The following is a 57,671-nucleotide window of genomic DNA, read 5'->3' as shown; positions in this document are numbered from 1 at the left end:
GTTACCCAGATCATCCAGTTGCAACGGGCGGACAAAGGGTTGGTGCCGAGCTGGCTGATTCTCGGCGAAGTGGTCGCCGTGCACATCGCCAAGTGGCTGCTGAAGGACGGGGTGTACGACACCGCCGCCGCCGAGCCGATTCTGCGCGGCGGCGGGCCGGCGGATTATTTCCAGTTGGGGCCCGAGGCGTTGTTCAAGATGCATCGCCCGAAGTAAGCGACACGGCTCTCAAGAAGAAACAGCAACCTGTGGCGAGGGAGCTTGCTCCCTCGCCACAAAAGCCCTACCGGGTGATCGTGTCGCTACCAGACCAACCCACCATCCTCGCTGACACCCTGAAGATGGGTGAGCTGTACGGCAGCGGCGTCGTCGGCTTCGGTCGCGGTCTTGAACGCCTGGTCTTCAAGTACCTTGTTGAAACGTGGTGCGCCGGAGCCGCCGATGGCCTTGGTGGCTATGGCCGCATGGTAACCACCGCCCTCCTTGGGAACGACAGCGGAAACAGCTTCAAAGGTTTCAAAGGCTTTACGTGCCATGTCTTGTGCATCCTGGCGGTGGAAAATGACGCTCATTAAACCTTCAACCGGCCAGTTTGTGTACCTGCGCCAGGCACCCTTCGGTCGCCTGGGCGGCGGACACTTCCCTGAACGTATGGAAGTCCAAGCTGCTCACCACCAGGTCTTGCACCAACTCGGCGAAAATCGCCATGGCCGGGGAATTGAAGTAGGCGTCCATCGCCGGCTGGTTGACCCACAACCCGGATACCAGCCACAAGTCAGCGTCGCATTGCGATTGCTGCAAGGCAAAGTGCAGGCAACCGGGGGCCTGGCGAGATGGCGCGATCAGCCTGCCCAACCGTGCGCCCAATTGCTTGGAGCAACCGGCACGGGCGCGTACAAAGGCCATGTGACTGACGGGGATATGTGTAGTCATGTTCAACCCTCCCAGGTCATCCGTTGTGCAGCCGGGAACAGGCTGCGACAGGATCAAAGGTTAAGCGCCACGACGCCAGCCTCGTTAGTCGATTCCTGCCGACCCGTTGCACAATCCTGCGTGTCGACTGGAAAAAAACGGCCGGCCACCCAACGACGATCCGGGAAGTTGAAACAAAAGGTTTCAAGCAAGTTTCGTCCATATTGCAACGTCATGGCCCGACACGCGGTGCAGGATCAGGCAAGCTTTCAACAGGATGTGGCTACCGCTGCTTCTTGCACAAACATAAGATTTGTTCATCGCTCCCTATTTGCTGAGGATCCCGGCAATGTCGCCGCTCGACCACGCCCACGTCCCGCTGGACACGTACCTGGAACAACAGCGCGCCGAACTGGCGTCGATCATCGACCGCAACACCAGCGAAGACGGCAGCTACGCCACAGCCATCGGTTCGCTGAACCTGTCGCGCCACAGCAAGCCGCAAAGTTTCGCCCCGGTCCTGGCGCAACCGGCGCTGTGCGTCATGGCCCAAGGCAGCAAGCAGGTGCGCCTGGCCGACGAATTGTTCAACTACGATCCGCTTCATTACCTGGTGGTCTCCGTGTCGATGCCGTTGAGCGGCTGCATGGCCCACGCTACGACCGAACAGCCGATCCTGGCCCTGCGCCTGGACATCGACCCGGCGGAAATCACCGCGCTGATCGCCGACGCCGGCCCCCTGGGCGTACCGACCCGCCCCGCCGGGCGCGGCCTGTATGTCGAGCGCCTGGACACGCCGATGCTCGACGCCGTGCTGCGCCTGGCGCGGCTGTTGGACACGCCGAAAGACATCGCTATGCTCGCGCCCTTGGTACGCAGGGAAATTCTCTATCGCCTGCTGCGCAGTCCACAGGGCTTTCGGCTGTACGAAATCGCCATCGCCAATAGTCAGAGCCATCGCATCAGCCAGGCAATCAAATGGCTCAACGGCCATTTCGAACAGCCGCTGCGCATCGATGACCTGGCCCGGGAAGTGAACCTCAGCGTCTCGACCCTGCATCATCGCTTCAAGGCCATGACTGCCATGAGCCCGCTGCAATATCAGAAGCAACTGCGCCTACAGGAAGCCCGACGCCTGATGCTGGCCGAAGGGCTGGAGGCCTCGGCGGCGGGGTATCGGGTGGGCTATGAAAGCCCTTCGCAGTTCAGCCGCGAATACAGCCGGCTGTTCGGCGCACCGCCGCTGCGGGATCTGGCGCGGTTGCGGATGACCGTCTGAGCTGAAGTTTGTGTAGCGTTTTCTGACCTCTTCGCGAGCAAGCCCGCTCCCACAGTTGATCGGTTGTGAACAAAGAATCTGTGTTCACTGAAGATCCCCTGTGGGAGCGGGCTTGCTCGCGAACGCGCCAGTCAAGACAACTCATCTTTCGAGATGATGAACTCAGGCACCCAGCAACCGACACGCCTGCGCCGGTATGGTCACCGACACCGCATGGCCGATATCCAAGTTCATCCCCTGGCATGGCGTGCTCAACGCCGTGAACGAGACCCCGGAACACTGCACCGTGGTTTCGATGGTCGCGCCGATATCCCGCACGAACGTCACCTCACCCAGCAAGCGATTGCCCGCCGAGGCCTGGGGCGAGGACAGTTGCAGGTCTTCGGGGCGCACCAGCAGCTTGATCTTCTCCCCGGCGTTGATGCTGTTGCTGGCCGGCACGTCCAGCGCGTCCCCACCCGGCAATCCCACGCGGCCGTTGCCCAGTGTGGTGGCGGGGAAAATATTGCCTGAGCCGATGAAGTCGGCGACGAATTCGTTGGCCGGGTGCCGGTAGATCTCGATCGGCGTGCCGACTTGCTGCACGCGATGCTCCCCCAGCACCACCACGATATCGGCCATGGTCATGGCTTCGCGCTGGTCGTGGGTCACCAGAATCGTGGTGATGTTCAGCCGTTGCTGCAGTTGACGGATCTCCACCTGCATCGACTCGCGCAGCTTCGCATCCAGGGCCGACAACGGCTCGTCCAGCAGGAGGATTTTCGGCCGGGCGGCAATCGCCCGGGCAATCGCTACCCGCTGGCGCTGGCCGCCGGAGAGTTTCGCCACGGGCCGGTCGATCATCGCCTGGAGTTGGATCAGTTCCAGCAATTCCACGACCCGCGCCTGTTGCTCGGCCTTGCCCACGCCCCGCAATTTCAGCGGATAGGCAATGTTCTCGCCGACCGTCATGTGCGGGAACAATGCCAACGATTGGAACACCATGCCGAAGTTGCGCAGGTGTGCCGGGGTATGGCCGATGTCTTCGCCATCCAGGCGGATTTCACCACCGCTGAGGCTTTCCAGGCCGGCGATCATGCGCAGCAGCGTGGTCTTGCCGCACCCCGAAGGCCCGAGGAAACACACCAGCTTGCCCTCGGGCAAATGCAGGTTCACATCCTTTACCGCGCAGGCCGAGCCGTAATGTTTCTCGACGTTTTCCAGTATCAGTCCAGTCATGTCTTCACCTCGAAATCAAAAGGAAACGCCGCCCTCGCCCACCAGTTTCTCCAGCGCCCAGATCAGCACGAAGTCGATCAGCACGATGAGCACGGCAAACGAAAAAACGGTGGGGTCCAGCGACGACACGGTGCGGCTGTACATCCAGATCGGCACGGTCATGACGTCGATGGTGTAGAGGAAATAGGTCACGGTGAATTCGTTGAACGAGACAATGAACGCCAGCAGCATCCCGGCGAGAATCCCCGATTTCATCAACGGCACCACCACATCGACGATGGCCCGCCGTGGCGTCGCGCCGAGCATTCGCGCGGCTTCTTCGACTTCACTGCCGATGCCGAGCATGGCGGCGGTGCAGTTCTTCACCACGAACGGCAAGGCGAGGATGACGTGGGCAATGACCAGGCGTGAGGTGGTCATTTGGAACGGCAGGCTGTCGAACACCAACAGCAGCGCCAACCCCAGCACCACCATGGGAAACACCAGCGGCAACGACATCAATTGCAGCGCCACGGCCTTGCCGCGGAACTCGCAACGGGTCAGCGCATAGGCTGCCGGCACCGCGATCAGCGTGGCGAAGATCATGGTCAGGCAGGCCACCAGCAGGCTGGTGCCCATGGCCTGGCCCAGGCTCAGTACGTCGCTGGCATCCGGCGAGACAAAGGTGTGCCAGGCGGCCCGATACCATTGCAGGCTGTAGCTGCTCGGCGGGAAATCCAGGTTCGCCGCGCCGCTGAAGGACATGACGATCATGGTCAGGATCGGCAACACCGCCAGTAGCAGAATGAAGCCTGACAGCAACCCCACGGCCCGTCCGGTTTCGCCGGGCAATAGCGACTGGCGTTTGTGACTCGACGCGCTCATTGAGAAGCCTCCAGCATCCGCCGACGGCGGCCGGTGAAATATTCGGACAGGGTCATGATCATCAGCGTGGTGACAATCAGCACCACCCCGGCGGCGGACGCGGCCGGCCAGTTCATCAGCGGGGCGATCTGGTCATGGACCATCACCGCCAGCATCGGCACCCGTCGACCGCCAAGCAGCAACGGCACGACAAAGCTGCTGGCGTTGTAGGCAAACACCAGCGTCGCGCCAGTGATGATGCCGGGCAGGCTCATGGGCAGCACCACTTGGCGAAACACCTGGAAGCGACTGGCGCCGAGGGTCGCGGCGGCCTCTTCATAACTGCGGGCAACGCCGCGCATGGCGCTGGCGATGGGCAGCACGGCCAGCGGGAACGCGGTCTGGACCAGGCCCATCAACACGCCATTCTGGTTGTACAGCAGCATGATCGGTCGTTTGATCAGACCCAGGCCCATGAGGGCTTGATTGAGCATGCCGGCAGGGCCGAGGATCACCAGCCAGCCGTAGCTTTGCAGCAGCAGATTGACCAGCAGCGGCAACAACACCGCCGCCAGGAACACCCGCCGCAACAATGGCGAGGCCAGCCGCGACATGGTGTAGGCCACGGGAATCGCCAGCAGCACGGCGATTACCGCGCTGATCAAGGCCAGGCGCAAGGTCAGCAGCAGGGACTTGAGATAGTAGGGTTCCAGCAACTGCCCATAACTGGCGAGACTGAACCCACTCCACTCCGCGCCCTTGGTGCCGACGCTCATGCGCAGCACCAACAGACTGGCGGCGATCAGCACACCGAGAAACAACATCGACGGCGACAGGAAAACCCATGCACGGGCGGTAGGTGAAAGATCCCGCGAAGCAGGCATTGACGCCACACTGCGCGATTGAATCAACGGTTGGTGTTCCATGGCAAAGTCTCGTCAGAGGAAAACGACAGAACAAACACATTTTCAAACCAGCTCAATTCCAATATCTCCATCGACTGACCCTCCGCTTTCGCGAGCAAGCCCGCTCCCACATTGGTTCTGCGGCGACCACAAAAATCATGCATCTCCCCTAATCCCCTGTGGGAGCGAGCTTGCTCGCGAAGGCGGCAGCACAGCCAACATCTCCATCAACTGACCCACCGCTATCGCGAGCAAGCCCGCTCCCACATTGGTTCTGCGGCGGCCACTAAAACCATGCATCTCCCCTAATCCCCTGTGGGAGTGAGCTTGCTCGCGAAGGCGGCAGCACAGCCAACATCTCCGTCAACTGACCCACCGCTTTCGCGAGCAAGCTCGCTCCCACATTGGTTCTGCGGCGACCACAAAAACCATGCATCTCCCCCAATCCCCTGTGGGAGCGAGCTTGCTCGCGAAGGCGGCAGCACAGCCAACATCTCCGTCAACTGACCCACCGCTTTCGCGAGCAAGCCCGCTCCCACACTGGTTCTGCGGCGGCCACAAAAACCATGCATCTCCCCCAATCCCCTGTGGGAGCGAGCTTGCTCGCGAAGGCGGCAGCACAGCCAACATCTCCATCAACTGACCCACCGCTATCGCGAGCAAGCCCGCTCCCACATTGGTTCTGCGGCGACCACAAAATCATCCATTTCCCACGCTGGTTCTGCGGCGGCCACAGAACCCTGCATTTCCCACAGTGGAACTGGGTATCAGGAGGAGAAGATTTCCGTGTAGCGGCGAATCCACTGGTCATGCACCGTCGCCAGGAAGGCGTTGTCGTGCATGATCGCTTTGTCGGCGATTTGCTCCGGGGTGAGGATGTACGGGCTCTTGCGCGCTTCGCTGGAGATGATGGCCTTGGCGTTGACCGGGCCGTTGAAGATGTCTTCGGCCATCTTGCCCTGCACCAGCGGGTCGAGGGAGTGGTCGAGGAAGGCGTAGGCCAGGTCGGTGTCGCCGGGGCGGTTCTTGGGCATGACCGAGAGCATCAGGTCGGTGTAGAAACCTTCCTTCATGCCGAACGTCGCGCCCAGGCTGTAGGCCGGGTCGCGGATCTGCTTGGGGAAAAACGCCGGTGCGTACAACCCGCCCATGTCCAGGGAGCCCGTGCGGAACAGCTCGGCGATCTGGTTGGGATTTTCCCCCAGGGTCACCACCCGGTCCTTGAGCTCGGCGAGTTTCTTGAATCCGGGTTCGATGTTGTGTTCGTCACCACCGGCCAACTTGGCGGCGATGATGATCAGGTCCATGGCCTCGGTCCAGTTCGGCGGCGGCAGGAAAATGTTCGGCGCCAGGTCTGCGTCCCACAGTGCCGCATAACTGTCCGGCGCCTGTTTCAAGGTACGGGTGCTGTAGACCAGGCTGTTGCACCACAGCAGGTAGCCAATGCCGTGGCCGCCCGCGCCGGTGCGGTATTGCGGTGGTACATCGACCAGATTGGGGATGCGGTTGAGGTCGGGCTTTTCCAGCAGCCCGGCGGCGGCCAGGCCCTCGGCGCCGACGCCGGCCAGGGTGATGATGTCGTACTGCGGCCGGTCGCCGCCGGCCTTGAGCTTGGCGACCATTTCCGAGGTACTGCCGGTGCGGTCGGCAATGACCTTGGCCCCGGTCTTGGCCTCGAAGGTCGCTGCGATGTTGCGCAGCGCCGCCAGCCCGGTGTCATCGGACCAGGTCAGCAGGCGCAGGGTCTTGCCGACGAAGCGCGTATCGCTGGCCCGGGCACTGATGAACGGCACGCTCATGGCGGCCGCCGCGACCGAAACCACACTTGCAGTCTTGATGAATTGACGTCTGTTCAGATCATGCTCGCCCATGGAGGACTCCCTTTGTTTTTTTAAGTATGAGGTGGGTCAAAACCGTTGCGCCCGTACCCGTCGACGCCGACAAAAGCCCCGTAATGCAAGGGCTTCGCCGGTGTCCAGGGCCATCCTGAGGTTGTGCAAAATCCCTGACTATCGATAAAAACTCATTGAAGCCATGTTCCTGGCGCATGCCTTTTTTCGAGGCATGCATGACCTCATACCGTGCCGTCAGACGGCCCGGATGACATGCTTGATCTCCTGGAATGCCGCCAGTCCCCAAGGCCCCAACTCGCGGCCCAGACTGCTCTGCTTGTAGCCGCCCCATGCTGCCTGGGGAAAAATCACCTGGGGTGCGTTGATCCACACCAGCCCTGCCTGCAAAGCGTTGGCCACCTGTTCGGCCGCCTCGATATCACGGCTGACAACACTGGCCACCAGGCCGAAACGGCTGTCGTTGGCCAGGGCAATCGCCTGCGCCTGGGTGCTGAAACTGCGCACACACAGCACCGGCCCGAAAATCTCCTCGCACCACAACGCACTGTCCAAGGGCACATCGGCAAAAATCGTCGGCTGTAAAAAAAAGCCGCGTGGCAGATGGGCCGGTCGCTGACCGCCGCACACCAGCGTCGCCCCGGCGCTCAAGCCGCGGTCGATGTGCCCCAGCACCCGCTGGTATTGCGCCTGATTGACCAGCGCGCCCATCTCCACGTCCGGGTCGAACGGGTCGGCCACGCGGATTGCCTCGGCACGCGCCTTGAGCCGGTGAAGGAATTCGTCGACCAACTCCTCGGCAACCAGTACACGGCTGGTGGCCGAACACATCTGCCCGGCATTGAAGAAACCGCCGCCACAGGCCAGCTCCACCGCCAGGTCCGGATCAGCGTCGGCCAGCACCAGCAGGGACGATTTGCCGCCCAGTTCCAGGCTCACGCCCTTGACCGTTTCCGCCGCCCGTTGCATCACTTGCACACCGACGGCGTTGCTGCCAGTGAAGGAGACTTTCGCCACCCGTGGGTCCGCCGCCAGCGGCGCGCCAACCGCCAGGCCCGTGCCGCAGACCAGGTTGAACACCCCGTCAGGCAAGCCGCATCCGGCGATGATCGAAGCCAGTTCCAGCTCCGGCAATGGCGTGACTTCCGACGGTTTGAGCACCACGCAGCAGCCGGCAGCCAAGGCCGGCGCGAGTTTCCAGGCGGTGGTGACCATCGGGAAGTTCCACGGCACGATCAAGCCGACCACACCACAGGGTTCGCGGCGCAGGCGCGCGCTGAAATCATCGCTGGGCAATGGCAGCGAACTGTCTTGGCGGGCGTCCAGGCCCTCGGCCAGTTCGGCGTAATATTCGAAAGTCGCGACCACGTCGTCGACATCGATGGCCGCTTCGAACAGCGGCTTGCCGTTGTTGCTCGATTGCAGGTGCATCAGCCGCTCGCGACCGTCTCGCACGCCGCTGGCGATCCGGCGCAAGATCGCGCCGCGTTCAGCACCGGTGGTCATCGACCATTGGCCGAAAGCCCGGGTCGCGGCGTCCAAGGCCTGGTCGACGGCGTGCTCATCGCCGCCATGCACCGTGGCCAGCAGCGCCTCGGTCGCCGGGTTGATCACCCGCAAAGGTTGATTGCCAGCGGACCACTGGCCATTGATGTACAACCCGTCCTGAGTGGTAAGCGCGCTCATTTCGACACCTCCAGCATCCAACGGGCCTGATCGATTTCAATCAGGGTCGGGCCTTGTCGGTCGCAGGCGGCGAGCAATGCGGCGTGCAGTTGCGCCACGTCACCGATGGCTTCGGCGGCGCAACCCAGGGCCTTGGCGACCCCGAGGAAATCCGGGGTGTAGATGTCCACGCCCACCGGCTCGATGGCGCGGTTGACCATGTATTTTTTAATCTCCTCGTAGCCCTGGTTATTCCACAACAGCACGATCACCGGTGTGCGCGCTTCCACGGCGCTGGCCAGCTCCGGCAGGGTGAACTGCAACCCGCCGTCACCGATCAGGCACACCACGGGCGGGCGGTCATGACCTTGGCCCTGGCCGCCGAGCCAGGCGCCGATGGCCGCCGGCAGCGCATAGCCGAGCGTGCCGTAGCCGGTGGACGAATTGAACCAGCGCCGTGGCTGCTCGGGGTTGAACGTCAGGTTGCCGGTGTACACCGGTTGCGTGGAGTCGCCGACAAAAACCGCGTCAGGCAGTGCCTGCAACACGGTGTCGAGAAACAGGCTCTGGGCCCGCGTCGCAGCATCCCAGCTTTCTGCAAGGTCGGCACGCAAGCGAGCCGCACGGGCCGGGCCCCACTCCTTGTGGCGCTCGGCCAAGGGTTGTCGGCTCAGCTGCTCGAGCAACGCTTGCGCGGCACTACGGGCATCGGCTACCAGCGCCAAGTGCGGCGGGTAATTGCGCACGGTCTGGTCCGGGTCGATGTCGATACGCAGCAACGCACCGGGAATCTCGAAACCACCGGCGAAGCTAATGTCGTAGTCGGTCTCGGCCAGCTCGGTGCCGATAGCCAGAACCACATCGGCCTCCGCCACCAGTGCGCGGGTGGCGACCAGGCTCTGTGTCGAACCGATCAGCAACGGATGGCGCGAGGGCAGCATGCCTTTGGCATTGATAGTCAGCGCCACCGGGGCGCCGAGATGTTCGGCCAGTTCGGTCAGTTCGGCCGCTGCGTCGATGGCACCACCACCGGCCAGGATCAGCGGCCGCCTGGCCGCCGCCAGCTTGGCAGACATGAGCGCCACGGCGTTCGGCGCGGCGCCGGCGCGGCTGATGTTCACTGGCGAACTGGCGAGCAACGCGTCGGCGTCTTCCACCAGCACGTCCAACGGAATTTCAATGTGCACCGGCCGTGGCCGCCCGGCCTGGAACAAGGCAAAAGCCCGCGCCAGCACGCCGGGCAACTCGGCGGCAGACATCAGCGTGTGGGAAAACGCCGCCACGCCGCCTACCAGCGCAGCCTGGTTCGGCAGTTCATGCAGCTTGCCGCGTCCGCCGCCCAACTGGCTGCGCGATTGCACACTGGAGATCACCAACATCGGGATCGAATCGGCGTAGGCCTGGCCCATGGCGGTGGTGATGTTGGTCATGCCAGGGCCGGTGATGATGAAGCACACGCCGGGCTTGCCGCTGACGCGGGCGTAGCCGTCGGCCATGAAACCTGCGCCCTGTTCATGACGAGGCGTCACGTGACGGATGCTTGAACGGGCCAGCCCGCGGTACAACTCAACGGTGTGCACGCCGGGGATGCCGAACACCTGCTCCACGCCATAACCTTCGAGTAACTTGACCAATACTTCGCCGCACGTCGCCATTGCCACTGCCCTTCTTCTTGTCTTGGACGGGGCATCCGCAGCACGCTGCGAGGCCCTTGTTTATCCTTGGGAATGGCGTTATTGGAACGGGCAGGCCATAGCGGCAACAATGGATAAAAAGTCATACTAGCCATGTCCTTACGTCATGGCTTGGATCCAAATGAAACGACTTCCCCCGCTGCCCGCGCTGCACACGTTTCTGATCACGGCCCAATGCTGCAACTTCACCCGGGCTGCCGAACAACTGCACATCACTCAAGGGGCGGTGAGTCGGCAGATTGCCGGGCTGGAGGATCACTTGGGCTATGCGCTGTTCCAGCGTCACGCACGGGGCCTGAGCCTGACCACTGAAGGCCAGGCGTGGCTGCCGCGGGTGCAGCAGGTGTTCAGCCTGATCGGCGAAGCGGTGGAGCAAGTCGGCGAGAAGCGCCAGACCCTGCAACTCAAGGCCCCGACCTGTGTGATGCGCTGGCTGCTGCCACGCCTGTTGCTATGGCAGAAGGAACGGCCGGACGTGCCGGTGGAACTGACCACCACCGTCAGGCACGGCGTGGATTTCCAGCGCGAGACTTTCGACGCGGCGGTGGTCTACGGCCCGCCGCCGGATGAGCCGCTGGCCTGCCTGCACCTGTTCGATGAACAACTCACGCCCGTCTGCTCCCACACGATTCTGGAAGGCCCCGTGCCGCTGCGTGAACCTGCCGACCTGCAGCAACACCTGCTGCTGCACCCGACCCGTGACGAGCGCGACTGGAACGCCTGGCTCGATGCGGCCGACGTGCACTTGAGCAATGTCAGCAAAGGCCAGCATTTCGAAACCCTCGACCTGGCCATGTCCATGGCTTCCCAGGGCACCGGCGTGGCGATTGGTGATTGGTCGCTGATCGGCGACGACCTGAGCGCCGGACGGCTGGTGATGCCGTTCGAGCTGAAGGTCAAGACCGGGTTGGGCTATCACTTGGTGCATCCGCGCAAGCCCCAGGCATCGGGGCCGTTGCAGGAATTGATGGGGTGGCTGGTGGCGCAGGCTCAGGCGCGGTAGCGCCAACCATCCAGATATCGAGGATGGACGGAACCGTGGCGAGGGAGCTTGCTCCCGCTGGGTTGCGCAGCAACCCCTGGGTTCTGCCTGGGGCACCGCGGCGACAAGTAGATGATGGGTCTGCTGCGCAGCCCAGCGGGAGCAAGCTCCCTCGCCACATAAATCGCACCAGCCTCAAGTGGTCACAGCAGATTCGGCGCCTGCACCGGCTCGATCTGCGCCCAGTGTGAGGCGTCTTCGCGGTGCTGCTTCAGATACGGCAGCACCGCCCCCAGCAATGGCGCCTTGAACGCATCCTGGAACCGATGGGCAAGGCCCGGGATCAGCTTCAGCTGACTGCCCTGGATGTGCGCCGCCAGATGTACGCCATGCATTACCGGCAGCAACGGGTCGGCGGTGCCGTGGACGACCAAGGTGGGCACTCGCAGCTGATTGAGCAATGCCACCCGGCTGGGTTCGGCCATGATCGCCATGATCTGGCGCTTCACGCCCTCGGGGTTGAAGGCTCGGTCATAGGCCAGGGCGGCCTGATGCAACAGTGCCTCACGGTCGTCGACCACCATCGGGCTGCCCAGGGCGGCCAACAGATCGGCTTGCTGTTCCAAGGCCATTTCGCGATTCGGCGCACCACGCCGGGATAACAATTGCACCAGGCGTTCGCTGGGCGCGGGCAGGCCCTGGGCGCCGGAACTGGTCATGATCAGGGTCAGGCTCTCGACCCGCCCTGGCGCCATGGCCGCCATGTGCTGCGCGATCATCCCGCCCATGCTCGCCCCCAATACATGAAAGCGTTGCACACCCAACGCATCCATCAACCCCAGCCCGTCGTCGGCCATGTCGGTCAAGGTATACGGCGCGTCTACAGCCAGGCCAAGCTTGTAGCGCAGGGCTTCGAAGGTCAGGTTGGCGCTGCCGGGCGCCTGGCGCCAGGTCGACAGACCCACGTCGCGGTTGTCGTAGCGAATCACCCGGAAACCCTGTTCACACAAGGCCACCACCACTTCGTCCGGCCAATGGATCAACTGCCCGCCCAGGCCCATCACCAGCAGCAGCGCCGGATCCGACGCACGGCCAATGCTCTGGTACGCCAGGCTCACCTGGTCCAGATCGACCCGTTGGGTCGCGACGTTGACATCACAACGAGAAGCCGCAAACGACGGCAAGCCGCAGAACAAAGCGGCCAGGAAAATGAATACACGCATGAACAAACACCAAAACGCAGGACTCCAGTAGAGCGCGAGTCTGATGAAGTTTGTTCAAGCGCGCTGCCACAGTTGCGTGACAGTTTGATGAAGATTGCCCAGTGGTTACTTTTGAAGCTATGTGGGCCCTCTGTGGCGAGGGAGCTTGCTCCCGCTGGACCGCGAAGCGGTCCCAAAACGCTTCAACCTCGAAATATGATCAAGGCATGGAATTTTGGGGCTGCTGCGCAGCCCAGCGGGAGCAAGCTCCCTCACCACAAAAAGCTCCCTTGCCAGAAACATGGTGTTCGGCCACAACATCCGAGTCTCAAGCCAACTGACTACGCAACTGCCGGGCCGCCGCGACCATGTTCACCAGCGCCGCTTCCGTCTCCGGCCAGGCCCGGGTTTTCAAGCCGCAGTCGGGATTGACCCAGAGCCGTTCGGGGGCGATGCGCTTCGCGGCTTTGCTCAGCAATGCAACCATCTCGGCCGTGTCCGGCACCCGTGGCGAGTGGATGTCGTAGACGCCCGGGCCGATGTCGTTGGGGTAGTCGAAGGCCTCGAATGCGTCCAGCAGTTCCATGGCCGAACGCGAGGTCTCGATAGTAATGACGTCGGCGTCCATGGCGGCGATGGCCTGGATCACGTCATTGAACTCGCTGTAGCACATGTGGGTGTGGATCTGGGTTTCATCGCTCACGCCCGACGCGCTCAAGCGGAAAGCCTCCACGGCCCAGTCCAGGTATTCCTGCCATTGTCCGCGACGCAGCGGCAAGCCTTCGCGAAACGCCGCCTCGTCGATCTGCACGATCCTGATCCCGGCCTTTTCCAGGTCCACCACTTCGTCCCGCAGGGCCAAGGCCAGTTGTTGGGCCTGGACCTGGCGTGACACGTCCTCGCGGGGGAACGACCACATCAGCATGGTCACGGGGCCAGTGAGCATGCCCTTCATGACTTTGTCGGTGAGGCTTTGCGCATAGCGGATCCAGTCGACGGTCATGGCCTTGGGTCGGCTGATGTCACCGTAGATGATCGCCGGCTTCACGCAACGCGAACCGTAGCTCTGCACCCAGCCGAAACGGGTAAAGGCGTAGCCGTCCAGTTGCTCGGCGAAATATTCCACCATGTCATTGCGCTCGGCTTCACCGTGTACCAGCACATCCAGGCCCAGGCGTTCCTGGATCTGCACGGCATGGCGAATCTCGGTGTGCATGGCGTCCTGATAATCGTCGGCCGAAAGTTTGCCTTGCTTGTAGGCCTGGCGTGCCAGGCGAATCGCCGGGGTCTGCGGGAAAGAACCGATGGTGGTGGTGGGAAGCGCCGGCAACTTCAGCCGCACATGCTGCTGTTCGATGCGTTGGGCAAACGGTGAACGCCGCTGGCTGTCCTGGGGGCCGATCGCCGCCAGCCGGGCCTGGACTTCAGGTTTGTGAATGCGAGTCGAGCGGGCGCGGCTGGCCTGTACATTCTGGCTGTCGGCCAAGGCCTGCCGAACGGCGGGCGCCTGCGGATCGTTCAGCGCATCGCGCAACACGGCCACTTCCCCGCACTTCTGTACGGCGAAGGCCAGCCAACTCTTGAGTTCGGGATCGAGGCGGTCTTCACGTTCCAGGTCCACGGGGCTGTGCAGCAGCGAGCACGAAGTGCTGACCCACAGGTTATCGCCAAAACGCTCCTGAGCCGGTTGCAATTGCACCAGCGCCTGCTCCAGCTCGCAACGCCAGACGTTGCGCCCGTTGACCAGGCCCACCGAGAGAATCTTGTAGGTCGGCAGGCGGTCCAGCACCTGACCCAGTTGCTCCGGTGCGCGCACCGCGTCGATGTGCAAGCCGTCCACCGGCAGGCCCACCGCCAGGCCGAGGTTGTCTGCCAGGCCACTGAAGTAAGTCGCGACAAGTTTTTTCAGCGGCGAGTACTGAAGGATGTGATAAGCCCGCTCGAAGGCGCTTTTCCAGGCCTGGGGCAGGTCGAGGGTGAGGATCGGTTCATCGATCTGCACCCACTCCACGCCCTGGGCCTTGAGGCGATTGAGGATTTCACCGTAGACCGGCAGCAGGCGCTCCAGCAGGTCGAGCTTGTCGAACGCCGCCCCCTTGGCCTTGCCCAGCCACAGGTAGGTCAGCGGGCCGATAATCACCGGCTTGACCCGATGCCCTAGGGCGTGGGCCTCATCGACTTCGTCGAACAACTGCGTCCAGCTCAGGGCGAAAGTCTGGTCGGCGGAAAACTCCGGGACCAGATAGTGGTAGTTGGTGTCGAACCACTTGGTCAGTTCCAGGGCGTGTTGCGTGTGTCCGTGGTCGGCGGCGCAGCAACTGGTTGTGGCGCCACGGGCCATGGCGAACAGGGTGTCGAGGGTCGGTTGGCCGTCGGAATCCAAAGTGTTTTGGAAGCGCTGCGCAACGGCGCCCAACGCCAAGGTGTGACCGAGCACTTGGTCGTACCAGGCGAAATCCCCAACGGGCAGCAGGTCGATGCCGGCGTCTTTCTGCAATTGCCAATGCCGGGCCCGCAGTTCACGCCCTACGGTCTGCAATGCGGCCTGCGCGAGGTCGCCCTTCCAGTAGGCTTCAAGGGCTTTTTTCAATTCGCGGTCGGCGCCGATGCGGGGGAAACCGAGGGTGTGGGCCAGGGCCATGGTGTGAGTCCTCCTGTAAAAGATGGCGCCATTGTCGACAGCCGGGGCTACATGAGACAAACTCAACGTTTTCGTGTTGATCACAAGTTTTACTCATGGAGCCCGCGGTGCTTGAAATCCGTCACCTCAAGACGCTGCATGCCTTGCGCGAAGCCGATAGCCTGGTGGAAGCCGCCGAACGCCTGCACCTGACCCAGTCCGCCCTATCCCATCAGTTCAAGGAGTTGGAAGAGCGCCTGGGAATGCCGTTGTTCGTGCGCAAGACCAAGCCGGTACGGTTCACCAGCGCCGGCCTGCGCCTGTTGCAACTGGCCGACGCTACCCTGCCCTTGCTGCGCGGCGCCGAACGGGACATTGCCCGATTGGCCGGCGGCACCGCCGGGCGCCTGCACATGGCGATCGAATGCCACAGTTGCTTCCAATGGTTGATGCCGACCATCGACCAGTTCCGCGACGCCTGGCCGGAAGTCGAGCTGGACCTGGCCTCGGGCTTCGCCTTCGCCCCGCTGCCGGCCCTGGCCCGGGGCGATCTGGACCTGGTGGTGACTTCCGATCCGCTGGAACTGGCGGGCATCACTTATGTGCCGCTGTTCACCTACGAAGCGATGCTCGCCGTCGCCAACCAGCATCGCCTGGCAGGCAAGCCCTACATCGTGCCCGAGGATCTGATCAGCGAAACCTTGATCACCTACCCGGTGGAACGGGACCGGTTGGACATCTTCACCCGCTTCCTGGAGCCGGCCGACATCGAACCGGCCCAGGTGCGCACTTCTGAACTGACGGTGATGATGATGCAACTGGTCGCCAGCGGCCGAGGTGTGTGCGGCATGCCGCACTGGGCGCTGCATGAATACAGCTCACGGGGCTACGTGAAGGCCAAGCGCCTCGGGGAGAAAGGTCTGTTTGCCACGCTCTACGCGGCGGTGCGCACCGATATGCTCGATGCACCGTACATGCGCGACTTTCTGCTGACAGCCAAGGACACTTCATTCTCGACACTGGATGGGGTCAGTGCCGTTCGGTGAGACCGAGTCGTTCCAATCGCGAGCGAGCCCGCTCCCACAGGGATTTGCTGGGTGGCATTGATCGTGTTCACAGCACAAATCCATTGTGGGAGCGGGCTTGCTCGCGAAAGCGGTGGGTCAGGCAGCGCTGCTTGCGACTGATACGCCGCCTTCGCGAGCAAGCCCGCTCCCACAGGGGGGATCCGCAGTGCTTTAGCCCCCTTGCCACAAAAGCTCAACGGTCATGAAAGGTTTTAGAGTTCAAGCCACATGTGGATTTTGTCGAAGTATTCGTCGCCCACGCAAATCGCCTGGGGCTCGAGGCCGTAGAGCACGAAGCCGCAGCGTTGGTAGAGTTTGACGGCCGGGTCGTTGCCGGCGGTGACGGTCAGTTGCACCAGGCGCAAAAAGGCATGGCGGCGGGCTTCATCGATCGCCGCTTGGACCAGTTGATAACCGAGCCCCCGATGACAATGGGCCTCGGTGACGTACATACCGAACAACAGCGCCTTGTGCCGGGCTTTTTCCCGGGGTTCCAGGGCCAGCCCGACAATACCCACCAGTTCTTCCTCCACGAACGCCCCCAACAACACATCGAGCCGGCTGGTCAGGCGCGATTCCCACCAATTGATGGGCAACGCGGCCCGCTCGCGGGTGCTGGAGGTGAAGGCTTGGGGATGAAGCGCGTAGGCCTGGAGCATCAGCTGGCGATATGCCTGGGCATCCACGGCCCGCAGCCGTCGAATGTTCACGCCGAACGCCGCTGCTCAAGCATCAGGCGCAGCGCCAGCGCCCCCAGGACAAAGCCCATGAAGTAGCGCTGCGCAGCCAGCCAGGTGGGGTTGTGGACGAACCACGAGGCAATGCCCGCCGCGAACAAGGCAATCAGCAGGTTAACGCTGAAACTGACGCTGATCTGGGTCAGCCCCAGGATAAGGCTCTGGCTGAACAGCGAACCGTGTTCGGGGCTGATGAACTGCGGGAACACCGACAGATAGAACACCGCGATCTTCGGGTTCAGGGCGCTGGTGAGAAAGCCCATGGTGATCAGCTTGCGCGTCGAATCGACCGGCAGTTGCTGGGCCTCGAAGGGCGAGCGTGCGCCCGGCTTCACGGCCTGCCAGGCCAGCCACAACAGGTACAGCGCACCGGCCCATTTCAATACTTCATAGGCCACGGGCACCGCCAGGAACACCGCCGTCAGCCCCGCCGCCGCCGCGAACATGTGCACGAAGAACCCCGCCACCACCCCCAGCAGGGACGTGACCCCGGCCTTGCGACCCTGGCAGATCGAGCGGGAAATCAGGTAGATCATGTTCGGGCCGGGTGTCAGCACCATCAGCAAGGCGGCAGCGGCGAAAATCAGCAGGTCCGGCAACGCAATCATGAGCATAAATCCTTGAGTCAGCAGATCACGGGATGGGTGGCTCGATAGAACGGCAGGATCACCTGCCCTGTCAACGGTGCCAGGAAAAGACCGCCGTCACCCGCCGGGTCGATCCAGCGGACTTCCTCGATTTCGGCGGCGGGAGAAACCACAGCGTCGATGTTCAGCAAAAACACTTCAGCCTGCACGATGAAACCCGGCTCGTTGGCGGCCTGGGCGCTGAACGGCCCCAGATAGCGGGCCTGGGCCGGGTCGATCTTCAGTCCAAGCTCTTCATCCAGTTCCCGGGCCAGGGCCTGGACCGGTTGTTCATGGGCCTCGATCTTGCCGCCCGGTTGCATGAAAGCCAGGGTATCGCGCTTGCGTACCAGCAGGGTTCGACCGTCCGGCCCGATCAACAGGGCGGCGGCGATGCGGATGATGGAAGTGCTCATGGAGGGTCGAAGCCTTGGGCAGAAAAATGCCAGGAAGGTTACAGACCCTGGCGGCAGGAGCAAAGCCTGGCGCCGGATCTGGCCCCATACACATCCCCCTGTGGGAGCGGGCTTGCTCGCGAAAGCGGCGTATCAGTCACCCAATGTATCGACTGACATTGTGCCTTCGCGGGCAAGCCCGCTCCCACAGGGAGGATTGCGTCGCTCGTCAAATCCGCTTCACCCCAAAATCGGCTTCGGCACCGAAGGATCTTCTTCCTCCGGCTTCTTGACGAACACGCTGTACCGGGCTCCTTCCATCGATTCGAAGGCGATGAGTTTATCCACCAGCGGACCGTTCAGGACCTTGCCGGCATTGAGCAGCAGCATGCCGTTGTCGGCGTTGAGGTTGCGTGCCAGGATCATGCCGGCCTCCAGTTCCCGGGTGCTCATGACCTGCACCGTCGGGTCGGACAAGGTCACATCTTCAAGGTATTCACCGCACGCCTTGATGAAGTCCTCGATCAAGGCAGGGTCGTACAGCTTGCCGGCGTAGTTGCGGATGTAGACCAGTGCTTCGTCGCTGTTCATCTGCCGCTCGAGGATCAGCCCACGTTGCAGTTCGATGAAGTCCACCGCCAGCTTCAGCAGCCGCGAACCGAACGGAATAGCCTCGCCCTTGAGGCGATCGGGGAAGCCGCTGCCGTCCCAACGTTCCTGGTGATGCAGGATGATCCGCGCCGCGTCTTTCATCGGATCCAGGGTCATCAGCAGCGACTCGCTCTGCTTCGGATAGGCCCGGTATAGATCGAGCTCACTGTGATGCAGCATGTCGGCAGGCGTGACCATCATGTTGTCGGTCCAGCTCAGTTTGCCGATGTTGTAGAGCGCCGCGGCCATGGTCAGGTCGCGGTCGGTGGATTCGTCGAGGAAATGCAGCCGGCTGTAAACCCTGATCAGCTCGATGATCTGCCGGTTGGTCTGCTTGGCCTTGGGCAGGCGCAGGTTGGCGATCAATGAGAACACTTCGGTGCTGGTCACATAGCTGCGCTTGAGCTCGTCATAGGCCAGGTCGAGCATGTCGGCGGTCTGTTGCAGCTCGGAAGTACGCGAGGCCACGCGCTTTTCCAGGGTCGCGTTCAGTGTCTTGAGTTGCTGGTTCTGCTCGCGGTTCAGCGCTTCGAGGCGCTGGCGCTCGCTTTCGGAATGCTGGTGGGCCAGGGCCTGGCGCAGGGCCTGCACCAGTTCCTCGTCATTCCACGGCTTGCTGAGGTAGCGATAGAGCTGCCCCTCGTTGATGGCCTTGGTCATCATGTCCACGTCGGCGTAACCGGTGAGAAGGATGCGCAGCGTCGAGGGATAGAGCTTGCGGATCTGTGCCAGCAGCGTCGCGCCGTCCATGTTGGGCATGCGCGCATCGGTCATCACCAGGTCAACCGGCCGTTCCTTGAGGATTTCCAAGGCCTTGGCGCCACTGTCGGCCAACAGGATTTCATACGGCTGGCTGCGCAATAACCGCCGCAGGCTATTGAGGATCGACTCTTCATCATCGACCAACAACACCGTGGGCTTATTAACCGGAACGTCCGGCGTCTGATCTTCCATTACAACCCCCTCCTGTTCACGACAACTGTTCTACCTTACCCCCAAAAGACAGGCTAGTAGATTGCGAAAATTTAGAAACAATTTGCCATCACCGACCGGCGCATCCCGATGAGACGACTATGCTGTACCCCATGAAGGGCCAAGTACAGGCCAGAATGCTCATGCCAGCGAAAGGGATATCAGATGTGCCCACGTTTCTTTAATCAGCATCTTCGCGGCGTACGGCCATGAGCCTGCCGATGGAGAAAACCAATCGGCGGATCCTGATCGTCGATGACACCCAGACGATCCATGAGGATTTTCGCAAGATCCTCAGCCCCGATTCGCACCCAGAGGACCGCCTGAGCAGTGCCGAAGCGGCCTTGTTCGGCGAGCCAATAGCGGTTTCTGCCCAGAACTTCGTGCTGGATTCAGCCTTCCAGGGCATGGAGGCCCTGAACAAGGTGGAGTCGTCGCTCGCCCAGGGGCAACCCTACGCCATGGCGTTCATCGACATGCGCATGCCCCCCGGCTGGGATGGCCTGGAGACCATCGAACGGCTGTGGCGCGCCGACCCCAAGCTGCAAGTGGCGCTGTGCACCGCTTATTCGGATTATTCCTGGGAAGACATCGCCCAGCGCCTCGACCTGGGCGATCGCCTGCTCATCCTGAAAAAACCCTTCGATGCCATCGAGATCCGTCAGATGGCCAGTGCCCTGACCGTCAAATGGCAGATGACCGAAGACGCAGCATTGAAAATGGACATGCTCGAACGGGCGGTGCAGGAGCGCACCCGTGAGCTGGCCGACGCCAATATCATCGTGCAGAACAGCCCGACCATCCTTTATCGCCTGCGGGGCGAGCCACCGTTCGCCTTGATGTACATCTCCCATAACATCACCAAGTTCGGCCATGTCGCGGCGCAACTGATCAACGCGCCGGACTGGGCGCAGATCCTGATCCATCCCGATGACCAGGGCAAAGTCGACGAAGCCATGGTCCGCGTCCTGGACCGGGACAACGCGGGCGCCTCGATCGAGTTCCGCATGCGCACCGGCGACGACACGTTCCGCTGGGTGGAGAACCGCTACATTCCGGTGCGCAACGAGCAGGGCCTGCTGCTTGAGGTCGAAGGCATCATCCTGGACATCACCGAACGCAAGCTGGCCGAAGAGAAAATCGCCCTGCTGGCCCGCACCGACGGCCTGACCGGGCTGGCCAACCGCGCCACCGTGATCGAGCGCCTGCACCAGGCCTTCGCCGCGGCGCGCCGGGGAGCCGCGCCATTTGCGATGTTTTACCTGGACCTGGATCACTTCAAGCGAATCAACGACACGCTGGGCCATCCCATCGGTGACCTGCTGCTGCAGGAAGTCGCTGCGCGGATCAAGGCCTGTACCCGGGAAAACGACGTGGTGGCGCGCCTGGGTGGCGACGAATTCGCCATCCTGCAACTGGACGTCCATGAGGCCACGCATTGCGCCGCGCTGGCAGCGAAGATTCGCGACACGCTGGTGGCGCCCTATTCCCTGGACGGCAACGACGTGCGGATTTCCGTGAGCATCGGCATTGCCCTGTATACCCCACAGAGCCTGAGCGCCGACAGCCTGATGGCGCAGTCCGACATGGCTCTGTATCGCTCCAAGGAGAAAGGCCGCAACCAGTACCATTTCCATAACGAGGAGATCAACCAGGAAGTCACGGACCGGGTCGCCCTGGCCAGTGACCTGCGCCAAGCCATCGAAAACAACGAACTGCACCTGCATTATCTGCCCGAAGTCGACCTCGGCACCGGCAAGATCCTCGGCATGGGCGTGCAAGTGCGCTGGAACCACCCCCAACGTGGCTGGCTGGAACCGAAGTCATTCATGCCGGCCGCCGAGAAGACCGGCATCATCATCGGCCTGGGCCATTGGGTGCTGGACCAGGCCTGCCAGCAGATGCGCCAATGGCGCGACCAGGGCATGGCGCCGCCGGTGATCGCCATCGACCTGTCGCTGACCCAACTCAAGACCGGCCCGGAACTGATCTACGACGTGCTGCGCACCACCGCGCGCTGGGAGCTTGCACCCTGGGACCTGCGTTTCGACGTTACCGAGGCGACCCTGGCCCAGACCAAGTGGACCCACAACGATGTGCTGCCGCGCCTGTGTGAACTGGGCGTGCAGATTGCAATCGATGACTTCGGCACCGAGTACTCCTCGTTCGATTACCTCAAGACTTATCGGGTCAACCACCTCAAGCTTGCCCAGCGTTTTCTCGACAGCGCCAACGCCGACCCCGAGAACGCCACGACCCTGCGGGCGATCATCAACTTCGCCCGGGACGTGGGCATCGGCATCATTGCCGAAGGCGTCGAGACCCAGGAGCAACGCACCACGCTGATGTCCAGCGGCGGGGCGATGCAGGCCCAGGGGCACTATTTCAGCACCGTGGTCGACAGCGGCCAGGCCGCCGAACTGCTCAAGGCCGGCAGCATCGTCCCGGTGACGGACAACTGGACCCGGCCGCCGAGCCAGCTATCGGAGAGCATCCCATGAACCCGATGTCGGTACCTGCCAACCGGCGAATCCTGGTGGTGGATGACACACCGGCAATCCACCAGGACTTTCGCAAGATCCTCAGCCCCAGCGCCGGCGTCGACGATTCGCTGGACGACACCGAGAGCCTGCTGTTCGGCACGGCCCAGGTCAGTCGCCTGCAATTCCAGATCGACTCGGCCTATCAGGGTGAAGAGGCGCTGGAACTGGTCAAGCGCGCCCAATCCGAAGGCCAGCCTTATGCGTTGGTGTTCGCCGACATGCGCATGCCACCGGGCTGGGACGGCCTGCAAACCATCGAGCGGCTGTGGGAGGCCGACCCGCGCCTGCAGATCGCGTTGTGCACGGCGTTCTCGGACTACTCCTGGGAAACCATGTCCGAACGGATCGAGTTCGACGATCAGTTGCTGATTCTCAAGAAGCCCTTCGACACCCTGGAAATTCGCCAGATGGCCAGTGCCATGACCTGGAAATGGCAGTTGGCCCAGGATGCGGCGAGAAAAATGCGCAGCCTGGAGCGCACCATAGAAGAGCGCGTCCAGGAACTGCTCAAGGTCTCGCACCTGCTGCAATACGACGTGCTCACAGAGCTGCCCAACAGCATGTTGCTGGGCGATCGCCTGACCCAGAGCATGGCCCAGTGCCGCCGGCACGACCGGCAACTGGCGGTGATGTTCATCGGCCTGGACCGTTTCAAGCGCATCAATAACGCTTTGGGGCATCCGGTGGGCGACGAAATGCTCAAGCGGGTCGCCAGGGTGCTGGCGACCGTGGTGCGCGAATCCGATTCGGTGTTCCGCTATGGCTCCGATGAGTTCGTGGTGGTGCTGGGAGACGTCGTCGACCCGCAACAGACCAAGGGCGTGGCCGACAAGTTGCTGGCGGCCATCAGCGCGCCCCAACCCATCGACGGCCATGACCTGACCGTCACCGCGAGCCTGGGCATCAGCGTCTACCCGACCGACGGTTTCGACGCGGTGGCGCTGATCAAGAAAGCCGAAACGGCGATGCGTAACGTCAAGGAGAACGGTCCCAACGACTACCGATTCTTCACCGAAGACATGAACCGCCGGGCCCGGCAGCAACAGACCATCGAATCGGGCTTGCGCCTGGCACTGCAACGCAAGGAGTTCTTGCTGCACTACCAGCCCAAGCTCGACCTGACGAGCGGCAAAGTGGTCGGCGTCGAAGCGCTGGTGCGCTGGAATCGACCGGATACAGGCATGGTCTACCCCTCGGATTTCATTCCGGTGGCCGAGGACAGCGGGCTGATCGTGCCGCTGAGCCAATGGGTGCTCCAGGAAGCCTGCCAACAAGCCTGCCGCTGGCAGGCCGAGGGGATGCGCCCGTTGTACCTGTCGGTCAACGTCTCGGCCATCGACTTTCGCCAGCGCGGCTTCGTCGAAGGCATCGCCCGCACCCTCAAGGAAACCGGCCTGGACCCGACACAGTTAGAACTGGAGATCACCGAAAGCGTGCTGATGCAAAACGTCGATACCACCGTCGGCATCCTCAAGGCCATCAAGCAGTTGGGGGTACGACTGGCCATCGACGACTTCGGCACAGGTTATTCAAGCCTCAGCTATTTGCAGAAATTTCCGGTGGACGTATTGAAGATCGACCAGTCGTTCGTAGGCGACCTGAGCATCGACAGCAACGACGCCAAACTGGTGAGTACGATCATCAGCCTGGGCAAGAGCTTGAACCTGCACATCATCGCCGAAGGCGTGGAGACCCGTGAGCAGCTGGAGTTTCTCAAGGTCCACCAGTGCGAGGAGGCCCAAGGGTACTACTTCAGCAAAGCGGTGGAGCCCCAGGCCTTCGCCCAATGGATGACTGAGTGGGAGCTACGCCAGAACCCGTTTTCGTGAACACCCGAGTTTCCTCAACCAAAGTTTCAAGGAAAGCATCCCATGGCGTCACATGGACTGATTCTGGCTCTCGGCCTGCTCGTGGGATCAAGCGTGAGCGTTCGCGCCGAGCCGCTGGACGAACCGCTCAAGCCACTGCCACCCGTTCCTGCCCTCGACCCCAAGCGCGTCCAACTGGGCCAGCGGTTGTTCAATGATCCACGGCTGTCGGTCAATAACACCTTGTCCTGCGCCAGCTGCCATCGCCTGGACAAGGGCGGTGCCGACGACAAGGCGCTTTCCCTGGGCTTCGACGGCAAACCCGTGGAGGTCAACACGCCGACCGTATTCAACGCCAGCCTGAACTTCCACCAGTTCTGGGACGGTCGCGTCGACACCCTGGAAGAGCAGGTGCACACCGTAGTGATCAGCCCCACGGAGATGGGCAATACCTGGGAAACGGTGGTCAAGCGCATCGCCGACAACCCAGGCTATGCCAAGGACTTTTCCGAGGCTTACCCCGAGGGGGTGAGCGAGGCCAGCATCCGCAGCGCCCTGGCCGATTACGAACGCACCCTGCAGACGCCTCATTCACGCTTCGACCAGTACCTGCAAGGCAATACCGACATCCTGACCCCCCGGGAAAAGTTCGGCTACCAGCGCTTCAAGGAATACGGCTGCATCGCTTGCCACCAGGGCGTGAACATTGGCGGCAACATGTTCCAGAAATTCGGCGTCATGGGTGACTACATTCAAGACCGGGGCAACCCCACCCGGGCCGATGAAGGACGCTTCAACGTCACGGGTGACGAAGCGGATCGCCAGGTCTTCAAGGTGCCCAGCCTGCGTAACGTGGCCATCACCGCGCCGTATTTCCATAGCGGGTCGGCACCGACCCTGGAACGCGCGGTGGAAGTGATGTTCAAGTACCAGTTGGGACGCGAACCGGCCGGCAAGGATACGGAGCTGATCGTTGAATTCCTCAAGACCCTGACCGGCGAATGGGAGGGCAAGCCTCTATGACCACTCTGAGACGCTTCGGCCTGGCGTTCATCGGTCTGTTACTGGCTTCGATCCTACTGTTCATGTACGTCGAGACGGGCGCCCAGCAAGCCGCTTCCTATATCGAAGCCCGGGACCTGGTCCGCCTGCTCAAGCAGCAGGATGCGATCTGGGACAATGAAGTGCTCAAGGCCCGTGTAGCCTTGAGCCACAACTATGACCCCCTGGTCTCGCCCCTGCATGAGATGAATGGCCTGTGGCAACGCCTCGACGCCATCGAGTCGGTCCCGGGCCGCCATGCCGCCACACTCTGGGAAAGCCTGCGCAGCGATTACTTGCAGGCAGTCAAGGAAAAAACCCGGCTGGTGGAGCAGTTCAAGTCCCATAACGCGTTATTGCGCAATTCCCTGGCTTTCCTGCCCACCGCCGAAGACGACATCCAGGGCGAGTTCTCACGGCTGTCGGATGCGGACAGGTTGCAACTGCAGAACGTCGCGATCGACACCTATGACTTGCTGCTCAGCAGCATGGAGTTCGCCCAGGTCACCACCCCCGAGATTGCCGCTGAGGTCTTGCTTGGCCTGAACAAGCTGGAAATCAACAAGGAACGCTTGCCCGGCGAGCTCCAGGGCTCCGTCGACATCCTTCGCCGGCACATTGCGCTGATCCTGCGCGAACAACCTCGGGTCAACGAACTGTTGCAGAACATCCAGGCCGTGTCCGTGGCGAGCCGCCTGGACACCATCACCAGCCTGTTGGAGAAGGATCAGGAAACAGCCGCCGCCAAGCATCAGCGTAACCACGTCTACCTGCTGGTGTTCGCCACGTTCCTGGTACTCATCCTGATCTGGCTGGCGATCCGACTGGTGCGCAGCTTTGCCGAAATCAAGCGGGTCAACAACGCCCTGCAAACGGCCAACGACGAACTGGAGCAACGGGTCGAGGAGCGCACCCGCCAGCTCAAGGACACCCAAAGCGAACTGATGGACACCGCCCGCCAGGCCGGCATGGCGGAAATCGCCACCAACGTGCTGCACAACGTCGGCAATGTGCTCAACAGCGTGAATATTTCCGCCGACCTGGTCAGCCGCAAACTGCGCAGCAGCAAGGCCCTTGGCCTGGCCAAGGCGATGCAACTGATCAATGAACACGCCGATGACCTGGGGCACTTCCTCACCGAGGACGCGAAAGGCAAGCTGCTGCCGGGTTATCTCAACCAACTGGTCGAGGCTATCGCGCTGGAGCAGCAAGGCCTGACCGAGGAACTGGCCCAGTTGAGCAAGAGCGTGGACCACATCAAGGACATCGTCTCCACGCAGCAATCCTATGCCGGCGCCAACAGCCTGCTGGAACCGCTGGTGGTGAGCGAACTGCTCGAAGACGCCCTGCGCATGAACTCCGGCGCCCTGACCCGCCATCATGTTACGGTGATCAAGGAATACGGCGAGGTGCCCAGGATCATGGGCGACAAGCACCGCTTGCTGCTGATCCTGATCAACCTGATCAGCAACGCCAAATACGCCATGGCGGGGGTTTCCAACCATGCGCGGAATATTACGTTGAGGGCCTCGGTCGTCGACGGCGAGACCTTACAGATCAGCGTCAGGGACGAAGGCGAAGGCATTCCCGAGGAAAACATGACGCGTATCTTCGCCCATGGTTTCACCACGCGTAAGGAAGGCCACGGTTTTGGCCTGCACAGCTGCGCATTGGCAGCGATTGAAATGAACGGCCACCTCACCGCTCACAGTGAGGGGCCAGGCACAGGAGCGACGTTCGAGTTGCAACTGCCCCTGAAACTCGCAGAAGGTGAGCCATGAATAGCATGAGTAACCGCCGTATTTTGCTGATCGATGATACACCCGCCATTCATGACGATTTTCGCAAGATCCTCACGCCAGAGGATGAAACCAATGCCGATTTGCAGGACATGGAAAGCGCATTGTTCGGCGATGCGCCGAAGCCTGCCGCCACGGTGTTCGAGCTCGATTCGGCCTATGGCGGCCAGGAAGGCCTGAAGAAACTGCTGGAAGCGGCGGCGAAAGAACGCCCTTATGCCCTGGCCTTCGTCGACATGCGCATGCCCGAAGGTTGGGATGGGGCCAAGACCATCGAAGAGCTCTGGAAGCACGACCCGCAGCTTCAGGTCGTGGTCTGTACCGCGTATTCGGATTATTCCTGGGACGAACTGCTGGATCGCCTGAACGGCCATGATCGCTTGTTGATCCTGAAGAAACCCTTCGACAACATCGAAGTCCAGCAGATGGCCAACACCCTGACCACCAAATGGGAAATGACCTCCCGGGCCCGCCTGAAGATGAACAAGCTCGAGGACCTGGTGGAGCAGCGCACCCAGGCGTTCAAGCAGGCCAGCGAGCTGCTGCAAATGGAAATCGACGAACGCAAGATGCTCGAAAGCCAGCTGGTGCAGTCGGAAAAACTCGCCTCGCTGGGCCAGTTGGCGGCCGGCGTGGCTCACGAAATCAACAACCCGATCGGCTTCATTTCTTCCAACCTGGGGGCGCTGGATGGCTACTTCGGCAAACTCCAGGAAATGCTCACGGCTTATGGCAGTGCCGAGCAAGACATTGCTTCGCAGGAACAGGTGATGCAGCTCAAAAAGCTGCGCGACCAGGTGGAACTGGATTTCCTGGTCGAAGACATTCCGGTGCTGATCAAGGAAACCAAGGACGGCATCGCCCGGGTCGGGCAAATCGTCAAGGACCTGAAGGACTTCTCCCGCGTCGATTCCAATCAGGAGTGGCAGCTGGCCAATCTGCAACAAGGCATCGATTCGACGCTGAACATCGTCGCCAATGAAATCAAATACAAGGCCGACGTGATCAAGCAATACAGTCCATTGCCGGAAGTCGAATGCCTGCCGTCGCAGATCAACCAGGTGATCATGAACCTGATCGTCAACGCTGCCCAGGCCATCGGCCCGGAGCGCGGCACCATCACCTTGCGTAACGGCGTGATGGACGAAAGCGTGTGGATCGAAGTCACCGACAACGGCTCGGGCATCCCGCCGGAAACCCTGCAGAAAATCTTCGACCCATTCTTCACCACCAAGCCCGTCGGCCAGGGCACGGGGCTTGGGCTGTCGCTGTCCTACGGAATCGTGAAAAAACACCACGGCGACATCACCGTGCGCAGCGAAGTCGGTGTCGGAACCACCTTTCGCGTGGAACTGCCGATGCGGCAGATGAAACAGGCGGGCTGAAGAGCCTGGAACATCGATCGTTCAGAGCCAGACACACCCGTGGCGAGGGAGCTTGCTCCCGCTGGATGCGCCAGCATCCCTCTCTCTCAAACGCCACGCGTTCAATCTGATCCACCGCGTCGCCGGGTTTCGGGGCCGCTGCGCGCCCCAGCGGGAGCAAGCTCCCTCACCACGGGGTTGGGTTTCATCATGTCCACCACAAGGCTCGTGTTCCTGAGTACCATACCCCCCACCAAGCGCCCAATCCCAAGGAAACCGCATGAGCCTGTCGCTGCTGAGTCGTTACGCCTTCTTTGCCGGCTGTGTGATCTTCACCCTCATCAGCCTGCCGTTCCTGCAGCATGACTGGCTCTGGCCAATCGCCCTGGTGACCGGGCTGCTGAGCCTGCTGGGGCTGTTCGACCTGCTGCAAAGCCGCCACGCGGTACGGCGCAACTATCCGATCCTGGGCAACATCCGCTACCTGGTCGAAGGCATCCGCCCGGAGATCCGCCAGTACCTGCTCGAATCCGACAGCGAGGCCCTGCCCTTTTCCCGGGCCCAACGCTCGCTGGTGTATTCCCGGGCCAAGAACGAAAGCGCCGACAAACCCTTCGGCACCTTGATCGACGTCTACCAGACTGGGTTCGAGTTCATCGGCCACTCCATGCGCCCCGCCCCACTGAGCGACCCCAGCGGTTTTCGCGTCACGGTCGGCGGCCCGCAATGCACCCAGCCGTACTCGGCGTCAGTGTTCAACATCTCCGCCATGAGCTTTGGCTCCCTGAGCGCCAACGCCATCCGCGCCTTGAACCAAGGCGCCAAGCTGGGCAACTTCGCCCACGACACCGGTGAAGGCAGCATCAGCCCTTACCACCGCGAACACGGCGGCGACCTGACTTGGGAGCTGGGCAGCGGCTACTTCGGCTGCCGTACCAGCGACGGGCACTTCGACCCCGAACGCTTCGCCGTCCAGGCACAGAACCCGCAGGTGCGGATGATCGAAATCAAGATGAGCCAGGGCGCCAAACCCGGCCACGGCGGGATCCTGCCCAAGCACAAGGTCACCCGGGAAATCGCCGAGACCCGCGGCATTCTCATGGGCGAGGACTGTGTTTCACCGGCCTGCCACAGCGCGTTCTCCACACCGATCGAGCTGATGCAGTTCGTCCAGCAATTGCGCGAACTGTCCGGCGGCAAACCGGTGGGCTTCAAGTTCTGCCTGGGCCACCCCTGGGAATTCATGGGCATCGCCAAGGCCATGCTGGAAACCGGCATCCTGCCCGATTTCATCGTGGTCGACGGCAAGGAAGGCGGCACCGGCGCCGCGCCTGTGGAGTTCACCGACCACATCGGCGTACCGCTGCGCGAGGGCTTGCTGTTCGTGCACAACACCTTGGTGGGCCTGAACCTGCGGGACAAGATCAAGCTCGGCGCCAGCGGCAAGATCGTCAGCGCCTTCGACATCGCCAGCGTCCTGGCCATCGGCGCTGACTGGGCCAACGCCGCCCGCGGCTTCATGTTCGCCATCGGCTGCATCCAGTCTCAAAGCTGCCACACCAACAAATGCCCCACCGGCGTCGCCACCCAGGACACCCTGCGCCAACGCGCCCTGGTCGTCCCGGACAAGGCCCAGCGGGTCTACAACTTCCACCGCAACACCCTCAAGGCCCTGGCCGAAATGCTCGCCGCCGCCGGGCTTGAGCATCCGTCGCAATTGCAGCCCAAGCATTTGGTGCGGCGCATGTCGGCGACCGAGATCAAATTGTTTTCCCAGTTGCATGTGTTTTTGAAGCCGGGGGAGTTGCTGACGGGTGAGGTCAACGGGGCGTTTTACTCGCGGATGTGGCAGATGGCGCAGGCGGATAGTTTTGAGCCGCGGGAGGTGGTGGCTGCATAACTATCGCCACCATCCCCTGATGTACCCTTCGGAACCCGTTAAATCTTTCATGACAATAAAATCACCTGAATCAGTGACATAAAATGAATAGAACTTCCTGTCTACCACCCGCCTATACGTCTTGCCCTCAGCCGTCGCCGCATCAAAAGCGGCGCGCCTCTCTGAAACCACATTATTAATACCGTACTGAGGTAAAGTATTTGGGCGGAGCACCATACTGGAGCTGCTCAAAAGGTATCGCAACGCCGGCATATAACTTATGGCACCCTGCGCTTTGGGCAACCATTTTCCATCAGCAGGGGGTTCAACATAATAAAGCACAGGGGAGTTGAAAAATTCTTCTGTTGCAACAATGTCATAAGCTACAAACATTGCCACGGCCGTCTCAAGCTCTTTTTTTGCGACAAGAACTTGCCCATAGCCGTAGCCAAATGAGTACATTGCCAAAACGGGTATCACCAAAAGCATTCGCAACCTATACCCAACACGCCCCAGAACCTCATGATTCATCAGCAGCAACAAAAACAACACTACAGAAAATCCCAGATAGTCCCGAGCTTCCAAAACAGGGTCCAGCACGAATAACATCGGACCAGGGATACAAACAATCAGCACCGGCGGTACGCATAAACAGGCCCCCAGCACTAAAATTTTTTCGCCCCTACCGCCGGCCATTGCTAAAACGTTCTTGATGACCAGAACATATCCCACACCGGCTACGACCACCATTAAAATAGAAAAAAATCCATTTCCGGCGTTAATCAACTCGAACACTTTTTCCATAGAGAACTTAAATTTCCTGACGACCTCCTCAAGCCAGTGCGAATCGAATTCCGCCAGCGAGCCGCGCCTGTCGCTCGTCAGTTTGAAAGCGGTAAAATAATAAAGAAACCCTCCGAAGGAGAGCTGTAAACCGCGCTGCCCAATTTCTCTCAACACTTCCCGCGCCGGCTTGCCGTTCCTGACATTCCACAAACACTCCATACAGCACAACCCAATAAAAATTGTGATGACCAGTTGATAGATGCTCAGCAGCACTGTTATTAAAATAGCCGACACGCACCCTCGCAGGCAACTATTGCGGACACGACAGGTGATAGAAAAAACAGCAGCCACAACCGCCAACATCATACCCGGCCCATCATATTGGAAACTGATGTTACCTAAAAAAAAAGGATTACAGAGCAGCGGGAGCACCACGAGACACGCCGTCCACTCGGGTCGAGGAAAATACCTTAACGTCAGTCTCGTCATCGCATAGGCAAGTGCAAAAGTAGCAATCAATAATGGAAGCGGGAAAATATTAATGGTTGCGTTGTTAAACGCCATAAGCTTCGCAAGCATTTCAGCCAGCACTCTGCCGTGAATTCTCCACCAGTCATCGATCGCCAGTAATTCTCGCCAACTATCGTCTACATAGGCGTAATCGGCATGGATAATAGGGTATACGTATAAAAAAGAAGCTATCGTAAAAAACAATAGCACCTCTTTTTCGCTAAGTACTTTTGTTATTCGCATAGGTTACTCGTGCAATCGCCATCAGTACGGATAGATCTTTCATCTTGGCGCCTTGCCATTCCTCTGCTGGCGAGCTTTCAAGCTAGGCTGCGGTCCGATGCAGGTCTACTGTCAGAACTTACAGGTCAGGTACAGTCTTCGACGGACGGTCAATCACAGTTCAATAAAAAAGCCCCAGTCACTGACTGGGGCTCTCTTTTTACATCGCGGTTAATTTACGACACTGACCGCACCGAGCTTCGGGTTTCGCCGGTTGGCTGCAACTTGAAGATATAGAACAGTGCAGTCAGCAATACGAGGAACGCCGGGCCGACATACAACGCCACGCGCGTATCGGGGAAGTACGCCATCAGGCCCACCACCAGCACCAAAAATGCCAGCGCCAGGTACGAGCTGACCGGGTACAGCCACATGCGATATTTCAGCGCCGCCCGTTCCGAAGCGCTCAGGCTTTTGCGGAATTTGAGTTGGGCCAGCAGGATCATGACCCAGGTCCAGATCGCGCCGAAGGTGGCGATGGAGGTCACCCAGACGAAGACTTTCTCCGGCACCAGGTAGTTGAGCAGTACGCCCAACAGCAGGGCGGCGATGGACAGCAGCAAGGCGCGGCGCGGGACGCCGTTGGTTGAGGTCTTGGCGAAGCCGGCTGGGGCCTGGCCGTTCTGCGCCAGGCTGTAGAGCATCCGTCCGGTGCTGAAGATGCCACCGTTGCAGGATGACAGCGCAGCGGTGATCACCACGAAGTTGATGATGCCGGCGGCGGTCTTGATGCCCAGGCGCTCGAAAGTCATCACGAACGGGCTGCCTTGGGTGCCGATCTCGTTCCATGGGTAGATCGACAGGATCACGAACAGCGCGCCGACGTAGAACAGCAGGATCCGCCAGAACACCGAGCCGATGGCATTGGGGATGGTTTTCTGAGGGTTCTTCGCCTCGCCGGCGGTGAGGCCGATCATTTCCACGCCCAGGTAGGCGAACATGACCATTTGCAGGGACATCAACACGCCCTGTACGCCGTTGGGCATGAAGCCACCGTGGGTCCAGAGGTTGGAAATGCCCAGGGCCACGCCGTCGTTGCCGAACCCGAAGGCGATGATGCCGACGCCGCCGATGACCATGGCGATGATGGTCACGATCTTGATCAGGGCGAACCAGAATTCGAATTCACCGAAGGCCTTGACTGCGATCAGGTTGATCGAGCCCATGCTGACCAGTGCGGCCAGCGCCCAGATCCAGCGGGGGACGTCGGGGAACCAGATGCCCATGTACACCGCCACCGCCGTGATTTCCGCCACGCACGTTACCAGCCACAGGAACCAGTAGTTCCAGCCGGTCAGGAAGCCGGCCAGCGGGCCGAGGTAGTCCTGGGCGTAACGGCTGAACGAACCGGCCACGGGGTTGTGCACGGCCATTTCACCGAGGGCGCGCATGATCACCAGGATGGCCAGGCCGCCAATGATGTAGGACAGCATGATCGCCGGGCCGGCCATTTCGATGGCCTTGGCCGAACCGAGGAACAGCCCGACACCGATGCAGGCGCCGAGGGCCATCAGGCGGATATGCCGCTCGCCGAGTTCACGTTTGAGCGGACCACCCTGAGCGGTCTCGCCATGGCGCAGATGATTGCCGACAGGCATAGGGATACAACCTCGTCTTGTTATTGGATTGACCACCGGGTCTCCAAAGCCGCAGGCCGGTAAGCCTGCCACCTTGCCGAAACCGGACCTGTCTCGTGGACAGGCCGTCCTTTGGAACAACAGCCTAAGGATCAGCGGGACGTGCAGTATAAAAAGCCAGGGATAGAGAGATTCACTATAAAAGCGGGGAAATTCAGGGATAGCTTCAACAGTAACTGGGGTTCTGAAGATGCATTACCTTGGATTCAGCCTCTTTGTATTACGGCGCCGAGTATTGCACAGCGAGGGTGCAGCGTCATGCCTGGGGAGGGATGGATGGCTCTAGCACGGGCCTCACAGACACAACTGCCCTTGTGGCGAGGGAGCTTGCTCCCGCTCGGCTGCACAGCAGCCGCAAAAATGGCAGCCCTCAATTTTCAACGGATGGAAAAGCAGGGGCGGCTTCGCCGCCCAGCGGGAGCAAGCTCCCTCGCCACGGGTACTACAGTGTTTTCGGAAAAGTCGCTCAGTCATCAGCGCATCGGATTGTCATGGACGAAGCTACCGTAAATGGACACCCCAACCACAGGAAGCCAAGGAATGCGTCCGCTACGTCCAAACTCTCATCGGCTGCGTCGTGGACGCTCTTCGGAGCGTGGGCGAGGTTACCTCGTCACTACGATCGTTCATCAACGCGTGCCTATTTTCGAAGACCTGCGACTGGGTCGCTTGTTGATTGCAGAAATGCGTCTGGCTCATGAGCAAGGTCTGGTCAACTCGCTCGCCTGGGTTGTGATGCCCGACCATCTACATTGGCTGGTGCAACTGGAACGAGCCCAGCTCTCTCAGGTCATGCAGATCATCAAATCTCGCAGCACGCTTGCAATCAATCGAGCCATGAACAGAAACGGTGCCTTCTGGCAAAGCGGCTTCCACGATTGCGCCATCCGCGATAACCAATCCCTTCGCCCCGCTGCCGACTACATCACCGACAATCCTGTTCGCGCTGGGCTGGTGGAACATATTGGCGATTACCCCCACTGGGATACTGCATGGACCTAATCGCTATTTGAAACCACCGCCCCCGCTTTCCCACCCACAACAAACGCTTCAGCCATGCACCGGTTGCGTCTGCTGCGCAGCCGAGCGGGAGCAAGCTCCCTCGCCACAAAAGCCAGTCAGTCAGTTAATCATTCAGCCATTCAGCTAATCAGTCAGCCAGACCGGCAATGACATCCGCCCACAATTTCCCCTCCCCCACGCCAACCACCGTCTAAGCTTCAAGCAAGTCCGATCAATCTGCTTAATGGATCAGTCGACTATGGGCGCTTTGTGGCAAACCGATTCGAATAAACCTGTGGTCCCGACTGAACGTATGGAAGAAGCGCCTTTACCTAAAAAAACTCGCCGCGCTCGGCATGGCTGGCGGGCGTTCTGGTTGTTGTTGCTGATCATCGCGGTGGTGGTCGGCCTGGCGGTGGCCAAGGAAATGCGCACGTCGCGGTTCCAGGCCCGGGAGATCAGCAAGTACGCCGCGTCACTGAGCTATTCGGTGCAGCCAGGGCCCAGCGATGCCATCGTCTACCCGGGTGCTGGCCCGTTCGATCGGCGGTTGGGCTACAGCTCGCTGGGGGAGTTTTTGCCGCGTTTGCTCAAACGCGACTACGTCATCCAGGCCCAGGCCCGTTTCTCACCGGCCCTGATGGATTACGTCAAGAAAGGCCTGTTCGTGCCCTACGCCGAAAAGATCCAGGCGGGGTTGACCATCACTGACTGCCGCGCCGCACCGGTGTATCAGTTCAAGTACCCGCAGCAGCTGTACGCCAATTTCGACGCGATCCCGCCGGTGGTGGTGCAAAGCCTGTTGTTCATCGAGAACCGCTTCCTGCTCGACCCCAAGCAACCCTTGGCAAACCCCGCGGTGGACTGGCCGCGCTTCGGCATGGCGGCGTGGTCGCAGGTGGCCAAGTTGCTGAGTTTGCCGGGGCAATCCGCCGGTGGCAGTACCTTGGCGACACAACTGGAAAAATACCGTCACTCCCCCGAAGGCCTCACCGTGTCGGGCGCGGAGAAAATCCGCCAGATGATCTCCGCCAGCGTGCGCGCTTATCAGGCCGGCCCGCAGACCCTCGAGGCACGGCAACGGGTCATCCGCGACTACCTCAACAGCGTGCCGCTCTCCGCCGTGCCCGGGCATGGTGAAGTGCATGGCATGGCGGAAGGCTTGCGGGTCTGGTACGGCGCTGATTTCAACCGGGCCAACGAACAACTGTCCAGCACCGCGACTGATCCCAAGAGCCTTGCGGACAAAGGCCTGGCCCTGCGCGAGATGCTCTCGTTGATGATCGCCCAGCGCCGCCCGTCCCATTACCTGTCCAAGGGCCGCGACGAACTGGCGCGCCTGACCGACAGCCACGTCCGCCTATTGGCGCAAAACGGCGTCATCGATGCCGCCCTGGCCGAAGCGACCCTGGCGAGTAAAGTCAGTTACCGCGACTGGGTGCAGCAACCCACCATCCAACCCATCGAAACCAACAAAGGCATCAGCGCCGCCCGCAGCCGCCTCGCCACGCTGCTCAACCGGCCGCTGTACGACCTCGATCGCCTGGACCTCTCCGCCACCAGCACCTTGCAAAGCGACTTGCAGGCCCAGGCCACCGAGTACCTCAAGCGTTTGGCCGACCCGGCGTTCGCCGCCGAGATCGGCCTGATGGGGGAACGCCTGCTGACGCCCACCAGCACCACCCAGGTGCGCTACAGCTTCACCCTGCTGGAGCTGACCCCCGACGGCTCCCGCGTGCGAGTACAAACCGACAGCACCGACCAACCCTTCGATATCAATGAAGGCAGCAAACTGGAATTGGGTTCCACCGCCAAGTTGCGGGTACTGACCACGTACCTGCAGATCATCGCCGAGCTTCACGATCGTTACGGCCAGCAGACCCCGGCGCAACTGAAGAAAGCCGAGATCGCCGAACAGGACCGCCTCTCTCGCTGGGCCGTCGACTACCTGATCCAGAACACCGACCGCAGCCTGCCGAAAATGCTCGAAGCCGCACTGGACCGTACCTATTCCGCCAGCCCCGGCGAGGCGTTTTTTACCGGTGGCGGGCTGCACACTTTCCACAACTTCCGCAGCGAGGACAACGGCCGCAACCCAACCCTGCGCGACGCCCTGCGCGAGTCGATCAACCTGCCGTTCATCCGCCTGATGCGCGACCTGGTGCGCTACGCCACCTACGCCGGCCCCAGCAACAGCGCCGAGTTGCTCAAGGACGACAAGGACCCGCGCCGCCAGGAATACCTGGCCCAATTCGCCGACCGCGAAGGCACCTCGTTCCTGCTCAAGTTCTGGAAGAAATACCAGAAAAAAGACACCGGCCAACGCCTCGAAACCTTCCTCGACAGCATGCACCCCACGGCAATCCGCCTGGCCGCCGTGCACCGCTATTTCTTTCCCAACGACAGCCAGGAAAGTTTCAACCGCTTCGTGCGCTCGCACCTGAAATCGGCCAAGAGCGCCGAAAAACTTACCGATGAACGCCTGGAACGGCTCTACCAGAGCTACGGTCCCGGCGCCTATGACCTGCCCGACCAAGGCTTCATCGCCAAGGTCCACCCGCTGGATTTGTGGTTGATGGGTTACCTGCTGAACCACCCCGACGCCAAGTTCAGCCAGATCGTCAAGGCCAGCGAGTTCGAGCGTCAGGAGGTCTACAGCTGGCTGTTCAAGAGCCGGCACAAGAGCGCCCGCGACAGTCGCATCCGTACCATGCTGGAAATCGAAGCGTTCCTCGATATCCATCAGCGCTGGCAGAAAGTCGGCTACCCGTTCGACCACCTGGTGCCGTCACTGGCCACCGCCATCGGCAGCTCCGGCGACCGTCCGGCGGCGCTTGCAGAATTGGTGGGCACCATTCTCAACGACGGCATCCGCCAACCGGCGCTGCGCGTCGACAGCCTGGACTTTGCCGTCGATACGCCCTACGAAACGCGACTGGTCAGCAACCCGGACAACGGCAAGCGCGTGATGCCGGTGGAAGTGGCCCAGGCCCTGCGCGGGGCGCTGTCCCAAGTGGTGGATGCCGGCACCGCGAAACGCGTGGCCGGCAGTTTCAAACTGGCCGACGGCACACCGCTGGCCATGGGCGGCAAGACCGGCACCGGCGACAACCGCATCGAAGCCATCGGCGCGGGTGGCCGCATCCTCAGCTCCAAATCGATCAACCGCACCGCCACCTTTGTGTTCTACATCGGAGACAGTCATTTCGGCACCCTGACCGCCTATGTCCCAGGGGTGTCGGCGCAGAACTTCAAATTCACCTCGGCCCTGCCGGTGCAAGTGCTCAAGGGCATGGCGCCGTTTCTGTCGCCCTACTTGCAACCGGATAGCCATACACAGTGCAAGCCGTTGGTGGCTCGGCAATGAATTACAGCAGTGAGAGGGGCAGACACATGTGGCGAGGGAGCTTGCTCCCGCTGGGGCGCGCAGCGGCCCTAAAACCTGGCGACGCGGTGGTTCAGGATGATTGAGTGGCCCTCGAGGGGGCTGCTTTGCAGCCCAGCGGGAGCAAGCTCCCTCGCCACACAAAGTCAGAGGGTTACACGGGGTACCGCATCGAAGATGACGGTGAAGTTCCCGGTGTACAGGCCAGGCGTGCGAGGGATGGGCCAATGACTCGCATGGATAAACATCTCCACCTGGGTTCCTGGGGTGGATGTGGCGTCATCCACTACTTCTTGAGGCACCTCGCTCAACAATACGTCGTTGAACAAGACACGCAGCGGTATGAGCACGCTACCGTTAGACAAAACAGAACGTCCATCAAGATAGGCATGAACCGAGCCATCGGTATTCTTCACATCAAAGGTCTGGCGTATGCTGCTCAAGTCATAGGTTACGGTGTTGTAATACATGTACTCATCTTTACCAAAATCCGGATTGCGTGGTTGCACGTGGAACTGCTTGTTCGGAATGTTCGCCGTGATATGGATGGAGGCGAGCGCATCGTCAGCCGCCCACACAAACGAAGGGCTCAGGGCTGCAACGGCCAAGGCTGTTACGGACATTATTTTTTTAAACATGCTGAATTCTTCTTTTAGTAATAAAACGAAGTGGAGACTCCCCGTGGCACGGTGAGTTACAGGCTAACCCGAGGGACCGCATCGAAGACCACGGTGAAATTCCCGGTGTACAAACCGGACAGGCTGGGAGTAATCGGGAACGGCGCGAAGATATGCATCTCAGCTGTCGTACCGGGCGTGGACGTGGCGTCATCCACCACCTCCTGCGGTAACTGATGTAGCAAGACGTTGTTGAACACGACTACAACGGGAATCGAATATTTGCCATGCAGCCAGGAGTTTCCTTCAACGTAAGCATGAACCGAACCGTCAGTATTCTTCACATCGAAAATTTGGCGCACCGGGGACAACTTTTTGGTCACAGGGTTGTAATGCATAAACTCGTTCTTACCAAACTCCGGATCCCGTGGCATCACATGAAACTGCTTATTCGGAATATTCGCCGTGATATGGATGGCTGCGCGTGCATCATCAGCTGCCAACACCCACGAAGGGTTCAGGATCGCAACAACCAGAGCAGTTGCAGACACTATTTTATTAAACATGCTCGATCTTCTTATAAGTAATAAAACGAAGTGGATATTCCCCCGTGGCACTACGCGCTACAGGGCTGATACCCGTGGAACGGCATCGTAAATCACGGTGAATTGGCTGGTGTACACGCCCCCATAGCGATTGACCGGCATGGCCGTCGGGCGAATGACCATCTCGACCTGAGTGCCAGGCGTGGACGTGGCGTCGTCCACTACCTCTTGAGGCATTCCATTGAGGTAGACGCCGTTGAACAGCACAGCCAATGGAATATCAATCCGGCCATTGTTCAGATAAGCGCTGCCCTCCTGAATGTAAGCATGGACCGAGCCGTCGGTATTCTTTACATCGAAGATCTGGCGCACGTAACTCAGCGTATTGTTCACCGGATCGTAATGCATGTATTCGTCCCTGCCGAAATCCGGATTGCGGGGCTGCACATGGAACTGCTTGTTTGGAATGTTCGCGGTGATGTGGATGGATGTTCGTGCATCATCGGTCGCTAATGCCCATGAAGGACTTAGGACTGCAACAACCAAGGCTGTTACGGGCACCACTTTTTTTAACATCGCTTGACACCTCTTCTGAGTAATAAAACGAAATGCAAACTCCCCCGTGGCGAGGGAGCTTGCTCCCGCTGGGTGGCGAAGCCGCCCCCGCTTTTCCAACCAGATGGAAACTTCTGACTTGCCATCTTTGCGTCTGCTGCGCAGCCGAGCGGGAGCAAGCTCCCTCGCCACAAAAGCCGGTCAGTCAGTCAACTAATCCGCCAGCCCATGACACCAGTTCTTGTGAATTAAGTAGCTCCCCCTCCAACCCGCTCATCAATGCGGGGGATTACCCACTCTGAAAGCTACCGGGCTCTTGTGGAGACTCACGGCGCTAGGGCGTCGAACACCATGTGCACCGTGCCGTAGTAATCACCCGACCTGTACCCGTCGTCGGGCTTGATCGCGGCGATTTCCAGGGGCACATGGCGGCCGGGCCTGGCTTCGAGGGCCGTCACGACCTGGGTCGAGTCCAGGTTCAGTTCGACGTTGTTGAACTTCACCTTCAAGTCGATCCGCTCACGGCCGTTGGATAAATAAGCCTCCTCGGCCAAGCGCGCGCCGATGGCACCGGTGGTGTTTTTCACCTCGTAGGTCGCCCGCAGCGGGCTGAGCTCGCTGGTAATGGAACTGAACGGCAAGCGTTGCTCGCGCTGGACCAGTTGCGGGTCGAGGGGCAGCACATAAAAATCCACCGTCGGGATGGTCACGTGGAGTTCGAACGTTTCCCGCTCGACCGCTGCCCAGGCCGAGACCCAGGGCAGCATCAGGGCGGTCAACGCGAGGGGGTGTAGCAATGGCTTGGACATTTTGATTACCTGTGGCGTCTGCGACGGTTCGGCGGCGGCAGCCGTCAACCCTTGATCTCGACGGCTTTGCTCTTGCCGCCCTCGATCAGCGTGAAGCGGTATTCGCGGCCCGACTCCTTGTCGAAGGAAAACGTGCGACCGGCCATGACGTGGTGCTTGGTGGTCGGGCGGCAATCGGTTTCTTTCTTCGCCTCGCAGTCCTTGAACTCATCGATCACCACGACGCTGTTGCCGTTGTTGCGCATCACGTAGCGATTGGCGCTGTCATCGATCACAGTGTCGAAACGGGTGTCCTTGGGCCGCACGAAAAACACCGTGCCGTAGCCGGCCAGGACCTTGACCCCCGCTGCCACGCGTTCTTTCTTGTACGCTTCACGCTCCTCGGCACTGACGGCAAATTCGTCTTCGGCTTCCGGCACCACCGGCACGAAACGCACTCGGAAATAACGCTCCTTGTCGCGGTTGCCCATGAACAGCAACCGGGTGCCCTGCATGCCGTTGGCCGGCACGATCAGGCGCGCCGGGCTGGCCATCAGGCCATCCTTGGAGGTGGCCCCGGCCTGGTTCTCCAGGGGCAATTCCTGGTAGCTGCCGTCCTCGTTGTAAACGATTTCGAGGATGTTGACCTTGACGAACGCCGTGGAGGTTCCGCCGTTGAATACCCGCTTCATGTAGGTGCTTTTGTCGCCGTCCAGATAGTCGTAGACCACCCCGACACCAATCTGCGGCCCGGCGAGGGCCATGCTGCCGAACAGAAGAAAACCAACCCATGCCACTAGATGCTTCATCACTTCTCTTAACCTCATGTATTAAACGCAACTCACTGAAGACTGCCCCACGGCACGCCACTTAAACTTCTGAATCCCAGATCACCGTGACAGCGCCGGTATAGGTGTCGGGCGCGCGATCGAGCATCGCCGCGACACTGCTGCTGCGGATCTGGAAATGCAGGGTTGCGGGCTTGCGATCGATGTACCTGAGCGGGAGAAATCGAACAGGATTGGAAAAGCCCGCGACAGGCACCGTTCGGCGGTTGACCGGTGTCCCATTGGGATTGGTCAAGCCGTCGGGCAGCGTCACATAGACATCCACCGGGTAATAGATAGCCGAACCCGGCGCGGTTACACCGCACTCGGTGCCGGCCATGTATCGACACTCAAGTCTCATCGTGAAAGGCGAAGACGTCGAGATATGGAACTGATGATCGCGAAACAGCACCGTCGGTTTGCTGCCGTTGCTCAACCAGGCTTGCCAGCCCTCGCGAGGTTCCAACTCCACCCGGTTTCCTCCCGGTGGAATTTCAACCTTGAGGACATGTTCGACATCCAGGGTGAAGTTGAGCGTGAGCGCCGAATCATTGGGGAGCACGACGTCACCGAAGTCAAAATCCTGGCCCGGCCCGATGCCGAACGTCAGCGAGCCTCGGTACTGGCCGCCGGCCATTTTCAAAGGATTGGGCGTGCGCAGCTCATAGGCAAAGCTCAAGCCCTGATACTCGAATCGCGGAATCAGATACCGGGCTGGTTTAGCGCATGCGTCTTCTACCGGCGTCTTCCAGAAGAACCACGCGTGGGAAAGGGTGGCCCCCTGCCTCACACAGGGCGCCGGGGCCTGCCACCAAGTCGAGCCGAAGATCATGTTATAGGCGGTTTCATTACTCACGCCGCCACCGACTATGTCAGCCGGGCCGGGCGTCAGCCCGATCGCCCCGCCTAACCCGACTACGCGCAGCTCAAGCGTTTCGGTATGGCCGGTACCTGAATGGATCACCTGTACCGGACGCCAATTGGCCGGTACCTTGAGCATCGCACCTTGCCGGACATCTTCATGATTGGCCTGGATCGGCCCCCCTGAAGCACCGACGCCCATAAACAGGCTGAACATCCCCGCCGACTGGCACAACACGACAAATTGCTCGCAATAACCGCTGTTTCGAGTGGTATTGACGAACTTATTCTCTTGGGGCTTTGCGCTGTCCGCTCTGAACTGCGCAGTGATGTCCAGGCTAGCGGCGCTGGCGGCCGGCAAGCCGGCCAGACAAACAGCCGCAGCCATGCCCCTTGCCAATTTTCTCGAAAGTTCCATCTATGCAATCTCCTGCAAGAGCGCGAATCGTGGCGACGAAAACATCCGTTGAAGATTTCAAACTTCCGAATCCCAGATCACCGTGACGTTGCCGCTATAGTCCTTGGCCCCACTGTCCAGCATCGCTTCGACCTGGCTGCGGCCAACTTCGAAGTGCAGCATTCCCGGCCGGCGATCGACATAGAAGCCCGGCTGGAACAGTTCGGTGCCACTGCCGTCACGCAACAGGCGGCGACGGTTGACCGGTTGTCCGGCGGCGTCAGTCAGGCCATCGGGCAGGCTGACGCTGACGTCCACTGGCACTGAATGACCGGTGCCTGTTTCGGTGATCGCGCAGGTATTGCCGCTGACGTATTGGCATTCGAGCCCCATCTTGAAACGTGAGGAAGCGGAGATATGGAAGCGCTGGTCGCGGAACAGCTGGGTCGGTTTTTGGCCCTGGTTCAACCAGGCTTGCCAGCCACCTTGGGGGACCAATTCGACGCGATTGCCGCCGGGGGGGATTTCGATTTTGAGGGTGTGTTCGACGTCAAGCTTGAAGTTGAGCGTGATAGCCGAATCGGTGGGGATCATCACGTCGCCCATGTCAACGTCCTGCCCCGGACCAACGCTATAGGTCAGCGACCCGGTGTATTGGCCGGACGACATCTTCAATGGGTTGGGTGTGCGCAGCTCGTAAGCGAAGTCCAGATAGATGTATCTCATGCTTCCCTGAGGGATCAGATAATTGGCCCTTTTCGCACATACGCCCTCCGTCGGCGTTTTCCAGAAAAAAGAGTAGGTCCTATCGGTATAGCGTGCGATTCCGGTGTTTTGACACGGCGCAGGCGCATACAACCAATCACGACCGGTCCATAACATCTGGTGGGCTCTGTAACTACTCACATCTCCACCGACCAATTGGACCACATCACTCTCGGGGAAAAATTGTTGCCATCCCACACCGGCCCAGCGCACTTCAACAACCTCTGTTTCGCCCGTACCCACATGAGTAACTTGTACCGGGCGCCAATTGGCAGGCACTTTAAACATCGCACCTTGCCGAGGGTCTTCATGACCCGCCTGGATAGGGCCGATCGCATTGGCAGAGACATGCAATAGAATGCTGAAAATTCCTGCGGCCCTGCACTCCGACGGCTTAGATGCGCAAAACCCGCTAACTGGCGTGGTATTGGTGAACTTGTTCTCCATAGGTTTCGAAGGATCAGGCCGAAAAATCGCACTGATATCCTGCGTCAACGCATGAGCCACTGGCGAACCAGCAACGAGCGAGGCAAACAACAGCACCGAAACCACGCTGCGCACGGCCACCGATAAAGGTTTCATCTATACAACCTCATACATCAAAGCGAATCCCTGCAAATTGGAGAAAGAACCTTCACGTGGGGCGCGCACCTTGCTCCCCACGACACATCAGGAATCAGGAGCGCTGCTGGTCCTTGCCGGCCTCGCCCAATGAGTTATCCGCCAACGTGTCCGGCGTGCACCGCAAATCACCGATCATCAACACATCGCCTTCGCGATCGGCGTTGTCCGGGTCGAGGCGGAACCGGCAGAACAATTCACTGCCGTAACGCACTTCCAGGGTGGGCGAGCCGGCGTTCATTTCCATGGAGAAGAACCCGTCCGCCTCGCTGACGCCGCGACTGGCGTGGTTGATCACGTGATGGCCCCGAAGCGGCTCGCCGTGTTCGTCCACCAGGCGTCCAAGCACGGTCACGGTTTTCATCACCTGGATCTTGCGGTAGTCCACGCCACCCTTGTTCAGGTGATAACGGGTCCGTGCCGGCTCGATATTCGCCGCTGGCGGATGCACGCCGTCGAAGTCGAAGGTCACCATGCTGTTCTTGTAGGCGGTGATGGGGATGAAGTTGCGGCCCGGGCGCAATGCCGTGCTGCCACCGGTCAAGTCGTCGGCACGCAGGGCGACATCGTCCAGGTCGGTTTCCACGTCGACGATCAGGCCCGCGCCGCGCCCTTGGGGCTGGCCGGTGAAGGCGGTTTTCTGCCCGCCGACGGCCACGGTGCTGCTCAGGTTCAAGCCGCCGGTAAGGTTGTCGTTATAAGAGGAGCGCTGGACGAAACCGTCGCCGTACAGCGAGTCGGTCATGAAACTGGCGAGGCTGGACAGGCCCACGCCATAGGTGTCGGCCAGTGCCGTGGCGGAGACACTCTGCAAGACGTGGTCCTGCAGGTCTCGGCGATAGGTCACAGAGGCATTGTGGTCGCGGTCGCCGTCCCGTGATGTGCGACTGCCGATGCTGCCCGACCAGTACTCGCCCGGTCCGCCCAACGCGACACTGACGCTCAGGTCGACGCCGCGGTTGCGTCGGTCGTCGGTACTCGAAGTCCCGGGGCGGTCGAACAGCGACAGCCGCCAGTTGGCATCGCTGCCGCGCAGCTTGCCGCGCTGGGTCCAGCCCAGGTCGAGCCCGGTGCCCTGGACATTGCCTTCGCTGTAGGCCAGCCGTCCATTGATGGAAGTCTTGTTGCTCAAGCGATGGTTGATCGACAACGAGGAGTTGCTGGTTTGGCCGACGAACACGTTGCGCTGGCGAATGCGCGTGCCGTCCGGTCGGGTTTCATAGGTGTTGCGGGTGTCCAGCCAGCTACGGTTGTGGCTCGCCACGACGCTGCCATGGCCATAGCTGTAAAGGCCTTGCACGTCCATGCCGGTGCCGTACTGCTGGGTCTGATAGACGTTGGCGTACAGGCTGGTGTTGCTGGCGAGCGTCCAGTCCACCGAGGTGCCCACTTGCACTTTGTCCTGCACCTGGCGCGTGGAAGCGCCCAGGATCACCCGGGGATGCAGCAAATAATTGAGGCCCACACCCGCCGTGGTGAAACCCGAAGGCTGGTCTTCCCAGTTGCTCCAGAGCCTGGTTTCGCGCCCGGCGAACAGGTTGTAGCGCCAGCGGTCCTCCGAGTTGCTCCAGTTATTGGGTTTGTAGACCAGCTCCTGGCTGGTGGCGGTGGTCTGCCCGTCCTCGATCAACCGCACTTCCACTTCATAAATGCCACCGGGCAAGGGTCGCGTGTCCAGGCTCTGCAAGCCGGCGCTGACTGCCTGGCTGTTGATCAGCAGGCCGTTGCGATAAATCTCCACCGAAGCCTGGCGGTTGGCGGTGACATAAATGGGGTAGACGCTGGGCTTGGGATTGTCCAGCACCAGACTGTCGGAGCTGCCGTACATCACCCCGAGGGCGGTGTCCGGGTTGGCGCCGAACGAACGGATCTGACGGTTCAAGCCATCGGAGCTGGGGGTGAAATAACCCAGGCGGAAAAAACTGCCTTCCATCTCTCGTTGGGTGTAAAGCTCATGGACGGCGTGGTACAGCTTGTCGTCCGGGCCGCCAAGACGCGAAAGCTGGAGGTCCAGTGACTGGCTCCAGTTGCCGACGCTGGACATGGCGTTGAGGCCATAACGCCCGCCCGTGTCCTGTTCCTGGCCACCATTGATATTCAGTTGGTTGTTGAAGATCAGGCCGAGGCTGCCGCCTTCCGGCTGATCGTGGTAACGCTTGGTTTCGTAGGCTCGCTCCACGTCCCTGGTCAGGATCGACACCAATGAATTTTCCAGACTGTAGTGCACCGCCAGCAGCCCGGACGGGCAGTTGCTTTCGCAGGCGCCCAGCCTTTGTCCTTGCTTGAGATGCTGTTCCCATTGCTCGCGATCGACAGCTTTTATCGCGCTGTCCTGGGTGTCGGTGAATTCGAGCAGGGTAATACGATCATCCCGCGTCAAGACCACCATGGCTTCACCGAGATACTGTTGATTGAGTTCAACACGAACCGCCAAAGGCACATCGAAAAAGTGCGATTCAAACTCAGCCGGCAACCCCTTGGCCTGGGCAAGCAGGCTCCTGGGCGTGGTACCGGGGGCAGTCGGCGCAGCCAATGCACTCGCGCACAAACATAGCGCGAGGGCACCCGCGATGGGTGTCATCGGAAACATCAACGGATTCTCATAATCAACGAACGATCAGGGCGTTTCAGGTGCGGACCGCCCGGCGGGGGAGCGCCGGACGGCCTGCGGCAATGCCCAGGCAATGAGGTGAAACTCACCGGGCATCGAGCGGCATCAAGGGCGCGGCACGGCGTCGAAGATCACGGTCATGTCGGCGGTGTACAGGCCGTTCTGGGTATCCAGGGGCTTGTCCGCAACGATGGTCATGTCAGCCTGGGTACCTGGCGTGGAGGTTGCGTCATCCACCACTTCCTGAGGGGATGCAGTCAGGGTGATGCCGTTGAACTTGGTGGTCAGGGCGATGGCGTCACGGCCGTTGTACAGCGCTGCCGGGCCACCCTCGATGTAGGCATGGACCGAGCCGTTGGTGTTTTTCACGTCGAAGGTCTGGCGCAGGGAAGTCAATGTGCCCGCGACCAGGTTGTAGCTCATGACTTCATCCTTACCGAAGTTCGGGTCACGCGGCTGTACATGGAACTGCAGCGTCGGGATGTTCGCGGTGATGTGGATCGAGGACCGAGCATCGTCGACGGCGAACGCCGCCGAAGAAGCCAGGGCAGCAGCAACCAGAGCAGTACCGGATACGAGTTGTTTGAGCATGTTGTTAACACCTGTTCTTAGCATAAAGAGAAGGGTTGAAGTTGCAGCCCAACAACCACTTGGCCTGCCCCTTCAACGCCGGGGCATGATCGGCTCTCTTCAACTAAAAAAAAGCAGGCAGATTCCCACAGGCGCGTAGTAAAACCAGCACGCGAGTTGAGGAAAATTCTTCGCAATTTTATTAAAAATTAGTTTGGATGTAAGAAAAAACCCACATAGCCAGGCCCGCCGCGGCCTTGATCAAAGTCAAGAGAAAAAGGCGAAAATCCCATCATCCGCATGCATGTAACATTCAGGTAAGGTCTTACTTAATTACAAATAGTGCGACGCAACGCTCGATATATCTTAGTTGCAGATTTAATCGAGCGCCAAAGACATATCGCCAAATAAAAAGATACATCTAAGTGCTAGCTTATGCCGAACGGAGAACAGCCTATGAGAGCCCCTTACTTGCATGCCAAACACGATCAGGATGGTTTTGAACAACGCCCGGCTGGCCGTGAGCGTGGCAGCCGCGGACCACGTGTCTTCGCCTCCGGCGATTTGAAATTGCTGTTGTTGGCATTGATTGCCGAACAGCCTTGCCACGGCTATGACCTGATCCGCCGGATCGAGGGCATGTTCGACGGCGCCTACAGCCCCAGCCCCGGGGTGATTTATCCGACCCTGAGCTTTCTGGAAATGACGGCAATGATCAGCGGTAGCACGGAAAGTGGTAAAAAGTCCTACAGCGTGACCGACGCCGGACGTCTATTCCTTGAAGCACAAGCCGCCGCACTGGATGAGATGTGGGTGCGCATCGAGGCCAGCAAGCGCATGTTGCAGGGCCATGACCGTCCACCGCAGATCCACGAAGCGGTGTATAACCTGCGGCATGCGTTGCAACAGCACCCGGGTTGCTGGAGCCCGGAAGAAGTCCTGAGGGTCTGCGACCTGCTCAACGACACCGCCAAAGCCATCATCGACGGGGCCGATCGCCCTTCTGTTTCGGAGTCAAGCCAATGACTGATGTCGATCCAAATACCATTCACCGCGTCAACCACGAGATCAAGCGTCGCCGCCTGCAAGTGCTGCGGGTGCAAGACCTGACCCCGCGCATGCGCCGCATCACCGTCGGCGGGTCGGAACTGGCCGGGTTCGTCAGCCTGGGCACGGATGATCACGTGAAGCTGCTGTTCCCGCAGAGCGCCGAGGAACACGCCGCCCTGGAAAATTTCAACCCCAGCGCCGGCAAGGCCCAGGGTCCGATGCCGGAAATGCGCGACTACACCCCGCGCAGCTATGACCTGGACAGCCTGGAGCTGGTCATCGATTTCGTGCTCCACGGCGATGGCCCTGCCTCGACCTGGGCAGCCCAGGCGGCGCCCGGGCAATACCTGTATATCGCCGGGCCACGGGGCTCGATGGTCGTGCCGGACATTTTCGACAGTTACCTGCTGATCGGCGACGAAACCGCCCTGCCCGCCATCGCCCGCCGCCTCGAAGGCCTGGCGCCGAACCGGCGTGCCCTGGTGGTGGTGAAAGTGGAAAACGGCGCCGAGCAGCAGGTCCTCAAGAGCCCGGCGCAGTTGCAAGTGATCTGGGTGTTGCGCGAAGGCCGCCAGAACAACCTGCTGACCACCGTGCAACAGTTGGATATCCCCGACGGCAAGCTGTACGCCTGGGTTGCGACCGAAAGCAAGGTGTCGCGGCAGATTCGCAAGGTGTTGCTGGAGGAGAAAGGCTTGGATCAGGATTTCGTGAAGGCTGTGGGGTATTGGAAGGCGGAGGGTAGCGAGGAGGATTGACGGACGGTGTTCTGGCCCCTATTGGCTGAACACAAGCCCCGTGGCGAGGGAGCTTGCTCCCGCTGGGCTGCGCAGCAGCCCCCTCTCAAAGCCACTCAATCAACCTGATCCACCGAGTTGCCTGGATTTGGGGCCGCTTCGCGGCCCAGCGGGAGCAAGCTCCCTCGCCACGGGGGCTATCGTTGCCCTTGAGAGTTTTACCCGACACCCCACCAGAGATCCCCACCCCATGCTCTTCCTGATCGCCTACATCAGCAGCGTCGTGCTGATCAACTTCGCGTTTTCCGCCGCACCGCACCTGGACATCATCTGGTCGGCGTGGGGTGGGCTGGTGTTTATCCTGCGGGACATGGTGCAGACCCGCTTCGGCCATGGCGCCATCGCGGCGATGCTGGCGGCGCTGGTGTTGTCCTACGCCACGTCGGACCCGACCATTGCCTTGGCCAGCGCCACCGCGTTCGCCGTGTCGGAGTGCATCGACTGGCTGGTGTTCACCATCACCAAACGCCCGTTGCATGACCGGCTGTGGATCAGCTCGGCCTTGAGCATTCCCCTGGATACGTTCATTTTCTTCGGCCTGATCGACGCCCTGACGCCGGCCGTGGTGATCACCGCCCTGGCCTCGAAATTCGCCGGGGTCACGGCTGTCTGGCTGATCATGGCCTGGCGTTTACGCAAGCAAACCGTCGCCAGCTGAAGCCAAACCCCGCGGTTCATGTAAAATGCCGCGCTTTCTCCCATGGGAAGCTCGCCCGGCGCGCGCCCCTCGATGATCCGCTCCTGTTTGAGGACCTTCAGATGACCCGTATCGGAACTCCATTGTCGCCCACCGCGACCCGCGTTTTGTTGTGTGGCAGCGGTGAGCTGGGCAAGGAAGTGGTGATCGAACTGCAACGCCTGGGCGTTGAAGTGATTGCCGTGGATCGCTACGCCAACGCGCCGGCCATGCAAGTGGCCCACCGCAGCCATGTGATCAACATGCTCGACGGCGCCGCCCTGCGTGCCGTGATCGAGGCCGAGAAGCCGCACTTCATCGTGCCGGAAATCGAAGCCATCGCCACCGCGACCCTGGTGGAACTGGAGGCCGAAGGCTTCACCGTGATCCCCACCGCCCGCGCCGCGCAGCTGACCATGAACCGTGAAGGCATCCGTCGCCTGGCCGCTGAAGAGCTGGGTCTGCCGACTTCGCCATATTTCTTCGCCGACACCGTCGAAGACTACCGCACGGCCGTCGAGACCCTGGGTTTCCCGTGCGTGGTCAAGCCGGTGATGAGTTCATCGGGCAAGGGCCAGAGCCTGCTGCGCAGCGTCGATGACGTGCAGAAAGCCTGGGATTACGCCCAGGAAGGCGGCCGGGCCGGCAAGGGCCGGGTGATCATCGAAGGTTTTATCGATTTCGATTATGAAATCACCTTGCTCACCGTGCGTCATATTGGCGGCACCACCTTCTGCGCGCCGGTCGGCCACCGTCAGGAGAAAGGCGACTATCAGGAATCCTGGCAGCCCCAGGCCATGAGCCCGGTAGCCCTGGCTGAATCCGAGCGCGTCGCCAAAGCGGTGACCGAGGCCCTGGGTGGTCGTGGCCTGTTTGGCGTCGAGCTGTTCATCAAGGGTGACCAGGTGTGGTTCAGCGAAGTTTCGCCACGCCCCCACGACACTGGCCTGGTGACGCTGATTTCCCAGGACCTGTCGCAGTTCGCCCTGCACGCCCGCGCGATTCTCGGCCTGCCGATCCCGTTGATACGTCAGTTCGGGCCTTCGGCTTCGGCGGTGATCCTGGTGGAAGGCCAGTCGACCCAGACCGCTTTCGCCAACCTCGGCGCCGCCCTGAGCGAACCGGACACTGCCCTGCGCCTGTTCGGCAAACCGGAAGTCAACGGCCAGCGTCGCCTGGGCGTGGCCCTGGCCCGCGACGAATCCATCGAAACCGCCCGCGCCAAGGCAACCCGGGCTTCGCAGGCGGTGAAGATCGAGTTGTAAGGCTGGCACACCCCCCGTGGCGAGGGAGCTTGCTCCCGCTGGGGCGCGCAGCGGCCTCAAATATTCCCAGGCGACTCTGTGTGTCTGGAAAATCCAGGGGGCTGCTGCGCAGCCCAGCGGGAGCAAGCTCCCTCGCCACGAAAGCAGAGCAAGCTCCCTCGCCACGCTATGTGAAATTGAAGCCATAAAAAAGGCGACACCCGCAAAGGTGTCGCCTTTTTTATGGGTGCCGGTCGGGCTTAATCCGGCAGTTTGTAGGCGATCACATAGTCACCCTGCTTGGTGCCCAGGGAACCGTGGCCGCCGGCGACGACCAGCACATATTGCTTGCCGTCCTTGCCGGTGTAGGTCATCGGCGTGGTCTGGGCGCCGGCTGGCAGGCGGCCTTCCCACAGTTGCTTGCCGTTTTTCACATCATAGGCGCGCAGGTACTGGTCAAGCGTACCGCTGAGGAACGCCAGGCCGCCGGCCGTGGTGAACGTACCACCGAGGCTCGGCACGCCCATGCTCAGCGGGATCGGTACCGGCGAACTGTCACGCACGGTGCCGTTCTTGTGCTTCCACAGGGTCTTGTTGTTGGTCAGGTCCACCGCCGCCACGTAACCCCAGGCCGGCGCCTGGCAAGGCAGGCCCATGGGCGAGAGCAACGCTTCGAGGATCACGCCATAGGGCGCGCCCTTGTTTGGCTGCACGCCTTCGGTTTCGCTCTTGCGACCCGGGCCACCGGCCACTTCTGTCGCCGGCACGAGCTTGGACTTGAACGCCATGTAGCTCGGGTTGACGAAGGCAATCTGGCGCACGGGGTCAACCGAGATGCCACCCCAATCGAACACACCGAAGTTGCCCGGGTAGACAATCGAGCCTTGCAGCGACGGCGGCGTGAACATGCCGTCATAGCGCAGCGACTTGAAGTCGATCCGGCACAGCATCTGGTCGAACGGGGTCACGCCCCACATGTCGCGTTCCTTGAGGACCGGCGGCACGAAGTTCAGGTCGGACATCGGTTGGGTCGGCGAGGTGTGATCGCCTTCCACCGCGCCTTGCGGCACCGGGATTTCCTTGATCGGGATGATCGGCTGGCCATTGCTGCGGTCCAGCACGTAGATGCTGCCCTGCTTGGTCGATGCCAGTACTGCCGGTTTGACGCCGTCGGCGGTCTTCATGTCCATCAGGGTCGGTTGACCGCCCACGTCCATGTCCCACAGGTCGTGGTGAGTGAACTGGAAGTACCAGCGCACCTTGCCGGTGGCGATGTCCAGGGCAGTCAGGCCGGCGGAATATTTTTCCGACTCCGGAGTGCGCAGGCCGCCGAACTGGTCAGGGGTCTGGTTGCCCATCGGCAGGTAGAGCATGCCGAGTTTTTCATCGACGCTGAACATGGACCACATGTTCGGCGAGTTGCGGGTGTAGGTCTGGCCTTCGGCAATCGGCGTGGTGTCGTCCGGGTTGCCGCTGTCCCAATTCCATACCAGCTTGCCGGTGTGCACGTCGTAGGCGCGGATCACACCGCTTGGCTCGTCGGTGGAGACGTTATCGGTGACGTGGCCGCCGATGACTACCAGATTCTGGGTCACCGCCGGTGGCGAGGTGGAGTAGTAGCCACCGGCCGTGAAGCCGCCGATGTTGGCGCTCAGGTCGATCTGGCCTTTGTCGCCGAAGTCTTCGCACATCTTGCCAGTGTCGGCATTGAGGGCGATCAGGCGCGTGTCGGCGGTCGGCAGGAAGATCCGCCGAGGGCATACGGTGCTGGCCGGCGTGGTGCTGGCGGTGCCGGTCGGGCTCTGTTCGGCCGAGGCGTACACGGCGTCATCGTGATAGCTCACGCCACGGCAGGTCATGTGGGCCCAACCCTTGAAGTTTTCCGCTTTTTGCGTGGAAAGTTTCGGATCGAAACGCCAGATTTCCTTGCCGGTTTCCGGCTCCAGGGCAATTACCTGGCTGTGGGGCGTGCATACGTAAAGCATGCCGTTGACCTTCAGCGGGGTGTTTTCCGCCGTGGTCTCGCCCGGGTCGTTCGGCCCTGGCAGATCGCCGGTGCGGAACGTCCAGGCTTCTTTCAGCTTGCTGACGTTTTGCGGGGTGATCTGCGCCAGCGGCGAGTAACGGTCGCCGTGGGCGCTGCGGCCATAGGAATTCCAGTCACCGTCCTGCATGGCCGGTGCGGTGTTGGTCATGCCTGGCACGGCGTCGCGGTCCAGTTGGCCTTTGATTTCACCCGGGTTGGTGAATTGGCTGGCCAGTGCGGCGATACCGGCAATCACCACGGCGGCGCCCAGGGCACGGGTGCCCATGGGCGAGGCATCGGTGGTCAGCAGCGGACGGCGGAACCACGGCAACAACAGGACGATGCCGAGGGCAAACAACATTGCCAGGCGCGGCACCAGTTGCCACCAGTCCAGGCCCACTTCCCATAAGGCCCACACGGTGCTGGCGAACAGCACCAGCGCGTACAGGCCCAGGGCCGCGCGACGGGCCATGATCAGCAGCACGCCAGTCAGCGCCAGGCCGATACCGGCCAGCAGGTAATACCACGAACCGCCAAGCGTGCTCAGCTTGACACCCCCGGCCAGCAGGGCCAGGCCCATCAATAGAAGCAGAATGCCGAGCAAGCTCGGTAGCAGACGGCTTCGACTCAAAGCACCCTCAGCGCTCATAGTGTGTTCTCCGTGATGTTTAAAGAGTCCCCGCAGGTAGTCACTTTAGATGACGATCCTGCGCGGGCATGGTTCAGTTGAAAAAAGCAAATTCGGTTGGCAGCGTCCCTGTGGGAGCGGGCTTGCTCGCGAATGCGTCGGATCAGTCAACCAAGGGCTGAATGGAAAAACCGCTTTCGCGAGCAAGCCCGCTCCCACAGGACAGCGCTGTCTTGCCTGGAAATTGAAGTGCTGTAAAACAGCTCTAGCCCGGCCAAAGAAACGTTTCAGCAAGCGGCGCAAGGATAAAGTTCTGTTTCCAATAGAGAAAGCGTTTTTACTGACATGGATCATCTCGGATTCGGTAACAGTGCGCCCCCACAGGGCAACGGTCTGCGAGGCGACGGCGAAGGCTATGCTTCCACCACAACGGCACCTCGGCTAAGGTGCGCGGCTTTACCCCCTTTTCGCCCGAAGGCCTCCCATGACCGAACCGAACAACAACCCGCTGCACGGCGTGACGCTGGAGCAGATCCTCAACACGCTGGTGCAGCATTACGAGTGGTCGGGCCTGGCCGAACGCATCGATATTCGTTGCTTCAAGAGCGACCCGAGCATCAAGTCGAGCCTGACCTTCCTGCGCAAGACGCCGTGGGCACGGGAGAAGGTCGAGCGCCTGTACATCAAATTGATGCGCACTAAACGGCCGGTTTGAGCCATGGACACGGGCGTCGCTCGTCGCCTCACGCTGCGCCAGCGTTTCGTGTCGGTCGCGGCGCTGCTGGGTTGGGCGGGCTTGAGCATTCAGCTGTACCTGATCCTGATCGGCCGCTGGACGTTGGGTGCCAGCCTACTGGGCGGGCTGGTGAACTTTTTCAGCTTCTTCACTGTGCTGACCAATACGCTGGTGGCGGTGGTGCTGACGTGGGAGCTGACCCCACGCGAATCCAGCGCCCGCCGCTGGTTCCTGCTGCCCAGTGTTCGCAGCGGCATCGCCGTCAGCATCGCCCTGGTCAGCCTCGCCTATAACCTGCTGTTGCGACACCTGTGGCAACCCGGAGGCTGGCAGTTCGTGGCCGACGAGTTGCTGCACGACGTGGTGCCGCTGCTGTACCTCATCTATTGGTGGCTGTGGGTGCCCAAAGGCACTTTGCGCCTGGGCCACATCGGGCTTTGGGTGATCTATCCCTTGGTGTATTTCGGCTATGTGTTGCTACGGGGGGATTTACTGGCGGCTTACCCCTACCCTTTCATCGACGTGGCGAACCTGGGTTATCCACAGGTGTTCATCAATGCCGGGGGGATTTGGTTGGGGTTTGTCGGGATTGCGCTGGCGGTGGTGGGGTTGGATCGGTGGTTGGGGCGGCGGCCATCTAAAGCCGTGTGAAATATCTTTGTGGCGAGGGAGCTTGCTCCCGCTGGGCTGCGCAGCAGCCCCCCTCGGATCTGCCAGCCGCACCGAGTTGCCAGAGTGTTATTGGGGCTGCTTCGCAGCCCAGCGGGAGCAAGCTCCCTCGCCACAGGGGGTGTGTACACAAATAGATATCAAGGCCGTGCAGGCAACATCCACACCAACCCACTGGCCTTGGCCCGTTCATGACACAACGCCAAGACGCCGCGCCGCTCGTCATTGTCCATCCGGCTCCAGCGGGTGATTTCCGTCACGGTGCGCTGGCAGCCGGTGCAGATGTCGTCCTCGTCCAGCGCGCAGACATTCACGCAGGGCGAGCGAACCGGGCGTTCGGGCGTGCTCATTGTTCCTGCTCGGCCAGATCGCGCGCATAGCGTTGGGCGTTATGAACGTAGTGGGCCGCGCTGGCCTCGAGCATTTTCTTCTGGGCTTCGGTCAATTCCCGCACCACCTTGCCGGGCGAGCCCATCACCAGGGACCCGTCGGGGATCTCCTTGCCTTCGCCGATCAGCGAGTTGGCGCCAATGATGCAGTTCTTGCCGATTTTCGCGCCGTTGAGAATCACCGCGTTGATGCCGATGAGACTGTAGTCGCCCACCGTGCAGCCATGGAGCATGGCGTTGTGGCCGATGGTCACGCCGGTGCCGATGGTCAACGGGAAGCCCATGTCGGTGTGCATCACTGTGCCGTCCTGCACATTGCTGTGCTTGCCGATCAGGATCAGTTCGTTGTCGCCGCGCAGCACGGCGTTGAACCACACGCTGGCGCCCTCTTCGAGGCGGACCTTGCCCACCAGCGTGGCGTTGGGCGCGACCCAGCTTTGTGGGTGGGTTTCGACACGGGCATCGCCCAAGCGGTATTTCATGAGGATCCTCTGGGCATCAGGTATTGATGAAGCTCTTGGGCGGTTTGTGCAGGTCGATACCCGCGTCGAACAACAGGTTGACCAGCTCGACGATCATGATCGCCGTCAGGCCCCAGATCTTGTATTCACCAAAGCGGTAGCTGGGCACGTACCAACTGCAGCCCTGGTAATCGATACGGTGCGTGTGCTCGCGGGGATCCTTGCGGAAAAACTCCAGCGGCACGCTGAACACCGCGGCGATCTCGGCATCGTTGGCCTGATATTCGACGTAGTCCGGAATCACCCCGACATAAGGCGTGACCTTGATCCCATGCAGGGAGATCAACGGGCTGAGCGGGCCGATCACTTCCACCAGGCCGGGGGGCAGGCCGATTTCTTCCTCGGCTTCGCGCAGGGCGGTGAAAATCAGGTCCGGGTCTTCCGGGTCGCGGCGCCCGCCGGGGAACGCCACCTCGCCGCCATGGGTCGAGAGCCCACTGGCGCGCAGGGTCAGGACCAGCTCCGGTTCGTCACTGCGGGTGATCGGCACCAGCACGGCAGCTTCAGGGAAACGTCGGTCGGCCTGCAGGTCACGTGGGGTATGGTTGCTTACTCGATGCAGTAGCTCGTCCAGCATGAGACTTCTCGATTTATTCGCTACCTTGCATCATGCACCAATCATTCAAGCGGCCCAACCCCCGCACCGCGTTGTGTCGCGAAACGACAACTTGCCGCACCGGCCCACGCACGCCAAGATAGGCGCAGCATTCAGGAATCCAAGCATGAAATTCTGCAGCCAGTGCGGTAACCCGGTGACCCAGCGCATACCCGAAGGCGACTCGCGCCTGCGCTTTGTTTGCGACACCTGCGACACCATCCATTACCAGAACCCCAACATTGTGGCCGGTTGCGTACCCACCTGGGGCAGCAAGGTCTTGTTGTGCCGGCGCGCCATCGAGCCGCGGCGCGGTTACTGGACGCTGCCGGCGGGCTTCATGGAAAACGGCGAGACGGTCGAACAGGCCGCCGTGCGCGAAACCGCTGAAGAAGCCTGCGCGCGGGTGCGAAATTTAAGCATCTATACGCTGATTGACGTACCGCACATCAGCCAAGTGCATGTATTCTTCCGCGCCGAGCTGGTGGACGAAGATTTCGCCGCTGGGCCCGAAAGCCTGGAAGTGAAACTGTTCGAAGAAGCGGACATTCCCTGGGATGAACTGGCGTTCCGCACGGTGGGCCACACCCTGGAATATTTCTATGCGGACCGCCAAGCCGAGGATTACCCGGTGCGATCCGAATCGATTCCGCCACTGGCCCAGCCTGCCAATACCTGACAAAACCCATATAGCCGCGACACCTTTAGGGATATCGTTTCAATGCGTTGGTTGCTTGTCCTGTTCTGCTTGTCGTTTACCGCCGTGTCCCAGGCCTCTGCCGTAGGCACTTATAACGGCAAGCCCATCGAAAAAGTGCTGGTGCTCAAGTCCGCCCATCAATTGCAATTGATCAACGACGGCAAGCCGCTCAAGACCTATCGTATTTCCCTGGGCAAAGGCGCCAAGAAAGGGCCCAAGCTGATCGAAGGCGACAAACGCACCCCCGAGGGTTTCTACTGGATCGACTGGCGCAAGACCAGCGATCGCTTTTACCTGTCGATGCACATCTCCTACCCCAACATCGCCGACGCCGCCCGCGCCCGCCGCGAAGGCGTGGAGCCGGGGGGCATGATCATGATCCACGGCACGCCGGACTCAGAAGAAAACCCTGAACAATTGTTCCACACCTTGGACTGGACCGATGGCTGTATTGCCATGCGCAACGTGGATATGCGCGAAGTCTGGAACCTGGTGCCGGATGGCACCATGATCGAGATTCGTCCGTAGCCCCTCGCCACAAAGGCTTTCTGGCCCGGCAGCAAATCTTCGTTGCCTGACCTGGCCTCATCGCACCCCTGCCCGGAACGCTACCCGGGCGGATCTGACAGGCCACTGCCTATGTGGCGAGGGAGCTTGCTCCCGCTGGGCTGCGCAGCAGACCCAAGGCAGTCGAACTCAACTTGCCTGACACACTGGGTTGTCAGGTTTTAGGGCCGCTTCGCGCCCCAGCGGGAGCAAGCTCCCTCGCCACAAAGGCTTTCTGGCCCGGCAGCAAATCTTCGTTGCCTGACCTGGCCTCATCGCCCCC

Annotated in this window: 49 protein-coding genes (1 of these 49 running past the window's edge); 20 read left to right on the top strand and 29 right to left on the bottom strand. The window is 60.9% G+C overall.

Annotated elements, in window-relative coordinates:
• Positions 1–216 carry the end of a flavin reductase family protein gene (locus tag AD663_RS05080; protein WP_003178499.1) on the top strand. 405 nt of this gene lie to the left of the window's left edge, so only the last 216 of its 621 coding nucleotides appear in the window; its start codon lies off the left edge, out of view; it ends in the stop codon at positions 214–216.
• Between the two features lie 86 nt (positions 217–302).
• Here AD663_RS05080 and AD663_RS05075 read toward each other — a convergent pair whose 3' ends face one another.
• Together AD663_RS05075 and AD663_RS05070 are read right to left on the bottom strand one after the other, a co-directional pair.
• The gene (locus AD663_RS05075) at positions 303–536 is read right to left on the bottom strand and encodes a hypothetical protein (protein WP_003178497.1); all 234 of its coding nucleotides are present in this window, start codon (positions 534–536) and stop codon (positions 303–305) included.
• A 43-nt stretch (positions 537–579) separates the two neighbouring features.
• Positions 580–933, bottom strand: coding sequence for a putative quinol monooxygenase (locus AD663_RS05070; protein ID WP_003178494.1), 354 nt, complete (start codon positions 931–933; stop codon positions 580–582).
• A gap of 328 nt (positions 934–1,261) precedes the next feature.
• Here AD663_RS05070 and AD663_RS05065 point away from each other — a divergent pair, with 328 nt between their 5' ends.
• Positions 1,262–2,191 carry an AraC family transcriptional regulator gene (locus AD663_RS05065; RefSeq protein WP_003178492.1) on the top strand — a complete coding sequence of 310 codons (930 nt, stop codon included), beginning with the start codon at positions 1,262–1,264 and terminating at the stop codon, positions 2,189–2,191.
• A gap of 162 nt (positions 2,192–2,353) precedes the next feature.
• Here AD663_RS05065 and AD663_RS05060 read toward each other — a convergent pair whose 3' ends face one another.
• From AD663_RS05060 to AD663_RS05035, 6 genes are all read right to left on the bottom strand, one after another.
• Positions 2,354–3,409: an ABC transporter ATP-binding protein gene (locus AD663_RS05060; RefSeq protein WP_003178490.1), complete on the bottom strand. Its 1,056-nt coding sequence runs from the start codon at positions 3,407–3,409 to the stop codon at positions 2,354–2,356.
• A gap of 15 nt (positions 3,410–3,424) precedes the next feature.
• Positions 3,425–4,273 (bottom strand): ABC transporter permease, encoded by an 849-nt coding sequence (locus tag AD663_RS05055; RefSeq protein ID WP_003178488.1) that lies wholly within the window; start codon positions 4,271–4,273, stop codon positions 3,425–3,427.
• A complete protein-coding gene (locus AD663_RS05050; RefSeq protein WP_003178486.1) occupies positions 4,270–5,178 on the bottom strand; it encodes an ABC transporter permease in 909 nt (302 codons plus the stop codon). The genes AD663_RS05055 and AD663_RS05050 overlap by 4 nt, the downstream gene beginning before the upstream one ends.
• Positions 5,179–5,924: 746 nt before the next feature.
• Entirely contained in the window at positions 5,925–7,028 is a 1,104-nt protein-coding gene (locus AD663_RS05045; protein ID WP_003178483.1) for an ABC transporter substrate-binding protein, read from the bottom strand.
• A gap of 216 nt (positions 7,029–7,244) precedes the next feature.
• Entirely contained in the window at positions 7,245–8,693 is a 1,449-nt protein-coding gene (locus AD663_RS05040; RefSeq protein ID WP_053213380.1) for an aldehyde dehydrogenase family protein, read from the bottom strand.
• Positions 8,690–10,327 carry a 5-guanidino-2-oxopentanoate decarboxylase gene (locus AD663_RS05035; protein WP_053213379.1) on the bottom strand — a complete coding sequence of 546 codons (1,638 nt, stop codon included), beginning with the start codon at positions 10,325–10,327 and terminating at the stop codon, positions 8,690–8,692. The genes AD663_RS05040 and AD663_RS05035 overlap by 4 nt, the downstream gene beginning before the upstream one ends.
• A gap of 160 nt (positions 10,328–10,487) precedes the next feature.
• Here AD663_RS05035 and AD663_RS05030 point away from each other — a divergent pair, with 160 nt between their 5' ends.
• Positions 10,488–11,369: a LysR substrate-binding domain-containing protein gene (locus AD663_RS05030; protein ID WP_053213457.1), complete on the top strand. Its 882-nt coding sequence runs from the start codon at positions 10,488–10,490 to the stop codon at positions 11,367–11,369.
• Between the two features lie 182 nt (positions 11,370–11,551).
• Here the strand turns inward: AD663_RS05030 and AD663_RS05025 are convergent, their stop codons facing one another.
• Both AD663_RS05025 and metE read right to left on the bottom strand, forming a co-directional pair.
• Positions 11,552–12,571, bottom strand: a complete 1,020-nt coding sequence (locus tag AD663_RS05025; protein WP_003178475.1) for an alpha/beta fold hydrolase — start codon at positions 12,569–12,571, stop codon at positions 11,552–11,554.
• A gap of 307 nt (positions 12,572–12,878) precedes the next feature.
• Positions 12,879–15,191 carry a 5-methyltetrahydropteroyltriglutamate--homocysteine S-methyltransferase gene (metE, locus tag AD663_RS05020; protein WP_053213378.1) on the bottom strand — a complete coding sequence of 771 codons (2,313 nt, stop codon included), beginning with the start codon at positions 15,189–15,191 and terminating at the stop codon, positions 12,879–12,881.
• Between the two features lie 107 nt (positions 15,192–15,298).
• Between metE and metR the strand changes: the two genes are divergently transcribed.
• A complete protein-coding gene (metR, locus tag AD663_RS05015) occupies positions 15,299–16,216 on the top strand; it encodes a transcriptional regulator MetR (RefSeq protein WP_003178472.1) in 918 nt (305 codons plus the stop codon).
• Positions 16,217–16,449: 233 nt separating this feature from the next.
• On the opposite strand, the gene AD663_RS05010 is transcribed toward metR, so the two are convergent.
• The 4 genes from AD663_RS05010 to AD663_RS04995 all read right to left on the bottom strand — a co-directional run bounded on the left by AD663_RS05010 (position 16,450) and on the right by AD663_RS04995 (position 19,600).
• Positions 16,450–16,947 carry a GNAT family N-acetyltransferase gene (locus AD663_RS05010; protein ID WP_053213377.1) on the bottom strand — a complete coding sequence of 166 codons (498 nt, stop codon included), beginning with the start codon at positions 16,945–16,947 and terminating at the stop codon, positions 16,450–16,452.
• Positions 16,944–17,582, bottom strand: coding sequence for a LysE family translocator (locus tag AD663_RS05005; RefSeq protein WP_053213376.1), 639 nt, complete (start codon positions 17,580–17,582; stop codon positions 16,944–16,946). The genes AD663_RS05010 and AD663_RS05005 overlap by 4 nt, the downstream gene beginning before the upstream one ends.
• Positions 17,583–17,599: 17 nt before the next feature.
• Positions 17,600–18,016 (bottom strand): NUDIX domain-containing protein, encoded by a 417-nt coding sequence (locus AD663_RS05000; RefSeq protein ID WP_053213375.1) that lies wholly within the window; start codon positions 18,014–18,016, stop codon positions 17,600–17,602.
• A 219-nt stretch (positions 18,017–18,235) separates the two neighbouring features.
• A complete protein-coding gene (locus AD663_RS04995) occupies positions 18,236–19,600 on the bottom strand; it encodes an HD domain-containing phosphohydrolase (protein ID WP_053213374.1) in 1,365 nt (454 codons plus the stop codon).
• A gap of 227 nt (positions 19,601–19,827) precedes the next feature.
• On the opposite strand from AD663_RS04995, the gene AD663_RS04990 reads away from it, so the two are divergent.
• The 6 genes from AD663_RS04990 (at position 19,828) to AD663_RS04965 (ending at position 30,073) form a co-directional block, all read left to right on the top strand.
• Positions 19,828–22,119 (top strand): EAL domain-containing protein, encoded by a 2,292-nt coding sequence (locus tag AD663_RS04990; protein ID WP_053213373.1) that lies wholly within the window; start codon positions 19,828–19,830, stop codon positions 22,117–22,119.
• The gene (locus AD663_RS04985; protein ID WP_003178456.1) at positions 22,116–23,990 is read left to right on the top strand and encodes a bifunctional diguanylate cyclase/phosphodiesterase; all 1,875 of its coding nucleotides are present in this window, start codon (positions 22,116–22,118) and stop codon (positions 23,988–23,990) included. The genes AD663_RS04990 and AD663_RS04985 overlap by 4 nt, the downstream gene beginning before the upstream one ends.
• A 42-nt stretch (positions 23,991–24,032) precedes the next feature.
• Positions 24,033–24,992 carry a cytochrome-c peroxidase gene (locus AD663_RS04980; RefSeq protein WP_053213372.1) on the top strand — a complete coding sequence of 320 codons (960 nt, stop codon included), beginning with the start codon at positions 24,033–24,035 and terminating at the stop codon, positions 24,990–24,992.
• Positions 24,989–26,791, top strand: coding sequence for a DAHL domain-containing protein (locus tag AD663_RS04975; RefSeq protein ID WP_053213371.1), 1,803 nt, complete (start codon positions 24,989–24,991; stop codon positions 26,789–26,791). Before AD663_RS04980 ends, AD663_RS04975 begins: the two co-directional genes overlap by 4 nt.
• On the top strand, positions 26,788–28,194 hold the full coding sequence (locus AD663_RS04970; protein ID WP_053213370.1) for an ATP-binding protein: 1,407 nt from the start codon (positions 26,788–26,790) through the stop codon (positions 28,192–28,194). Before AD663_RS04975 ends, AD663_RS04970 begins: the two co-directional genes overlap by 4 nt.
• Before the next feature lie 259 nt (positions 28,195–28,453).
• Positions 28,454–30,073, top strand: a complete 1,620-nt coding sequence (locus tag AD663_RS04965) for an FMN-binding glutamate synthase family protein (RefSeq protein ID WP_053213369.1) — start codon at positions 28,454–28,456, stop codon at positions 30,071–30,073.
• Here the strand turns inward: AD663_RS04965 and AD663_RS04960 are convergent, their stop codons facing one another.
• Positions 30,074–31,591 carry a glucosyltransferase domain-containing protein gene (locus tag AD663_RS04960; RefSeq protein WP_053213368.1) on the bottom strand — a complete coding sequence of 506 codons (1,518 nt, stop codon included), beginning with the start codon at positions 31,589–31,591 and terminating at the stop codon, positions 30,074–30,076.
• 215 nt (positions 31,592–31,806) lie between these two features.
• Positions 31,807–33,228 carry an amino acid permease gene (locus AD663_RS04955; protein ID WP_003178442.1) on the bottom strand — a complete coding sequence of 474 codons (1,422 nt, stop codon included), beginning with the start codon at positions 33,226–33,228 and terminating at the stop codon, positions 31,807–31,809.
• A 579-nt stretch (positions 33,229–33,807) separates the two neighbouring features.
• On the opposite strand from AD663_RS04955, the gene AD663_RS04950 reads away from it, so the two are divergent.
• Entirely contained in the window at positions 33,808–34,269 is a 462-nt protein-coding gene (locus AD663_RS04950) for a transposase (protein WP_003178440.1), read from the top strand.
• A 259-nt stretch (positions 34,270–34,528) separates the two neighbouring features.
• Positions 34,529–37,636 (top strand): transglycosylase domain-containing protein, encoded by a 3,108-nt coding sequence (locus AD663_RS04945; RefSeq protein WP_053213367.1) that lies wholly within the window; start codon positions 34,529–34,531, stop codon positions 37,634–37,636.
• 164 nt (positions 37,637–37,800) lie between these two features.
• Here AD663_RS04945 and AD663_RS04940 read toward each other — a convergent pair whose 3' ends face one another.
• The 9 genes from AD663_RS04940 to AD663_RS04900 form a co-directional block, all read right to left on the bottom strand.
• Positions 37,801–38,292 (bottom strand): CS1 type fimbrial major subunit, encoded by a 492-nt coding sequence (locus AD663_RS04940; RefSeq protein ID WP_053213366.1) that lies wholly within the window; start codon positions 38,290–38,292, stop codon positions 37,801–37,803.
• A gap of 56 nt (positions 38,293–38,348) precedes the next feature.
• Positions 38,349–38,837 carry a hypothetical protein gene (locus tag AD663_RS04935; RefSeq protein WP_033045924.1) on the bottom strand — a complete coding sequence of 163 codons (489 nt, stop codon included), beginning with the start codon at positions 38,835–38,837 and terminating at the stop codon, positions 38,349–38,351.
• A 57-nt stretch (positions 38,838–38,894) separates the two neighbouring features.
• Positions 38,895–39,263 (bottom strand): adhesin, encoded by a 369-nt coding sequence (locus AD663_RS04930; RefSeq protein ID WP_256217157.1) that lies wholly within the window; start codon positions 39,261–39,263, stop codon positions 38,895–38,897.
• 434 nt (positions 39,264–39,697) lie between these two features.
• The gene (locus tag AD663_RS04925) at positions 39,698–40,180 is read right to left on the bottom strand and encodes a CS1 type fimbrial major subunit (protein WP_003178429.1); all 483 of its coding nucleotides are present in this window, start codon (positions 40,178–40,180) and stop codon (positions 39,698–39,700) included.
• Positions 40,181–40,224: 44 nt separating this feature from the next.
• Entirely contained in the window at positions 40,225–40,968 is a 744-nt protein-coding gene (locus AD663_RS04920; RefSeq protein ID WP_033045923.1) for a pilus assembly protein, read from the bottom strand.
• A gap of 61 nt (positions 40,969–41,029) precedes the next feature.
• Complete coding sequence (locus AD663_RS04915) at positions 41,030–42,265, bottom strand: hypothetical protein (protein ID WP_053213364.1); 1,236 nt, start codon at positions 42,263–42,265, stop codon at positions 41,030–41,032.
• Between the two features lie 57 nt (positions 42,266–42,322).
• Complete coding sequence (locus AD663_RS04910; RefSeq protein WP_053213363.1) at positions 42,323–43,591, bottom strand: hypothetical protein; 1,269 nt, start codon at positions 43,589–43,591, stop codon at positions 42,323–42,325.
• Positions 43,592–43,685: 94 nt separating this feature from the next.
• Positions 43,686–46,220 carry a CS1-pili formation C-terminal domain-containing protein gene (locus AD663_RS04905; protein ID WP_053213362.1) on the bottom strand — a complete coding sequence of 845 codons (2,535 nt, stop codon included), beginning with the start codon at positions 46,218–46,220 and terminating at the stop codon, positions 43,686–43,688.
• Positions 46,221–46,346: 126 nt separating this feature from the next.
• Complete coding sequence (locus tag AD663_RS04900; protein ID WP_003178420.1) at positions 46,347–46,832, bottom strand: CS1 type fimbrial major subunit; 486 nt, start codon at positions 46,830–46,832, stop codon at positions 46,347–46,349.
• Positions 46,833–47,267: 435 nt separating this feature from the next.
• Between AD663_RS04900 and AD663_RS04895 the strand changes: the two genes are divergently transcribed.
• The 4 genes from AD663_RS04895 (at position 47,268) to purT (ending at position 50,599) form a co-directional block, all read left to right on the top strand.
• Positions 47,268–47,837, top strand: coding sequence for a PadR family transcriptional regulator (locus tag AD663_RS04895; RefSeq protein ID WP_003178419.1), 570 nt, complete (start codon positions 47,268–47,270; stop codon positions 47,835–47,837).
• Positions 47,834–48,619 carry a siderophore-interacting protein gene (locus tag AD663_RS04890; protein WP_003178417.1) on the top strand — a complete coding sequence of 262 codons (786 nt, stop codon included), beginning with the start codon at positions 47,834–47,836 and terminating at the stop codon, positions 48,617–48,619. The genes AD663_RS04895 and AD663_RS04890 overlap by 4 nt, the downstream gene beginning before the upstream one ends.
• Positions 48,620–48,848: 229 nt before the next feature.
• Entirely contained in the window at positions 48,849–49,316 is a 468-nt protein-coding gene (locus AD663_RS04885) for a hypothetical protein (RefSeq protein ID WP_003178415.1), read from the top strand.
• 101 nt (positions 49,317–49,417) lie between these two features.
• Positions 49,418–50,599 (top strand): formate-dependent phosphoribosylglycinamide formyltransferase, encoded by a 1,182-nt coding sequence (gene purT / locus AD663_RS04880; protein ID WP_003178413.1) that lies wholly within the window; start codon positions 49,418–49,420, stop codon positions 50,597–50,599.
• 239 nt (positions 50,600–50,838) lie between these two features.
• Here the strand turns inward: purT and AD663_RS04875 are convergent, their stop codons facing one another.
• Positions 50,839–53,253, bottom strand: a complete 2,415-nt coding sequence (locus AD663_RS04875; RefSeq protein ID WP_003178411.1) for a glucose/quinate/shikimate family membrane-bound PQQ-dependent dehydrogenase — start codon at positions 53,251–53,253, stop codon at positions 50,839–50,841.
• Positions 53,254–53,716: 463 nt separating this feature from the next.
• On the opposite strand from AD663_RS04875, the gene AD663_RS04870 reads away from it, so the two are divergent.
• Entirely contained in the window at positions 53,717–53,947 is a 231-nt protein-coding gene (locus tag AD663_RS04870) for a VF530 family DNA-binding protein (RefSeq protein WP_003178410.1), read from the top strand.
• 3 nt (positions 53,948–53,950) lie between these two features.
• Positions 53,951–54,619 carry a Pr6Pr family membrane protein gene (locus tag AD663_RS04865; RefSeq protein WP_003178408.1) on the top strand — a complete coding sequence of 223 codons (669 nt, stop codon included), beginning with the start codon at positions 53,951–53,953 and terminating at the stop codon, positions 54,617–54,619.
• Positions 54,620–54,777: 158 nt separating this feature from the next.
• Here the strand turns inward: AD663_RS04865 and AD663_RS04860 are convergent, their stop codons facing one another.
• Genes AD663_RS04860 through AD663_RS04850 form a run of 3 tightly spaced genes read right to left on the bottom strand, consistent with a single transcriptional unit; the run spans position 54,778 to position 56,124 of the window.
• The gene (locus tag AD663_RS04860; protein ID WP_003178406.1) at positions 54,778–54,987 is read right to left on the bottom strand and encodes a DUF1289 domain-containing protein; all 210 of its coding nucleotides are present in this window, start codon (positions 54,985–54,987) and stop codon (positions 54,778–54,780) included.
• Positions 54,984–55,508 (bottom strand): gamma carbonic anhydrase family protein, encoded by a 525-nt coding sequence (locus AD663_RS04855; protein ID WP_003178404.1) that lies wholly within the window; start codon positions 55,506–55,508, stop codon positions 54,984–54,986. The genes AD663_RS04860 and AD663_RS04855 overlap by 4 nt, the downstream gene beginning before the upstream one ends.
• Positions 55,509–55,524: 16 nt before the next feature.
• Positions 55,525–56,124 (bottom strand): CoA pyrophosphatase, encoded by a 600-nt coding sequence (locus AD663_RS04850; protein WP_003178402.1) that lies wholly within the window; start codon positions 56,122–56,124, stop codon positions 55,525–55,527.
• A gap of 145 nt (positions 56,125–56,269) precedes the next feature.
• On the opposite strand from AD663_RS04850, the gene AD663_RS04845 reads away from it, so the two are divergent.
• Together AD663_RS04845 and AD663_RS04840 are read left to right on the top strand one after the other, a co-directional pair.
• Entirely contained in the window at positions 56,270–56,821 is a 552-nt protein-coding gene (locus AD663_RS04845; protein ID WP_053213361.1) for an NUDIX hydrolase, read from the top strand.
• Positions 56,822–56,863: 42 nt separating this feature from the next.
• Entirely contained in the window at positions 56,864–57,370 is a 507-nt protein-coding gene (locus AD663_RS04840; RefSeq protein ID WP_003178398.1) for a murein L,D-transpeptidase family protein, read from the top strand.
• Positions 57,371–57,671: the final 301 nt, after the last annotated feature.

Origin of the sequence: Pseudomonas sp. Q12-87 (assembly GCF_001269755.1) — a bacterium.
GTDB lineage: Bacteria > Pseudomonadota > Gammaproteobacteria > Pseudomonadales > Pseudomonadaceae > Aquipseudomonas > Aquipseudomonas fluorescens_S.
Note: the sequence above shows the minus strand (reverse complement) of the source record. Positions and strands in the feature narration are given on the sequence as shown.

Coding starts and splice junctions, on each gene's coding strand:
- AD663_RS04970 (WP_053213370.1), top strand. CDS start 26,788: ATGAATAGCATGAGTAACCGCCGTATTTTGCTGATCGATGATACACCC.
- AD663_RS04965 (WP_053213369.1), top strand. CDS start 28,454: ATGAGCCTGTCGCTGCTGAGTCGTTACGCCTTCTTTGCCGGCTGTGTG.
- AD663_RS04890 (WP_003178417.1), top strand. CDS start 47,834: ATGACTGATGTCGATCCAAATACCATTCACCGCGTCAACCACGAGATC.
- AD663_RS04850 (WP_003178402.1), bottom strand. CDS start 56,124: ATGCTGGACGAGCTACTGCATCGAGTAAGCAACCATACCCCACGTGAC.
- AD663_RS05060 (WP_003178490.1), bottom strand. CDS start 3,409: ATGACTGGACTGATACTGGAAAACGTCGAGAAACATTACGGCTCGGCC.
- AD663_RS05040 (WP_053213380.1), bottom strand. CDS start 8,693: ATGAGCGCGCTTACCACTCAGGACGGGTTGTACATCAATGGCCAGTGG.
- AD663_RS04960 (WP_053213368.1), bottom strand. CDS start 31,591: ATGCGAATAACAAAAGTACTTAGCGAAAAAGAGGTGCTATTGTTTTTT.
- AD663_RS04980 (WP_053213372.1), top strand. CDS start 24,033: ATGGCGTCACATGGACTGATTCTGGCTCTCGGCCTGCTCGTGGGATCA.
- metE (WP_053213378.1), bottom strand. CDS start 15,191: ATGGCCCTGGCCCACACCCTCGGTTTCCCCCGCATCGGCGCCGACCGC.
- AD663_RS05055 (WP_003178488.1), bottom strand. CDS start 4,273: ATGAGCGCGTCGAGTCACAAACGCCAGTCGCTATTGCCCGGCGAAACC.
- AD663_RS05045 (WP_003178483.1), bottom strand. CDS start 7,028: ATGGGCGAGCATGATCTGAACAGACGTCAATTCATCAAGACTGCAAGT.
- AD663_RS04945 (WP_053213367.1), top strand. CDS start 34,529: ATGGGCGCTTTGTGGCAAACCGATTCGAATAAACCTGTGGTCCCGACT.
- AD663_RS04910 (WP_053213363.1), bottom strand. CDS start 43,591: ATGAAACCTTTATCGGTGGCCGTGCGCAGCGTGGTTTCGGTGCTGTTG.
- AD663_RS05030 (WP_053213457.1), top strand. CDS start 10,488: ATGAAACGACTTCCCCCGCTGCCCGCGCTGCACACGTTTCTGATCACG.
- AD663_RS04950 (WP_003178440.1), top strand. CDS start 33,808: ATGCGTCCGCTACGTCCAAACTCTCATCGGCTGCGTCGTGGACGCTCT.
- AD663_RS04865 (WP_003178408.1), top strand. CDS start 53,951: ATGGACACGGGCGTCGCTCGTCGCCTCACGCTGCGCCAGCGTTTCGTG.
- AD663_RS05005 (WP_053213376.1), bottom strand. CDS start 17,582: ATGATTGCGTTGCCGGACCTGCTGATTTTCGCCGCTGCCGCCTTGCTG.
- AD663_RS04940 (WP_053213366.1), bottom strand. CDS start 38,292: ATGTTTAAAAAAATAATGTCCGTAACAGCCTTGGCCGTTGCAGCCCTG.
- AD663_RS04985 (WP_003178456.1), top strand. CDS start 22,116: ATGAACCCGATGTCGGTACCTGCCAACCGGCGAATCCTGGTGGTGGAT.
- AD663_RS04995 (WP_053213374.1), bottom strand. CDS start 19,600: ATGGAAGATCAGACGCCGGACGTTCCGGTTAATAAGCCCACGGTGTTG.
- AD663_RS04900 (WP_003178420.1), bottom strand. CDS start 46,832: ATGCTCAAACAACTCGTATCCGGTACTGCTCTGGTTGCTGCTGCCCTG.
- AD663_RS04935 (WP_033045924.1), bottom strand. CDS start 38,837: ATGTTTAATAAAATAGTGTCTGCAACTGCTCTGGTTGTTGCGATCCTG.
- AD663_RS04975 (WP_053213371.1), top strand. CDS start 24,989: ATGACCACTCTGAGACGCTTCGGCCTGGCGTTCATCGGTCTGTTACTG.
- AD663_RS05065 (WP_003178492.1), top strand. CDS start 1,262: ATGTCGCCGCTCGACCACGCCCACGTCCCGCTGGACACGTACCTGGAA.
- AD663_RS04990 (WP_053213373.1), top strand. CDS start 19,828: ATGAGCCTGCCGATGGAGAAAACCAATCGGCGGATCCTGATCGTCGAT.
- AD663_RS05070 (WP_003178494.1), bottom strand. CDS start 933: ATGACTACACATATCCCCGTCAGTCACATGGCCTTTGTACGCGCCCGT.
- AD663_RS04895 (WP_003178419.1), top strand. CDS start 47,268: ATGAGAGCCCCTTACTTGCATGCCAAACACGATCAGGATGGTTTTGAA.
- AD663_RS04845 (WP_053213361.1), top strand. CDS start 56,270: ATGAAATTCTGCAGCCAGTGCGGTAACCCGGTGACCCAGCGCATACCC.
- AD663_RS05000 (WP_053213375.1), bottom strand. CDS start 18,016: ATGAGCACTTCCATCATCCGCATCGCCGCCGCCCTGTTGATCGGGCCG.
- AD663_RS04915 (WP_053213364.1), bottom strand. CDS start 42,265: ATGGAACTTTCGAGAAAATTGGCAAGGGGCATGGCTGCGGCTGTTTGT.
- AD663_RS05075 (WP_003178497.1), bottom strand. CDS start 536: ATGGCACGTAAAGCCTTTGAAACCTTTGAAGCTGTTTCCGCTGTCGTT.
- AD663_RS04840 (WP_003178398.1), top strand. CDS start 56,864: ATGCGTTGGTTGCTTGTCCTGTTCTGCTTGTCGTTTACCGCCGTGTCC.
- AD663_RS05035 (WP_053213379.1), bottom strand. CDS start 10,327: ATGGCGACGTGCGGCGAAGTATTGGTCAAGTTACTCGAAGGTTATGGC.
- AD663_RS04870 (WP_003178410.1), top strand. CDS start 53,717: ATGACCGAACCGAACAACAACCCGCTGCACGGCGTGACGCTGGAGCAG.
- AD663_RS05025 (WP_003178475.1), bottom strand. CDS start 12,571: ATGCGTGTATTCATTTTCCTGGCCGCTTTGTTCTGCGGCTTGCCGTCG.
- AD663_RS04885 (WP_003178415.1), top strand. CDS start 48,849: ATGCTCTTCCTGATCGCCTACATCAGCAGCGTCGTGCTGATCAACTTC.
- AD663_RS04855 (WP_003178404.1), bottom strand. CDS start 55,508: ATGAAATACCGCTTGGGCGATGCCCGTGTCGAAACCCACCCACAAAGC.
- AD663_RS04920 (WP_033045923.1), bottom strand. CDS start 40,968: ATGAAGCATCTAGTGGCATGGGTTGGTTTTCTTCTGTTCGGCAGCATG.
- AD663_RS04955 (WP_003178442.1), bottom strand. CDS start 33,228: ATGCCTGTCGGCAATCATCTGCGCCATGGCGAGACCGCTCAGGGTGGT.
- AD663_RS04925 (WP_003178429.1), bottom strand. CDS start 40,180: ATGTCCAAGCCATTGCTACACCCCCTCGCGTTGACCGCCCTGATGCTG.
- purT (WP_003178413.1), top strand. CDS start 49,418: ATGACCCGTATCGGAACTCCATTGTCGCCCACCGCGACCCGCGTTTTG.
- AD663_RS04875 (WP_003178411.1), bottom strand. CDS start 53,253: ATGAGCGCTGAGGGTGCTTTGAGTCGAAGCCGTCTGCTACCGAGCTTG.
- AD663_RS04860 (WP_003178406.1), bottom strand. CDS start 54,987: ATGAGCACGCCCGAACGCCCGGTTCGCTCGCCCTGCGTGAATGTCTGC.
- AD663_RS05050 (WP_003178486.1), bottom strand. CDS start 5,178: ATGGAACACCAACCGTTGATTCAATCGCGCAGTGTGGCGTCAATGCCT.
- AD663_RS04905 (WP_053213362.1), bottom strand. CDS start 46,220: ATGTTTCCGATGACACCCATCGCGGGTGCCCTCGCGCTATGTTTGTGC.